General features: G+C 71.2%; 55 protein-coding genes and 2 pseudogenes (2 of these 57 only partly in view). 27 read left to right on the top strand and 30 right to left on the bottom strand.

All coding sequences use genetic code 11. The features are described from left to right. Positions 1-1,038, bottom strand: the 5' end (the start) of a protein-coding gene (mfd, locus tag ACTFTM_RS05570; RefSeq protein ID WP_449564780.1) for a transcription-repair coupling factor. It extends 2,592 nt beyond the left edge of the window; only the first 1,038 of its 3,630 coding nucleotides appear in the window; its start codon is at positions 1,036-1,038; its stop codon lies off the left edge, out of view. 288 nt (positions 1,039-1,326) lie between these two features. Here mfd and ACTFTM_RS05565 point away from each other — a divergent pair, with 288 nt between their 5' ends. The 3 genes from ACTFTM_RS05565 (at position 1,327) to ppc (ending at position 6,221) form a co-directional block, all read left to right on the top strand. Then, positions 1,327-2,235, top strand: a complete 909-nt coding sequence (locus ACTFTM_RS05565; protein WP_449564779.1) for a cyclase family protein — start codon at positions 1,327-1,329, stop codon at positions 2,233-2,235. A gap of 57 nt (positions 2,236-2,292) precedes the next feature. Then, complete coding sequence (locus ACTFTM_RS05560) at positions 2,293-3,306, top strand: hypothetical protein (RefSeq protein ID WP_449564778.1); 1,014 nt, start codon at positions 2,293-2,295, stop codon at positions 3,304-3,306. Positions 3,307-3,434: 128 nt separating this feature from the next. Beyond that, positions 3,435-6,221: a phosphoenolpyruvate carboxylase gene (ppc, locus tag ACTFTM_RS05555; RefSeq protein WP_449564777.1), complete on the top strand. Its 2,787-nt coding sequence runs from the start codon at positions 3,435-3,437 to the stop codon at positions 6,219-6,221. A 130-nt stretch (positions 6,222-6,351) separates the two neighbouring features. Here ppc and ACTFTM_RS05550 read toward each other — a convergent pair whose 3' ends face one another. Next, a complete protein-coding gene (locus tag ACTFTM_RS05550; protein ID WP_449564776.1) occupies positions 6,352-7,170 on the bottom strand; it encodes a hypothetical protein in 819 nt (272 codons plus the stop codon). A 54-nt stretch (positions 7,171-7,224) separates the two neighbouring features. Here ACTFTM_RS05550 and ACTFTM_RS05545 point away from each other — a divergent pair, with 54 nt between their 5' ends. Continuing rightward, entirely contained in the window at positions 7,225-8,373 is a 1,149-nt protein-coding gene (locus ACTFTM_RS05545) for a DNA recombination protein RmuC (protein WP_449564775.1), read from the top strand. 10 nt (positions 8,374-8,383) lie between these two features. Here ACTFTM_RS05545 and ACTFTM_RS05540 read toward each other — a convergent pair whose 3' ends face one another. Then, on the bottom strand, positions 8,384-8,812 hold the full coding sequence (locus ACTFTM_RS05540) for a hypothetical protein (RefSeq protein ID WP_449564774.1): 429 nt from the start codon (positions 8,810-8,812) through the stop codon (positions 8,384-8,386). Between the two features lie 55 nt (positions 8,813-8,867). Then, positions 8,868-9,842 carry a 4-hydroxy-3-methylbut-2-enyl diphosphate reductase gene (locus ACTFTM_RS05535; RefSeq protein WP_449564773.1) on the bottom strand — a complete coding sequence of 325 codons (975 nt, stop codon included), beginning with the start codon at positions 9,840-9,842 and terminating at the stop codon, positions 8,868-8,870. Positions 9,843-9,974: 132 nt separating this feature from the next. Between ACTFTM_RS05535 and xseA the strand changes: the two genes are divergently transcribed. Then, complete coding sequence (gene xseA, locus ACTFTM_RS05530; RefSeq protein WP_449564772.1) at positions 9,975-11,207, top strand: exodeoxyribonuclease VII large subunit; 1,233 nt, start codon at positions 9,975-9,977, stop codon at positions 11,205-11,207. Between the two features lie 30 nt (positions 11,208-11,237). Beyond that, positions 11,238-11,459 (top strand): exodeoxyribonuclease VII small subunit, encoded by a 222-nt coding sequence (locus ACTFTM_RS05525; RefSeq protein WP_355048864.1) that lies wholly within the window; start codon positions 11,238-11,240, stop codon positions 11,457-11,459. 41 nt (positions 11,460-11,500) lie between these two features. Here the strand turns inward: ACTFTM_RS05525 and ACTFTM_RS05520 are convergent, their stop codons facing one another. From ACTFTM_RS05520 to ACTFTM_RS05510, 3 genes are all read right to left on the bottom strand, one after another. Then, entirely contained in the window at positions 11,501-12,352 is an 852-nt protein-coding gene (locus ACTFTM_RS05520) for a hypothetical protein (protein WP_449564771.1), read from the bottom strand. 234 nt (positions 12,353-12,586) lie between these two features. After that, positions 12,587-13,399, bottom strand: a complete 813-nt coding sequence (locus ACTFTM_RS05515; RefSeq protein ID WP_449564770.1) for a hypothetical protein — start codon at positions 13,397-13,399, stop codon at positions 12,587-12,589. Positions 13,400-13,503: 104 nt separating this feature from the next. Further along, entirely contained in the window at positions 13,504-14,262 is a 759-nt protein-coding gene (locus tag ACTFTM_RS05510) for a DUF4245 family protein (RefSeq protein WP_449564769.1), read from the bottom strand. Positions 14,263-14,420: 158 nt separating this feature from the next. On the opposite strand from ACTFTM_RS05510, the gene glpX reads away from it, so the two are divergent. After that, positions 14,421-15,452, top strand: a complete 1,032-nt coding sequence (gene glpX, locus ACTFTM_RS05505) for a class II fructose-bisphosphatase (protein ID WP_449564768.1) — start codon at positions 14,421-14,423, stop codon at positions 15,450-15,452. After that, the gene (locus ACTFTM_RS05500) at positions 15,449-16,444 is read left to right on the top strand and encodes a DMT family transporter (protein WP_449564767.1); all 996 of its coding nucleotides are present in this window, start codon (positions 15,449-15,451) and stop codon (positions 16,442-16,444) included. The genes glpX and ACTFTM_RS05500 overlap by 4 nt, the downstream gene beginning before the upstream one ends. A gap of 418 nt (positions 16,445-16,862) precedes the next feature. Here ACTFTM_RS05500 and ACTFTM_RS05495 read toward each other — a convergent pair whose 3' ends face one another. From ACTFTM_RS05495 to ACTFTM_RS05465, 7 genes are all read right to left on the bottom strand, one after another. Then, the gene (locus ACTFTM_RS05495; RefSeq protein WP_449564766.1) at positions 16,863-18,473 is read right to left on the bottom strand and encodes a hypothetical protein; all 1,611 of its coding nucleotides are present in this window, start codon (positions 18,471-18,473) and stop codon (positions 16,863-16,865) included. A gap of 65 nt (positions 18,474-18,538) precedes the next feature. Next, positions 18,539-19,507 carry an NAD(P)/FAD-dependent oxidoreductase gene (locus ACTFTM_RS05490; RefSeq protein WP_449564765.1) on the bottom strand — a complete coding sequence of 323 codons (969 nt, stop codon included), beginning with the start codon at positions 19,505-19,507 and terminating at the stop codon, positions 18,539-18,541. A gap of 105 nt (positions 19,508-19,612) precedes the next feature. Next, the gene (locus ACTFTM_RS05485; RefSeq protein WP_449564764.1) at positions 19,613-20,266 is read right to left on the bottom strand and encodes a rhomboid family intramembrane serine protease; all 654 of its coding nucleotides are present in this window, start codon (positions 20,264-20,266) and stop codon (positions 19,613-19,615) included. A 107-nt stretch (positions 20,267-20,373) separates the two neighbouring features. Continuing rightward, on the bottom strand, positions 20,374-21,051 hold the full coding sequence (locus tag ACTFTM_RS05480; RefSeq protein WP_449564763.1) for an aggregation-promoting factor C-terminal-like domain-containing protein: 678 nt from the start codon (positions 21,049-21,051) through the stop codon (positions 20,374-20,376). 278 nt (positions 21,052-21,329) lie between these two features. Then, positions 21,330-22,745 (bottom strand): PhoH family protein, encoded by a 1,416-nt coding sequence (locus ACTFTM_RS05475; protein ID WP_449564762.1) that lies wholly within the window; start codon positions 22,743-22,745, stop codon positions 21,330-21,332. Between the two features lie 378 nt (positions 22,746-23,123). Further along, positions 23,124-23,477: a hypothetical protein gene (locus tag ACTFTM_RS05470; RefSeq protein WP_449564761.1), complete on the bottom strand. Its 354-nt coding sequence runs from the start codon at positions 23,475-23,477 to the stop codon at positions 23,124-23,126. 31 nt (positions 23,478-23,508) lie between these two features. Beyond that, positions 23,509-23,865, bottom strand: a complete 357-nt coding sequence (locus ACTFTM_RS05465; protein WP_449564760.1) for a hypothetical protein — start codon at positions 23,863-23,865, stop codon at positions 23,509-23,511. 264 nt (positions 23,866-24,129) lie between these two features. On the opposite strand from ACTFTM_RS05465, the gene ACTFTM_RS05460 reads away from it, so the two are divergent. From ACTFTM_RS05460 to otsB, 3 genes are all read left to right on the top strand, one after another. Beyond that, positions 24,130-24,573 carry an XRE family transcriptional regulator gene (locus ACTFTM_RS05460; RefSeq protein ID WP_355239439.1) on the top strand — a complete coding sequence of 148 codons (444 nt, stop codon included), beginning with the start codon at positions 24,130-24,132 and terminating at the stop codon, positions 24,571-24,573. Between the two features lie 162 nt (positions 24,574-24,735). Beyond that, entirely contained in the window at positions 24,736-25,089 is a 354-nt protein-coding gene (locus ACTFTM_RS05455; RefSeq protein WP_421474537.1) for a hypothetical protein, read from the top strand. Positions 25,090-25,156: 67 nt separating this feature from the next. Next, on the top strand, positions 25,157-25,981 hold the full coding sequence (gene otsB, locus ACTFTM_RS05450; RefSeq protein ID WP_449564759.1) for a trehalose-phosphatase: 825 nt from the start codon (positions 25,157-25,159) through the stop codon (positions 25,979-25,981). A 5-nt stretch (positions 25,982-25,986) separates the two neighbouring features. On the opposite strand, the gene ACTFTM_RS05445 is transcribed toward otsB, so the two are convergent. From ACTFTM_RS05445 to ACTFTM_RS05430, 4 genes are all read right to left on the bottom strand, one after another. After that, positions 25,987-26,757 (bottom strand): isoprenyl transferase, encoded by a 771-nt coding sequence (locus tag ACTFTM_RS05445; protein ID WP_363678495.1) that lies wholly within the window; start codon positions 26,755-26,757, stop codon positions 25,987-25,989. Positions 26,758-26,788: 31 nt separating this feature from the next. Beyond that, on the bottom strand, positions 26,789-27,931 hold the full coding sequence (locus ACTFTM_RS05440) for an NAD(P)/FAD-dependent oxidoreductase (protein ID WP_449564758.1): 1,143 nt from the start codon (positions 27,929-27,931) through the stop codon (positions 26,789-26,791). Positions 27,932-28,202: 271 nt separating this feature from the next. Continuing rightward, positions 28,203-29,069: a hypothetical protein gene (locus ACTFTM_RS05435; RefSeq protein ID WP_449564757.1), complete on the bottom strand. Its 867-nt coding sequence runs from the start codon at positions 29,067-29,069 to the stop codon at positions 28,203-28,205. 37 nt (positions 29,070-29,106) lie between these two features. Beyond that, positions 29,107-30,951, bottom strand: a complete 1,845-nt coding sequence (locus tag ACTFTM_RS05430) for a phosphoenolpyruvate carboxykinase (GTP) (RefSeq protein ID WP_449564756.1) — start codon at positions 30,949-30,951, stop codon at positions 29,107-29,109. A gap of 136 nt (positions 30,952-31,087) precedes the next feature. On the opposite strand from ACTFTM_RS05430, the pseudogene ACTFTM_RS05425 reads away from it, so the two are divergent. The 4 genes and pseudogenes from ACTFTM_RS05425 to ACTFTM_RS05410 form a co-directional block, all read left to right on the top strand. After that, a pseudogene (locus tag ACTFTM_RS05425) lies at positions 31,088-31,187 on the top strand (GtrA family protein); the annotation flags it as partial. Between the two features lie 205 nt (positions 31,188-31,392). After that, positions 31,393-31,929, top strand: a complete 537-nt coding sequence (locus tag ACTFTM_RS05420; protein WP_449566550.1) for a GtrA family protein — start codon at positions 31,393-31,395, stop codon at positions 31,927-31,929. 63 nt (positions 31,930-31,992) lie between these two features. Further along, entirely contained in the window at positions 31,993-32,703 is a 711-nt protein-coding gene (locus ACTFTM_RS05415) for a GtrA family protein (protein ID WP_449564755.1), read from the top strand. Continuing rightward, positions 32,700-33,497 carry a MaoC/PaaZ C-terminal domain-containing protein gene (locus tag ACTFTM_RS05410; RefSeq protein WP_449564754.1) on the top strand — a complete coding sequence of 266 codons (798 nt, stop codon included), beginning with the start codon at positions 32,700-32,702 and terminating at the stop codon, positions 33,495-33,497. Before ACTFTM_RS05415 ends, ACTFTM_RS05410 begins: the two co-directional genes overlap by 4 nt. 43 nt (positions 33,498-33,540) lie before the next feature. Here the strand turns inward: ACTFTM_RS05410 and ACTFTM_RS05405 are convergent, their stop codons facing one another. Together ACTFTM_RS05405 and ACTFTM_RS05400 are read right to left on the bottom strand one after the other, a co-directional pair. Beyond that, entirely contained in the window at positions 33,541-34,113 is a 573-nt protein-coding gene (locus tag ACTFTM_RS05405) for a PH domain-containing protein (RefSeq protein WP_449564753.1), read from the bottom strand. A 176-nt stretch (positions 34,114-34,289) separates the two neighbouring features. After that, positions 34,290-35,165 (bottom strand): biotin--[acetyl-CoA-carboxylase] ligase, encoded by an 876-nt coding sequence (locus ACTFTM_RS05400; protein ID WP_449564752.1) that lies wholly within the window; start codon positions 35,163-35,165, stop codon positions 34,290-34,292. An 85-nt stretch (positions 35,166-35,250) separates the two neighbouring features. Here ACTFTM_RS05400 and ACTFTM_RS05395 point away from each other — a divergent pair, with 85 nt between their 5' ends. Then, the gene (locus ACTFTM_RS05395; protein WP_449564751.1) at positions 35,251-36,834 is read left to right on the top strand and encodes an acyl-CoA carboxylase subunit beta; all 1,584 of its coding nucleotides are present in this window, start codon (positions 35,251-35,253) and stop codon (positions 36,832-36,834) included. Between the two features lie 139 nt (positions 36,835-36,973). Here ACTFTM_RS05395 and ACTFTM_RS05390 read toward each other — a convergent pair whose 3' ends face one another. The 4 genes from ACTFTM_RS05390 to ACTFTM_RS05375 form a co-directional block, all read right to left on the bottom strand. Beyond that, complete coding sequence (locus ACTFTM_RS05390) at positions 36,974-37,834, bottom strand: hypothetical protein (protein ID WP_449564750.1); 861 nt, start codon at positions 37,832-37,834, stop codon at positions 36,974-36,976. After that, a complete protein-coding gene (locus ACTFTM_RS05385; protein ID WP_449564749.1) occupies positions 37,827-38,327 on the bottom strand; it encodes a SigE family RNA polymerase sigma factor in 501 nt (166 codons plus the stop codon). The genes ACTFTM_RS05390 and ACTFTM_RS05385 overlap by 8 nt, the downstream gene beginning before the upstream one ends. Before the next feature lie 62 nt (positions 38,328-38,389). Further along, on the bottom strand, positions 38,390-39,373 hold the full coding sequence (locus ACTFTM_RS05380) for a ketopantoate reductase family protein (protein ID WP_449564748.1): 984 nt from the start codon (positions 39,371-39,373) through the stop codon (positions 38,390-38,392). Positions 39,374-39,495: 122 nt separating this feature from the next. Continuing rightward, the gene (locus tag ACTFTM_RS05375) at positions 39,496-40,239 is read right to left on the bottom strand and encodes a M50 family metallopeptidase (RefSeq protein WP_449564747.1); all 744 of its coding nucleotides are present in this window, start codon (positions 40,237-40,239) and stop codon (positions 39,496-39,498) included. A 90-nt stretch (positions 40,240-40,329) separates the two neighbouring features. Between ACTFTM_RS05375 and ACTFTM_RS05370 the strand changes: the two genes are divergently transcribed. Continuing rightward, entirely contained in the window at positions 40,330-40,875 is a 546-nt protein-coding gene (locus ACTFTM_RS05370) for a Uma2 family endonuclease (protein ID WP_449564746.1), read from the top strand. A gap of 127 nt (positions 40,876-41,002) precedes the next feature. After that, positions 41,003-41,755: a GH25 family lysozyme gene (locus ACTFTM_RS05365; protein ID WP_449564745.1), complete on the top strand. Its 753-nt coding sequence runs from the start codon at positions 41,003-41,005 to the stop codon at positions 41,753-41,755. Between the two features lie 82 nt (positions 41,756-41,837). Here ACTFTM_RS05365 and ACTFTM_RS05360 read toward each other — a convergent pair whose 3' ends face one another. Together ACTFTM_RS05360 and ACTFTM_RS05355 are read right to left on the bottom strand one after the other, a co-directional pair. Next, complete coding sequence (locus tag ACTFTM_RS05360; RefSeq protein ID WP_449564744.1) at positions 41,838-42,065, bottom strand: hypothetical protein; 228 nt, start codon at positions 42,063-42,065, stop codon at positions 41,838-41,840. Positions 42,066-42,130: 65 nt separating this feature from the next. Continuing rightward, positions 42,131-44,104, bottom strand: coding sequence for a protein kinase domain-containing protein (locus ACTFTM_RS05355; protein ID WP_449564743.1), 1,974 nt, complete (start codon positions 44,102-44,104; stop codon positions 42,131-42,133). A gap of 90 nt (positions 44,105-44,194) precedes the next feature. Between ACTFTM_RS05355 and ACTFTM_RS05350 the strand changes: the two genes are divergently transcribed. The 5 genes from ACTFTM_RS05350 (at position 44,195) to ACTFTM_RS05330 (ending at position 49,287) form a co-directional block, all read left to right on the top strand. Further along, positions 44,195-44,389, top strand: a complete 195-nt coding sequence (locus ACTFTM_RS05350) for an acyl-CoA carboxylase epsilon subunit (RefSeq protein WP_449564742.1) — start codon at positions 44,195-44,197, stop codon at positions 44,387-44,389. Positions 44,390-44,478: 89 nt separating this feature from the next. Then, a complete protein-coding gene (locus ACTFTM_RS05345) occupies positions 44,479-44,937 on the top strand; it encodes a hypothetical protein (RefSeq protein WP_449564741.1) in 459 nt (152 codons plus the stop codon). 1,531 nt (positions 44,938-46,468) lie between these two features. Beyond that, the gene (locus tag ACTFTM_RS05340) at positions 46,469-47,458 is read left to right on the top strand and encodes a S8 family serine peptidase (protein ID WP_449564740.1); all 990 of its coding nucleotides are present in this window, start codon (positions 46,469-46,471) and stop codon (positions 47,456-47,458) included. A gap of 339 nt (positions 47,459-47,797) precedes the next feature. After that, positions 47,798-48,637, top strand: coding sequence for a Maf family protein (locus ACTFTM_RS05335; protein ID WP_449566549.1), 840 nt, complete (start codon positions 47,798-47,800; stop codon positions 48,635-48,637). Then, a complete protein-coding gene (locus tag ACTFTM_RS05330) occupies positions 48,634-49,287 on the top strand; it encodes an O-methyltransferase (RefSeq protein WP_449564739.1) in 654 nt (217 codons plus the stop codon). The genes ACTFTM_RS05335 and ACTFTM_RS05330 overlap by 4 nt, the downstream gene beginning before the upstream one ends. Positions 49,288-49,369: 82 nt before the next feature. Here the strand turns inward: ACTFTM_RS05330 and ACTFTM_RS05325 are convergent, their stop codons facing one another. The 3 genes from ACTFTM_RS05325 to ACTFTM_RS05315 all read right to left on the bottom strand — a co-directional run bounded on the left by ACTFTM_RS05325 (position 49,370) and on the right by ACTFTM_RS05315 (position 51,868). After that, entirely contained in the window at positions 49,370-50,125 is a 756-nt protein-coding gene (locus tag ACTFTM_RS05325) for an ABC transporter permease (RefSeq protein WP_355239372.1), read from the bottom strand. Positions 50,126-50,143: 18 nt separating this feature from the next. Next, positions 50,144-51,103: an ATP-binding cassette domain-containing protein gene (locus ACTFTM_RS05320; protein ID WP_449564738.1), complete on the bottom strand. Its 960-nt coding sequence runs from the start codon at positions 51,101-51,103 to the stop codon at positions 50,144-50,146. A gap of 153 nt (positions 51,104-51,256) precedes the next feature. Next, a complete protein-coding gene (locus ACTFTM_RS05315) occupies positions 51,257-51,868 on the bottom strand; it encodes a PadR family transcriptional regulator (protein ID WP_449566548.1) in 612 nt (203 codons plus the stop codon). A 139-nt stretch (positions 51,869-52,007) separates the two neighbouring features. Between ACTFTM_RS05315 and ACTFTM_RS05310 the strand changes: the two genes are divergently transcribed. After that, positions 52,008-53,759, top strand: a complete 1,752-nt coding sequence (locus ACTFTM_RS05310; protein ID WP_449564737.1) for an acetyl/propionyl/methylcrotonyl-CoA carboxylase subunit alpha — start codon at positions 52,008-52,010, stop codon at positions 53,757-53,759. Between the two features lie 95 nt (positions 53,760-53,854). Next, positions 53,855-55,294: a GuaB1 family IMP dehydrogenase-related protein gene (locus ACTFTM_RS05305; protein WP_449564736.1), complete on the top strand. Its 1,440-nt coding sequence runs from the start codon at positions 53,855-53,857 to the stop codon at positions 55,292-55,294. A 118-nt stretch (positions 55,295-55,412) separates the two neighbouring features. Here ACTFTM_RS05305 and ACTFTM_RS05300 read toward each other — a convergent pair. Beyond that, positions 55,413-55,703, bottom strand: a pseudogene (locus ACTFTM_RS05300) (TetR-like C-terminal domain-containing protein); the annotation flags it as partial. A gap of 11 nt (positions 55,704-55,714) precedes the next feature. Between ACTFTM_RS05300 and ACTFTM_RS05295 the strand changes: the two are divergent. Together ACTFTM_RS05295 and ACTFTM_RS05290 are read left to right on the top strand one after the other, a co-directional pair. Then, positions 55,715-56,125 (top strand): DoxX family protein, encoded by a 411-nt coding sequence (locus ACTFTM_RS05295; protein WP_449566547.1) that lies wholly within the window; start codon positions 55,715-55,717, stop codon positions 56,123-56,125. A gap of 24 nt (positions 56,126-56,149) precedes the next feature. After that, positions 56,150-56,193: the 5' portion of a MarR family winged helix-turn-helix transcriptional regulator gene (locus ACTFTM_RS05290; protein ID WP_449564735.1), read on the top strand. 439 nt of this gene lie beyond the right edge of the window; only the first 44 of its 483 coding nucleotides appear in the window; it begins with the start codon at positions 56,150-56,152; its stop codon lies beyond the right edge, outside the window.

The raw sequence follows: 56,193 nt of genomic DNA, 5'->3' as shown, positions 1-56,193 counted from the left end.
GACGTCCACCGGGGCCTGGCCGCCGACCGCGGCGGCGGCCCAGGATGCCTGCAGGAACTCCTCGGAGGTACGCACCAGATCGTGCGCCCTCGTACGGATGCGCTCCGGGTCGCACAGCAGGACGTGGGTGCCGGCCGGCATCGCGTCGAGCAGCAGCTCCAGCGAGTCGGGGCCGACCAGCACCGGGGCCAGCGACTCCATCCCCTCCACCGGGATGCCCTCGGCCAGCTTGTCCAGGATCTCGGCCAGCTCGGGGTGCTGCTCGGCGAGCGCGGCGGCCCGCTCGCGCACCGCCGGGGTCAGCAGCAGCTCACGGCAGGGCGGCGCCCACAGCAGCGGCACCTGCTCGATGGTGCGCTGGTCGGCGACCGCGAAGGTGCGGATCTCCTCCACCTCGTCGCCCCAGAACTCGACCCGGGACGGGTGCTCGTCGGTGGGTGGGAAGACGTCCAGGATGCCGCCGCGAACCGCGAACTCGCCGCGCTTGGTGACCAGGTCGACGCGGGCGTACGCCATGTCGATGAGGCGGCGGGCGACCTCCTCCAGGTCCGCCTCCTCGCCGGCGGCGAGCTGCACCGGTTCCAGGTCGCCGAGGCCCTTGAGTTGCGGTTGCAGCAGCGACCGGACCGGGGCGACCACCACCCGCAGGGGACCGGTCCGGCCGTGCGCGTCGGCCGACTCGGGGTGCGCGAGGCGGCGCAGCACGGCCAGCCGCCGGCCCACCGTGTCCGATCGGGGGGAGAGCCGTTCGTGCGGCAGCGTCTCCCAGGAGGGGAAGACCACCACCTGCTCCGGTGGCAGCAGCGCGCCGAGCGCGGCGGCCAGGTCGTCGGCCTCGCGGGTGGTGGCGGTGACGGCCAGCACGGGTCGCCCCGCTCCGTCGGTGTCCGCGGCGACGGCCGCCACGGCGAAGGGGCGCAGCGCGGCGGGAGCGGTGATGTCGAGCCCGTCGACCTGGGCGGCACCGGAGCGCGCCAGGTCACGCGCCCGGGCCAGCCCGGGGTCGGCCAGGGCGGCGGAGAACAGACCGGTGAGCAAGGGAGTCCTTCCAGGGGAGTCGACGCACACGACGGGAGCCCCGCGTCCAGCGGGACGGGGGGTGCACGCCCCAAGCCTATCCCCGTCCACCGACACTCACCCCCTTCCGGCCAGGTCCCCGCCGTGCCGCGCCGCGCGCCCCGCCGCACCCCACCAAGATCCGCGCAACTTCACCGAAACTGCTGCCTCAGACGCGCCGGAGACAGCAACAACGGTGAAGTTGCGCGGATCTTGTGCAGCGCGTCCGCGGATCTTGACCGGGGCGGGGCGCCGTGGTCGAGTGCGGGGATGGGCGAGCAGTGGCGGGTGCAGTTCGACGCGGACGTGAGCTTCGCCAACGGCGGCGGCCTCCGTACCGAGGGGTTCCGGCTGGACATCCCGGGGCCGGAGATCACCGATGACGATCTGGCCGCGCTCTTCGTCCGACACCTCGGGCTGCTCATGGTCGCCGAGGTCCGGATCAGCGCGAAGACGATCATCGAAGAGCGGCACAAGGGCGGTCGCGGCGTCGCCCCGGCGGACTCTGGTCGCCGGCTGGTCGAGCTGAGCCACGTGATCCGTGACGGCATGAGCACCCTGCCCGGGTGGCCGGGCCCGCGGATCACCGACTGGCTGACGTACGCGGCGTCCCGGGAGCGGTACGCGCCGGGCACCGAGTTCCACGTGGCCCGGATCGACATGATCGCCAACACCGGCACGTACGTGGACACCCCCGCACACCGCTGGGCCGGCCGCGAGGATCTGACCGGGGTCCCGCTGGACCGCCTCGCCGACCTGCCCGCGGTGGTGGTCCGGGTACCGGCCGGCACCCGAGCCGTGGATCGGCTGCTGCTGGCCCCGTACGAGGTGGCCGGACGGGCGGTGCTGCTGCACACCGGGTGGGACGCGCACTTCGGCACCGAGCGGTACGGCGCGCCGGAGGCCCCGTACCTGAACGAGGACGGTGCCCGGGCGCTGGCCGACGCGGGCGCCGCCCTGGTCGGCATCGACTCGATCAACATCGACGACATGAGCCCGGCGGCTGGGGGCGTGCGACCCGCGCACAGCGTCCTGCTCGCCGCCGGCATCCCGGTCGTGGAGCACCTGACCGGCCTGGATGCGCTGCCGCCGTCCGGGTTCCGGTTCACCGCGGCCCCGCCGATGGTGGCCGGGATGGGCACCTTTCCGGTCCGCGCCTTCGCCGTGGTCGAGAGCTGAGACCGCGACGGTCACGAAGCGCCACAAACAGGGTGAGAACCACCCTAGGCTGACCTGGTGGACGAGTCGCAGGAGGTCCGGATACGCGACCAGATCCCCCGTACCGCCGGACTGCTGCTCGGCACTCTCGCGCTGGCCGTCGGGTTCATCGCCGCGTACGTCGGCGCCCTGCACGAACCCCACCCCCGTGACGTGCCGGTCGGCGTGGCGAGCGGCGACCAGGCCGCACGAACGGTCCTGACCGCCGTCCGCGACCGGACAAAAACCATCAAAGCCGTCGAGTACGCCGATCCGGGCGCCGCCGACGACGGCCTGACCAGCCGCGAGGTGTACGGGGTGCTCGCCTCCACCCCCGACGGCGGGCTCGCTTTGACCACCGCCAGCGCCGGCGCGCCGGCCGCCACCGAGGTGGTCGTCCAGGTGCTCACGGCCGCCGCCGAGCAGTCCCACCTGCCGCTGCGGGTGGCCGACGAGGTGCCGGTCGCCGACACCGACCCGCGCGGCCTGGTCCCGTTCTACCTCGCGATCGGGTGCGTCCTCGGCGGGTACCTGGCCTCGACCGCGCTCGGCATCTCCGTCGGCACCACTCCGCGCACCCTGCACCGCGCGGGCGTACGGATCGCGGCGCTGGCCGTCTACAGCGTCGTGCTCGGCATCGCCGGCGCGGTGATCGTCGGCCCGGTGCTGGACGTCTGGCACCACGACCTGCCGGCCGTCGCCGGCACCGGCATGCTGGCCGCCTTCGCCGCCGCGATGGTCGCCGCCGCCGTGCAGGGCTGGCTGGGTGTGCTCGGCACCGGGCTGGTCATCCTCCTGCTGGTGGTGCTCGGCAACCCGGGCTCCGGTGGCATCTACGCCCCGGAGTTCCTGCCCACCTGGCTGCGCGGCATGCACCGGTGGAACGTGCCCGGGCTGGCCACCGATCTGGTCAAGTCGGCGGTGTACTTCGACCGCCGATCGATTGGCTGGCCACTGACCGGGCTCGCGCTGTGGGCGGTGGTCGCTCTGGCGGCCCTGCTCGCCGCCACCGTGGTGCGGGGAGGCCGGGCAACCACCCGCGCAAGGCCCTGAGGTGATCTCCGGGGTGTTCCGTCTCACGACGCGGCACGCCCGGAGCCCCTCCTGCCGGAGGGCCCCACGCGGATACCATCCAGGGAGTCGGACAGCGCTGTCCTTCGTACTCACGTAAGGAGCGCATCGTGACCGACCAGCACGACCACGACGGCCCGGACGCCGCGCTGCGCGCCGACATCCGCCGGCTCGGCACCCTCCTCGGCCAGACCCTGGCCCGCCAGGAGGGCCGCCCGCTGCTCGACCTCGTCGAGGAGATCCGCGCCCAGGTACGCACCGACGTCCCGGCCGCCGCCCAGCGGCTCGGCGGGCTCGACGTGACCACCGGCACCAAGCTGGCCCGCGCCTTCTCCACCTACTTCCACCTGGCCAACATCACCGAGCAGGTGCACCGCGCACGGGACCTGCGCCGCCGCCGCGCCGTACAGGGCGGCTGGCTCGACCAGGCGGCCAAGATGATCGCCGAGCGGGGGGTGCCGGCCGAGGAGATCGCCGCCGTCGCCCGCCGACTGGCGGTCCGGCCGGTCTTCACCGCCCACCCGACCGAGGCGGCCCGCCGCTCGATCCTGTCGAAGCTGCGGGCCATCGCCGACGAGCTGGACACCGAGACCGCCAACGCGATCCTCTACGGCGCGAGCGACGAGGGCCCGGCGAACCGCCGGCTGGCCGAGCTGCTGGACCTCATGTGGCAGACCGACGAGCTGCGGCTGGACCGGCCGGACCCGACCGACGAGGCCCGCAACGCCATCTACTACCTGCGGGACCTGTACGCCGAGGCCGCGCCGCAGGTGCTCGACGACCTGGCCGACACGCTGCGCACCCTCGGCGTGGAGACGTCGCCGACGGCCCGCCCGCTGAGCTTCGGCACGTGGATCGGCGGCGACCGCGACGGCAACCCGTTCGTCACCCCGGCGGTCACCCGCGAGGTGCTGACCATCCAGCACGAGCACGGCATCGCCGCCACCGAGAAGGCGATGGACCACCTGATCAACGAGGTCTCGGTCTCGCGCCGGCTGCGCGGAGTGTCGCTGGACCTCTCCGCCAGCCTCGCCGCCGACCTCGACGCGCTGCCCGAGGTGGCGCCCCGGTTCCGACGGGTCAACGCCGAGGAGCCCTACCGGCTCAAGGCGCGTTGCGTGAAGGCCAAGCTCGCCAACACCCGGCAGCGGCTGCGCCAGGGCACCGCCCACGTGCCGGGTCGGGACTACCGGGGCTCGGCCGAGCTGATCGCCGACCTGGACCTGCTGCGTGCGTCGCTGGCCCGCAACTCGGGGCAGCTCACGGCCGTCGGCCGGCTGGCCTCCACCATCCGGACGGTGTCCGCGTTCGGCCTGCACCTGGCGACGATGGACGTGCGGGAGCACGCCGAGGCGCACCACGCGGTGCTCGCCCAGCTCTACGAGGCCGTCGGCGAGGTGTCCGACTACCCGTCGTTGAGCCGGCTGGAACGCACCAAGCTGCTCGCCGACGAGCTGACCGGCCGCCGGCCGCTCTCCACCGCCGACACGCCCCTCTCCGAGCTGTCCCGCAAGACGTTCGACGTGTTCAGCACGATCCGGGAGGCGCAGGACCGGTTCGGCAACGAGGTCATCGAGTCGTACATCATCTCGATGACCCTGGGCGTCGACGACGTGCTCGCCGCCGTGGTGCTCGCCCGCGAGGCCGGGCTCGTCGACGTACACAGCGGTCGGGCCCGCATCGGGTTCGTGCCGCTGTTGGAGACCCCGGGCGAGCTGAACGCCGGCGGCGAGATCCTCGACGAGCTGCTGTCGCTGCCCGCGTACCGGGCGCTGGTCGCGGCCCGTGGCGACGTGCAGGAGGTCATGCTCGGCTACTCCGACTCCAACAAGGAAGCCGGGATCACCACCAGCCAGTGGTCGATCCACCGGGCCCAGCGCGCGCTGCGTGACGTGGCCGCCCGGCACGGCGTACATCTGCGACTCTTCCACGGTCGCGGCGGTACGGTCGGTCGCGGCGGCGGCCCGACGCACGAGGCGATCCTGGCCCAGCCGTACGGCACGCTGGACGGCGCGATCAAGGTCACCGAACAGGGCGAGGTCATCTCCGACAAGTACACCCTGCCCTCGCTGGCCCGGGAGAACCTGGAACTGACCCTCGCCGCGGTGCTCCAGGCGACGCTGCTGCACACCGCGCCCCGGCAGCCCGCCGAGATGCTGGAACGCTGGGACGCGACCATGGACGTGGTGTCCGAGTCGGCGTTCCGGTCGTACCGGTCGCTCGTCGAGGACCCGGACCTGCCGGCCTACTTCTGGGCGTCCACCCCCACCGAGCTGCTCGGCGCGCTGAACATCGGCTCCCGGCCGGCGAAGCGCCCCAACACCGGCGCCGGGCTGTCCGGGCTGCGGGCCATCCCGTGGGTGTTCGGCTGGACGCAGACCCGGCAGATCGTGCCGGGCTGGTTCGGCGTCGGCTCCGGCCTGGCCGCCGCCCGCGAGGCCGGGTTGGCGGACGTGCTGGCCGAGATGCACCGCAACTGGCACTTCTTCCGCACGTTCCTGTCGAACGTCGAGATGATGCTGACCAAGACCGACCTCAGCATCGCCCGCCGGTACGTCGAGACCCTCGTGCCGAAGAAGCTGCACCCGATCTTCGAGAAGATCGAGCAGGAGTACGAGCTGACCAAGCGTGAGGTGCTGGCGGTGACCGCCTCACCGGCCCTGCTGGAGAACTCGCCGGTGCTCCAGCGCACGCTGGCCGTCCGCGACACCTACCTGGAGCCGCTGCACCACCTCCAGGTGGCACTGCTGCGGCAGTACCGGGAGTCCGGCGCGGCGGGCCGGGCGGTCGCCACCGCACCGGGCGGTCGACGCGCTCCCAGCGACGGCACCGCCCTGGAACGGGCGCTGCTCACCACCGTGAACGGCATCGCCGCCGGCATGCGCAACACCGGCTGACCAGGTACGAAACCCAGCCCGGGGCCGGGCCGGTCAGGCCCGGTCGATCATGGAGTTGTGGTGCCCCGCGAAAGCCGCCAACAGCGGCGAAGCGGGCACCACAACTCCTTGATCGTCGGATTCAGCGGGGTCAGAAGTCGCCGCCGCCGAAGTCGCCGCCGCCGAAGTCGCCGAAGCCTCCGCCACCGAAGTCGCCGCCGGCGTAGTCCCCACCGCCGAAGTCGCCGCCCTGGTCGCCGTAGTCGCCGCCCTGGTCGCCGTAGTCGCCGCCCTGGTCGTCGGCGTAGTCGGCCCCGTCACCGAAGCCCTCCTGATAGCCCTGGTCGTAGCCGTACCCCGGGTCGGCGAAGGCCGGCGAGAACAGCGCGTCCGCGATCAGCATGCCGCCGAGCACGCCGGCGCCCGCGCCCAGCGCGGTCTTCCACCAGGGCGTCGAGTACCAACCGGCCGGCACCGGCCGGCCCTGGTAGCGCCCACCGGGGTAGTAGTAGGGCGTGTCCCGACCGGGCTGCGGGCCGGCCCGGAAGGTCTGGCCCTGCACGTCGACCTCGCGCTCCTTGGTGAGCTGCCCGACACCCCGCGCGGCGGCGAGCGCCGGCAGCTCCGGACCGGGATCGATGCCCAGCGCCGTCCGCGCCGCCCGGATGTACGCCAGCCCTTCCAGCGCGGTCTCCCGGGCGAGCGCGAACTGGTGCGGCGTGCGCGCCTGCTCCAACTGGGAACCGGCCGCGTTGTAACGCTCCCCGGCGTCGGCCAGCGCCTGTCGGACGGCGGGCTCGTCGCCGTGCAGGGTCATCAACTGGCCACCCAGGCGCTCGTACCACCGCTGCGCGTCCGCGCGGGCGTCGCCGAGCGCGGCACGTCGCTGGGCGTTGACCCGGGAGTAGGCGAGCAGGCCGGCACCCACCACGCCGGCGAGGATGACCGCAAGGCACAGCAGAGCTTCCATGTCAACGAACGTACCCCCGGGTGTCACGTCGTACCCGTCTGGCAAGCTCCGGTGATGGACGTCTCGACGTTGCTGGTGGTGGTCGTGTGCCTCGGTGCCGGCGGGGCGGTCGGTTGGTTCGCGGCCCGGTCCCGGTCGGCGGCCGACATCGCCCGACTGGACGCCACCCTGACCGCCACCCGCGAGGGCGAGGGCCGGCTGGAGCAGTCCATGCGGGCGTTGAGCTACGAGGCGACGGCGCAGTCGCAGGAGGCGGTGGCCCGGGCCGTGGCGCCGCTGCACGACAGTCTGCGCCGCTACGAGCAGCGGGTGGCCGAGCTGGAACACGACCGCGTCGACGCGTACGCCGAGCTGCGCGAGCAGGTCCGCTCGATGAACGTGGTCTCCGGGGAGCTGCGCACCGAGACGAAGCAGCTGGTGGCCGCGCTGCGCGCGCCGCAGGTACGGGGTCGCTGGGGCGAACACCAGCTACGCCGGATCGTCGAGGCGGCCGGGATGCTGGAGCACTGCGACTTCTCCGAGCAGGTGACCGCCGCCACCGACGACCAGGTCGTCCGCCCGGATCTGGTGGTACGCCTGCACGGCGGCCGGTCGGTGGTGGTGGACGCGAAGGCGCCCTTCGACGCGTACCTGACGGCCATGGAGGCCCGCGACGAGCGTGGTCGGGACACCTACCTCGACGCGCACGCCCGGCACCTGCGGGGGCACGTCGACGCCCTGGCCGCCAAGTCCTACTGGTCGGCGTTCGACAGCTCGCCCGAGTTCGTGGTCCTGTTCGTGCCGGCCGACCCGTTCCTCGACGTCGCCCTCCAGCGCGACCCGACGCTGCTGGAGCACGCGTTCGCCCGCAACGTCGTGCTGGCCACGCCGGCCACCCTGGTCGCGCTGCTGCGCACGGTGGCCTACTCGTGGCGGCAGGAGGCGCTGGCCCGCAACGCGCTGGCGGTGCACACCCTCGCCCGGGAGCTGTACGGCCGGCTCTCCACCCTCGGCGACCACGTGGGCAAGCTCGGGTCGTCGCTGACCGGCGCGGTGACCGCGTACAACCGGGCGGTCGGCTCGTTGGAGGCGCGGGTGCTGGTCAGCGCCCGCAAGCTCGCCGAGCTGGGCGTCTCGGATGACGAGCTGGCGGCCCCCGCCCAGGTCGAGCTGACCCCCCGGCAGCCGCAGGCCCCGGAGCTGTTGGACGACGCCGGCCGCTGACGGCCGCCGGCTAACGGCGGTTGGCGCTCTCGACGACGAACGGGGTGCCCTGCTGGCAGGTGGTCATCGTGCCCTTCTCCACCCGGCCGGTGACGGTCACCCGGGCACCGGGCGTCAGCACGTCGCGGGGACCGCCCACGAGCAGATACCCGTCGAGGAGCACACAGTTCGGCTCCACCCCGGCGGTGATCGTGCCGGTGAGTTCGGCGCTGCCGACCGGCGGCGGAACGGTGGGCCCGCCCGGCGACTTGATCGGCGGGGCGGGTGTGCTGGGGGACTCGGGAGTGCCGGGCGACTCGGACGTGCTCGGCGACGCGGGGGCGGGCTGCCCGGTCGTCGCCGACGGTCCGCCGGGGGTGGCGGGACCGTCGGTTCCACCGCAGGCGCTCAGCGCCGCGCAGACGACCAGGGCGGGGACGACGAGCCGAAGTGTCCTCATGCCGCCTTGGACGTACGGGACGAGCGCGGCGTTCCACCGCGCCGGCGCTGAATGATCAGCCGCGAGCCGCGGCGGCCTTCATGTCCCGCTTCAGCTCCTGCGGGAGCGAGAAGGTGAGCCGCTCGTTGGCGGTGGTGATCTCCTCGACGTCGGCGAAGCCGCGCTCGGCCAGATGCGCCAGCACATCGCGTACCAGGTCCTCCGGGACGCTCGCGCCGGAGGACACACCGACCGTACGGGCGTCGGCCAGCCAGGCGTCCTCGATCTCGTGGGCGAAGTCGATGAGGTGACCGGCGCGGGCGCCGGCGTCCAGGGCGACCTCGACCAGGCGGACCGAGTTGGAGGAGTTCGTCGAGCCCACGACGATCACCACGTCGCACTCCGGGGCGATCTCCTTGACCACGTGCTGGCGGTTGGAGGTGGCGTAGCAGATGTCGTCGCTGGGCGGGGACTGGAGCAGCGGCAGCCGCTGCTTGAGGCGGGCGACCGTCTCCAGGGTCTCGTCCACCGAGAGCGTGGTCTGGGAGAGCCAGACCACCTTCTCCGGGTCGCGCACGGTGATCTTGTCGACACCGTCCGGGCCGTCCACGAGCTGGATGTGCGCCGGCGCCTCACCGGCGGTGCCGACGACCTCCTCGTGCCCCTCGTGGCCGATCAGCAGGATGTCGTAGTCCTCGGCGGCGAACCGCTTCGCCTCCTGGTGCACCTTGGTGACCAGTGGGCAGGTCGCGTCGATGGCCTTCAGCGAACGCTCGCGCGCCTGCTCGTAGACCTCGGGCGCCACGCCGTGCGCGGAGAAGATGACGGTCGAGCCCTCCGGCACCTCCTCGTTCTCCTCCACGAAGATCGCGCCCTGGGCCTCCAGGGTCTGCACGACGTGCTTGTTGTGCACGATCTGTTTGCGGACGTAGATCGGGGCGCCGTACAGCTTCAGCGCCTCCTCGACGGTCTGCACGGCGCGATCCACGCCCGCGCAGTAGCCCCGAGGCTTGGCCAAAAGCACGCGCTTGCCGGTCCGGAGATCAGTCACTCCCCCATCCTACGTGCCGACCGTGCCCCCGCACCCGGGCCCGAACCCCGGTGATCAAGAGCTTCGCGTCAGGAACGCGCCCGGATCTGACGCCAACTTCTTGATCACCTGGGGTGTCCGTAGGGTTGGGGGGTGAGTGGGGATGCTGCGCGGAGCAGCGCCGAGGAGCCCTGGCCGGTTCGGGTCGTCTCGCAGAAGGTCGGGGCGTGGATCGCCAAGCTGGGCTGGGTGTGGGTGGACGGGCAGGTGGCACAGATCAGCCGCCGTCCCGGGGCCACCACCGTCTTCCTGACCCTGCGTGACCCCTCCGCCGACCTGAGCCTGACCGTCACCACCAACCGGGACGTGCTCGACGCCGGCGCGCCGGAGCTGCGCGAGGGCGCCCGGGTGGTGCTGCACGCCAAGCCGGAGTTCTACGCCGCCCGGGGCACGTTGAGCCTGCGCGCCGACGAGATCCGGCAGGTGGGTCTCGGTGAGCTGCTGGCCCGGTTGGAGAAGCTCAAGAAGCTGCTCGCCGCCGAAGGGCTGTTCGACCGGGCCCGCAAGCGCCGGTTGCCGTTCCTTCCCGGCCGGATCGGGCTCATCACCGGCCGCGCGTCCGCCGCCGAGCGGGACGTGCTGACCAACGCGCGGCGGCGCTGGCCGGCCGTGGAGTTCCGGACGGTGAACGTGGCCGTGCAGGGCCCGTCCGCCGTGCCGCAGATCGTGGACGCGCTCAAGGTCCTGGACGCGGACCCGACCATCGACGTGATCATCATCGCCCGGGGTGGTGGCGGCATCGAGGACCTGTTGCCCTTCTCCGACGAGGCGCTGTGCCGGGCCGTGTTCGGCTGCCGTACGCCGGTGGTCAGCGCGATCGGCCACGAGACGGACGCGCCGCTGATCGACTACGTCGCCGACCTGCGAGCCTCCACCCCGACCGACGCGGCCAAGCGGGTGGTCCCCGACCTCACCGAAGAGGTACGCCTCATCGGCCAGGCCCGGCACCGGCTCCAGCGGGCGGTGCGCAACCTGGTCGACCGGGAGTCCCACCGCCTCGACAGCCTGCGGTCCCGGCCGGTGCTGGCCCGGCCCCAGGTGATGGTGGAGCACCGCGCCACCGAGTTGGCCGCGCTGCGCCAGCGCGCCGGCCGCTGCCTGGACCACCGGCTGGCGGCCGCCGACGACGACCTGCGGCACACCCTCGCCCGACTACGCGCCCTCTCCCCCGCCGCCACCCTGGACCGGGGGTACGCGATCGTGCAACGCGCCGACGGGCACGTCGTCCGGGCGGCGACCGAGGTCGGCAAGGGCGACCCGATACGGGTACGCCTCGCCGAGGGCGAGCTGGCCGCGACGGTCGACGGGGACGTGGCGGCGCGGTGACACCGACCGGGGTGTGCTGAGATGGACGCGATGACTGACGACACGAAGGCCGGGCCGGACGAGCGGCTCAGCTACGAGCAGGCCCGCGCCGAACTGGCCTCGGTGGTCGAGCGGCTGGAGGCCGGCGGCACGTCCCTGGAGGAGTCGCTGGCGCTGTGGGAGCGCGGCGAGGCGCTGGCGGTGATCTGCCAGCGCTGGCTGGACGGTGCCCGGGCGCGGATCGACGCCGCCCGCCAGGAACCGTCCGCCTGACCGTCGGGTGGGATGGCCGAAGCCACCCCACCCGACAACGGTCAGTTGAACAGGCTGTACAGCTCGGCGGGCGCCTCGACGACCTGGTCCGCCGGCGGCTTCTGGGCCGGCGTGGCGGTGCCGTAGTCGGAGTACGTCATCTTGATCTCCTGGGCCGTGGTCTGCCCGGACGCCGGGAGTTGCAGGACCAGCTCGCTCAGCCGGCCCTGCGGGTCGACCTTCGCGGTGAACGGCACCGTCTTGGCCTGGGTGCCCAGCGCGGCGATCGTGGCGGCGTTCAGCGAGCCCGCCTCGGCGGCCTTGGTGATGTCGATGGTGCCGGCGTACGTGCCGGTGCCGGTGCTGCGGACCTCGGTGATGCCCTGGGTCAGCACGGCGCTGCCGGCCGGGTCGACCTTGTCGAAGTCGAAGCCCAGGTTCTTGTTGCCCTTGATGCGGGCCTGGTCGAGGTGCTGGTACTTACCGAGGTTGAGCTGCTTGATGGCGGGCAGGCTGTTGGCGGTCGGCCCGGACAGTTCCAGCTTCACCCAGCTGTCCGGCTTGGCGTGGATCACGTCGAGCTTCATGGCCAGGTCGGAGGAGGGACCGCCGATGGCGAACTTCAGCGCGGCACTCTGACTCGGCTGGTGCACGAGCCCTTCGGCCGTGGACCCGGCACCGGAGAGGGTGAACCGGAAGTTGCCGTCGCTGATCGCCTTGGTGGAGTCGAGCAGGGCCTGCTTGGCGTCGCCGGACACCGGCGCGCCGCCGGACTGGCTCGGCGCACCGGACGCGCTCACCGTCGGGGACGCGGTCGACCCGGCGGTACCGGTCGTGCCAGCGGCGCAGGCGGCCAGAGCGGGCGTGAACAGGGCGGCGGCTACCAGGCCGGCACCCAGTCGTCGAACAGTCATACGTGTCTCCCAAGGGGGTCACCCGACGACCTGGTCGGCGCCGGAAACCGGGCGACGCGGCAGCCCTTCGGCCACGTCGCACGATCCGGGCCGAGCGGCACGCCCGGATCGCTGTCCTCTTGTTCCCTGTCGAGGCGTCGGACAATCACCCTTGTTGTCCGGTTGTTCGCGAACAACCGGTGCCGAACGGAACGGGCCGGGGTGACCCGTGGTCACCCCGGCCCGTCGTGCGGCTTACTTGAACATCTCGTACGTCTCGGCCGAGGCCTCGACGACCTTGTCCGCCGGCGGCTTCTGCGCGCCGGTGCCGGCGCCGTAGCCCGCGTACCCGATCTTGATGTCGTGCGCGGCGGTCTCGCCGGCGGCCGGCACCGAGATGACCAGCTCGGTGAGGCGGCCCTGCGGGTCCAGCTTGGCGGTGAAGGGCAGCGCCTTGGCCTGGGCGCCCAGCGCCTTGACCACGTCCTCGTCGAGGGCGACCGACTCGGCGGAGGCGCTGATGTCGATCTTGCCGGCGTACGCGCCCTCGCCGGTCTTCTGCACCTCGGTCACGCCCTTGACCAGGGTCTCGCTGTCGACCGGGTCGAGCGACTCCGGGTCGAGCTGGAGGTCCTTGATCTCCTTGGCCTTGGTCTTGTCGAGGTGCTGGTACTTACCCTTGTTCTTCGCCAGCTCGGGAACCATGGCGGCCATGGCGCCGCCGATCTCCATCCGCACCCAGCTCTCCGAGTCGATGTAGATGAGGTCCATCTCCATCGACACGTCCTGGGAGTCGTCGCCCATCTTCATGGTCATCTGCGCGCTGTTGCTGGGCTTGTGCACCAGGCCACCGCCGGTCAGGTCGGCGCCCGCGATGGTGAAGGTGAAATCGCCCTTGGCGATCTCCTTCGTGGAGGCGAGCAGCGCCTCCTTCGGGTCGGCCGGTACGGCCGGAGCCGACGCGCTGGGGGCGGCGGCCGGCTCGGCGGCGTCGGACTTGCACGCGGCCAGGCCGGGGACGAGCAGGGTGGCGGCGAGGAAGCCGAAGCTCCACCGTCGAATATTCACTGAGTTCTCACTTCACCGAGGTGGACATGGTCCGGCCGCAGCGTGCGGGCCGGACCGAGCCGAGGGAGCGTACCGGATAGGTCCGCTTATCGACTGTGGACTCCTCAGCGCAGCGAGCCGGTCAGCTCCCGCAGCTCGTTGTCGCGCGCGTCACCGATCACGAGCACCGTACGGGTCGGCTCCAGCAGGACCAGCGCCTGCTGGTTCCCCCGGGCCGTGTACTGCTGCCAGGTACGGCCGCCCAGCTCGGTCGGGCCCTGTGGTTGACCCTGGTCGGTCAGCTCGGCCGGGAGCAGCCGTTCAGCCGGAACGCTGCTCTGCACGAGCTGCACACCCCTGCCCTCCGGGGTGAGATAGCCGATCCGCAGAGTCGCGCCGCCCTCGACGCTCTGGTAGCGGGCGCTGACCGTACGCCAGCCCGAGCCGAGCCCCTGCGGCTCGCTCACCGGGAACGTGTTCGCGGACCGCGCCTGCTCGATGGCCGGGGCCGGATCGACGGTGGTGGCCTGGTCCCCACCCAGGAAACCCCGGTAGAACGCCAGCAGCAGCGCGATCGGGATGAGCAGCACCAGCAGTGAGATCGCCATGTCCTTGGGCGACCGCTCGGACTTGCCTGCCGTCGCTGCCGCCCGGGGAGGCGACGGCCGCGCCGCCGGCCTCTCCTCGACGGGGGCCGGCTCGGCCCCCGGGGTCGCCGCACCGGCGACAAGGGCCGGCTCGCCGGCAGTCGATGCCGTCGGATCGTCCGGGCGCGTCGCGGCGGGCCCGGCGCCGGGGGCGGCGTCCGGCAGGTCGGCCGGCGGCTGGCCGTCGGGCGGCGTGCGATCGGCGGGTACGCGGTCAGCAGGCTGTGCGGGTTCCACCCTGCCATCTTCGCAGCAGCCCGACCGGCGGTATCCGGCCCATCACCGCCCCGCGCCGGCGCCCGGTCGGCCATCGTGTGAGGATCAGCGACAAAGCCGGCAGCGGTGCCGCTCCGCCGCCGGCCGTCCCCGCACCGTCGCGAGGAGGAGCAGCCGTCATGACGAACACCAGGACGCGGATCCCACAGGATCTCGACCGTAACCTGGCCCTCGACCTGGTCCGGGTCACCGAGGCCGCGGCGATGGCCGCCGGCCGCTGGGTCGGCCGGGGTGACAAGGAGGGCGGCGACGGCGCCGCCGTCGACGCCATGCGCAAACTGATCAACTCGATCCAGATGCGTGGCGTCGTGGTGATCGGCGAGGGCGAGAAGGACAACGCCCCGATGCTCTTCAACGGCGAACACGTCGGCGACGGCACCGGCCCGGAGGTGGACGTCGCGGTAGACCCGGTCGACGGCACCACCCTGATGAGCAAGGGCATGCCGAACGCCCTCGCGGTGCTCGCCGTCTCGGAGCGGGGCGCGATGTTCGACCCCAGCGCGGTCTTCTACATGGAGAAGCTCGCGGTTGGCCCCGCGTACGCCGAGGTGATCGACATCAACGCGGGGGTGACCGAGAACCTGCGCCGGATCGCCAAGATCAAGGGCACCGACGTCTCCGAGGTGACGGTCTGCGTACTGGACCGCAGCCGCCACGACGACCTGGTGAGCCAGATCCGCCGGACCGGCGCGGGCATCAGGTTCATCTCCGACGGCGACATCGCCGGTTCCATCCTGGCGGCCCGCGGCGAGTCCGACGTCGACGTGCTCATGGGCATCGGCGGCACCCCGGAGGGCATCATCTCGGCCTGCGCGCTCAAGTGCATGGGCGGGGCGATGCAGGCCAAGCTCTGGCCACGCGACGCCGCGGAACGGGAGAAGGCTCTCGCCGCCGGACACGACCTGGACCGGGTGCTCGGCACCGACGACCTGGTAACCGGGGACAACTGCTTCTTCGTGGCGACCGGGGTCACCTCGGGTGACCTGCTGCGCGGGGTGCGCTACCGGTCCGGCGGGGCGTACACCCAGTCGATCGTCATGCGCTCGAAGAGCGGCACGATCCGGGTCATCGACTCCTACCACCGGTTGGAGAAGCTGGCGCTCTACTCCGCGGTCGACTTCGACGGTCGCCCGCTCGCCGAGCAGGAGTGATCGCCACCGGCACCGCGACACCGCAGGCTCTCTCCGCGACCCGCCGGTTCATCGGCGTCGCACTGGCATCGGTCTCCGGGGTCGCGGTGGCGGCGCAGTCTCGGATCAACGGCGAGCTGGGCGTACGCCTGGCCGACGGTTTCGCCGCCGCGGTGGTCTCGTTCGGGCTGGGCCTGGTGGTGCTGCTGGTGCTGGTGCCGGCCACCCCCGGCGGGCGGCGGGGGCTGCTCGCCGTACGGCGTGCCCTCCGGGCCGGAGCGCTGCGCCCGTGGCAGTGCCTCGGCGGGATGTGCGGCGCGTTCCTGGTGGCCACGCAGGGGCTCACCATCGGCTCGCTGGGGGTGGCGGTCTTCACCGTGGCGGTGGTCGCCGGCCAGTCCGGCAGCAGCCTCGCGGTCGATCGTGCCGGTATCGGTCCGACCGGTCGGCAGCCGGTCACCCGACAGCGCCTGGCCGGCGCGGTGCTCACGGTGCTCGCGGTCGTCCTGGCGGTCGGTGACCGTCTCGGCGATCCGGGTGCCCTAGGGCTCGCCCTGCTGCCCCTGCTGGCCGGGGTGGGCATCGCCTGGCAGCAGGCGGTCAACGGCCAGGTCCGGGGGGCGGCCGACAGCGCGCTGACGGCCACGCTCGTGAACTTCGCCGTCGGCACGACCACCCTGCTGATCGCGTTCGCGATCGACATCGCCGTACGCGGCTGGCCGACCGGTCACGCGCCGAGTGAGCCCTGGCTCTACCTGGGCGGTCCGATCGGCATCGTGTTCATCGCGATCGCCGCAGCGATCGTGCGCTTCACCGGTGTGCTCCTGCTCGGCCTGGCCACCATCGCCGGCCAGATCGTGGGGGCGGTCCTGCTGGATCTGGTGCTGCCGACGGCGGCCTCGCACCCCAGCGTGAACAGCCTGCTGGGGGCCGCACTGACGCTGGTAGCCGTGCTGATAGCCGCCCTGGCGCCTCCCGCCGCCCGGCCGCCCGCGCGCAGCACCCAATCATGATCGTTGGTTGCTCAGCGGTACGAAACGCCGCGCGGAGAACCGCTGAGCAGCCAACCATCCGCCAGCCCGCCTGATCCACTCGGGTTCGCGGAAACCGCGCTGTCCTACCGCCTCCGACGCCCCGGTTCCAAGAAACCCGAGTCGATCAACGTGGGCGACCAGGGCTCTCGCTGTCGTATCGACTCAGACCTGACTGGGTCTGCCCTTGACGGTAGGCAACAACGCGTGGTATTCGACAACCAACGCTAGACGTTGCGTCCCCGACGAGATGCCCGGCCCGGATGCGCTGTTCATTCGCTTCGTCGGATGGACCCGGCGCACGCCGTTCACCTGAATGATCTATCCCAAGCGCCCGGATGCTCGCGCGCGGCACGCTTCACCCGCCAGCGCTGTCAATGCGTCCGGCGCAGCCCAGGTGTCAGTGCAGCGGCACTCGCGGCGGCAGAGGTTGGTACGGCGGGTAGGGCGGAGTGTCCCGCCGGTTCTCTTCGCGGGTGGGGTCGGCCAGCCGGGCGAGCCGGACGGCCAGCAGCAGACCCGGCACGGTGGCCAGCAGGGCCAGCACGACGGCCATCCAGGTCGGCTCGGGAGCGCCGTTCAGCCAGCCGGCCAGCGGCAGTCCGGCCAGGAGCACCGTGAGCAGGAGGTCGCCCACGGCCAACCCGACCCAACGGCCCGGCGCGCTGCCGAGCCACGCAACGAGGAGCAGGCCCCCCACCGCCAGCGCGCCCAGCGGAACCACGACGAACAGCGCGGTGAACAAGGTGCTCGTCTCGTCGGCCCAGGACCAGGCGGCCTCCAGCAGGAGTCCACCGAGGACGATCGCGAGAGCCCCGGCGACCCCCCACCAGCGACTGCCGCCGCCACGTCGGATCGCCAGGTGACCCGCGACCACGGCGACCGCGCACCCGAGGAACAACACGAGCGCGATGGCGAGCCACACATCGACCTCACGTTGCACCCGTCCGCCGTCGTACAGCCTGGGCAGTTCGGGCGCGGGGTCCGCGGACCGGACACCGAGAAAGCCGTCGCGCCGCCATGCGCCGTCCGACAGACGGCGTGCGAATCCGTCCCGACCGTTGGCGACCAGCACCTCGTGACCACCCCCGGCGTGCGGGTAGACGACCAGTTCGCGGGATGAGAAGTGTCGACCGAAGTCGCCGGGGTCCGGGTACCGGCGGGCCAACTCGTCGCGCCGGGCGTCCGACACCTCCCAGGCCACCTGCCAGGTCACACCCGCGTCGTCGCTCTGCTCCACCCGCAGGTGCCCGGTGACGACCCGGTAGCAGCGTCGGGGGTCGTCCGGCGCACACGCCCGCTGGCGTGGGGACTCCAGGGCGTCCAGCCGGGTCTCCTCGTCGTCGGTGGACTCCCGCCAGGTGGTCGCGCCGTCCTCGCTGAGCCGCCAACGGCCCTCGGACGGCTTGTCCGGCATGTACGGATCCTGGAAGCCCGAGCCGACCGAGATCGCCGGGCGGCCGTCGAGCGTCGTGGTGCCGAGCGCGTACGGGTAGTCAGCCGCGCTGGTGGCGGCCACCGCCAACACCGCCGGCGGCAGCACGACCAGCAGCCGCACCAACCGGGCCGTCCGGTGCCGCACCGGCCGCCTCCGGGCCCGCGTCCAGCTCCACCACGCCAGGCCGAGCGCCGGCAGCGTGAACAGGTCGGTCCGGTCGGCCCGGACCAGTGAGGGCACCGCCAGCGCGGTCCATGCCGAGGAGGCCAGCTCAGCGGCGTACCCACTGGATTTGACGACCGCGAACCCGACGCCCACCGTGACCAGGCCGACCGGCGCGGCCCTGTGGGCCGGCAGCCGCGGCACCAGCAGCGTGAGCAGCACCGCGACCAGCGGCGGAGCGAGCACCAGGCCCGCGACGTCGCTCAGCTTGCCGGTCACCAGGCCCGGATACGCCGCCTTGAACAGATGGTCGTTGACGACCAGCACGACAAGCGCGAGCAAAGTGGTCGGGTGGCAGAGCCACGCCAGCGTCGTCGGTGCGCCATCACGTACTTCCCCGGTCCCCGTCATCCCCTCAGGGTCCGGTCGACCCGTCTCGATCCGGACACGGACCGGTCAGTGTCCGATACCGACGGTCAGCCCGCGTCCGACGAGTGCCCGGGGAACAGGTGCGCGCTCGGGTCGATGGCGACCGCCGCGTTGTTGACCGCCGTGGCGGCCTCACCGAAGCCGGTGGCGATCAGGCGCACCTTGCCCGGGTACTCGGTGATGTCGCCGGCCGCGAAGACCCTCGGCAGGTTCGTCGCCATCGCGCTGTCCACCACGATGTGCCGGCGGTCGAGGCGGAGCCCCCATTCGGCGAGAGGGCCCAGGTCGGCGGTGAAGCCGAGGGCGGCGACCACCGTGTCCACCGGCAGGGTCTCGGTCGCGCCGCCGCGCACGGTCACCTCGGCGCCGGTCACCGTGGCGTCCCCGATCAGGCGGGTGACCTCGGCGTTGACGACCACCCGCACCGGCAGGGACAAGACGCGGGCGACCGTCGAGGCGTGCGCCCGGAACTTCTCCCGTCGGTGCACGAGGGTCACCGAGCGGGCCAGCGGTTGCAGGGCCAGCGCCCAGTCGAAGGCGGAGTCTCCCCCGCCGACGATCAGCACGTTCCGGTCGGTCAACTCGGCCGGGTCGGTCACGAAGTAGACGATGCCGGCGCCGGGGGCGCCGTCGGCGCAGGGCAGCGGCCGTGGGCTGAAGCTGCCGAGCCCGCCGGTGACCACGACCGCGCCGCAGCCGAGTTGCTCGCCACCGGCCAGGCCGAGCACCGGACGGTCACCGGTGTACGACAGCTTCTCGGCCCGCGTGCCGAGCAGGTACCGCGGAGCGAAGGGCGCCGCCTGGGCGACCAGGTTGGCGACCAGGTCACGACCCTTGACGGCGGGAAAACCGGCCACGTCGAGGATCAGCTTCTCCGGGTACATGGCGGTGACCTGGCCGCCCGGCTCCGGAAGCGCGTCGATCACCGCCACGGACAGGCCCCGGAACCCGGCGTAGTACGCGGCGAAGAGACCGGCGGGACCGGCCCCGATCACGGCGACATCGACCTCGCGCATGGCGTACCGTCGCTTTCCGCTCGCGGATCAACGCGTGCTGATCTCGACGGTAGGCGGGGCGCAGCGGTCCGGCAAGCATGTCCCGAAGGCGCGCCGACGAGCGGGTCAGGGCAGGCTGAGGGTGGACCCCGAGTAGTCCGGACCGTCCACCATGGGTCGGCGACGGCGGAACAGGATCGCCGCCACCACGCCGCCGAGCAGCCCGAACAGGTGCCCCTGCCAGGAGATCCGCTCGTCGGTGGGAAGGATGCCGACGAGCTGCCAGCCGTAGAGCAGGCCGACGAGCAGGAAGACGGCGAAGTTCCACCAACTGCGCTCGACGATGCCGCGGGTGAGCAGGATGCCCAGGTAGCCGAAGATGACCCCGCTCGCGCCGACCACCACCGAGTTGGGCGAGCCGGTGAACCAGACCCCGAGGCCGGAGACCAGGATGATGATCAGGGTCGACCACAGGAACCGGCGCGCGCCGGCGGCCAGCACGAAGGTGCCCAGCAGGATCAGCGGGATGCTGTTGCTGTAGAGGTGGTCGAAGCCGTGGTGCAGGAACGGCGAGAAGAAGACCCCGTCGAGGCCGTCGATGCGGTGCGGGATGATGCCGGCGGTCGCGTCCAGGCCGAACGCGAGCCCCTGGTCGATCGCCTCGATGAGGAAAAGGAACGGAACCACCGCGCACATGGCGACGAAGGCCCGGCCGAGCGAGGCGTAGAACGCCTCGGTGCCGAACCGGAACGGGTCGCCGCTTGGCGGGTGCAGGCTCACCCCCCAACTGCTATCAGCAAAAGGGGCCGACCGCCACTCACGTCCCGACTGGGATACGCGCGACGGCGGGGCGGGTGGTCGTCCACCCGCCCCGCCGTCGTACGTCGTCAGTAGTGGCCGTTGTTCTGGAAGTAGGTCCAGGCGCCACAGGGCGTCTTGTACTTGCCCTTGATGTAGCCCAGGCCCCAGATGATCTGGGTGGCCGGGTTCGTCCGCCAGTCGTCCGCGACCGAGCCCATCTTGCTGCCGGGCAACGACTGCGGAATGCCGTACGCACCGGAGGAGCCGTTGCTGGCCTTGTGGTTCCAGCCGCTCTCCTTGGTCCAGAGCTTCTCCAGACAGGGGAACTCGGCGATGCCGAAGCCCTTCTCGAGCATCAGCGCGCAGCCGATCTTGCGGTTGCCGCTGTACTCGGCGCAGGACGCCGGGATCGGCCCGTCGTACGGCTTGGCCGCCTTCTCCTCGGCCTCCCGCTCGCGCTTGCGCGACGCCGCGGCGGCCTCGGCCTTGCGGGCCCGCTCGGCGGCCTCCTTGGCCGCCTGGGCCGCCCGCAGCTTCGCCTGGTACTCGGCGGCCCGCTGCCGGGCGAACGCGACCTGGTGGTCGGCCTGGCGCTCGCGCTGGTAGGCGAAGTCGACCCGGTCGACCTCGACGCCCACCTGGGCGGTCAGGCCCTGCTGCTGGGTTTCCCGATCTTCGCCCAGGTAGAAGCCACCGGCGACGCCCACGGAGAGCAACGCCACAGCGGCCGTACGGGCACCCAACCGGCTCCACAGCCGACTCACGAAGTGTTCCCTTCGTCGGGGGCAAGGACACGGCGCGGCACCGGGCCACGTCGGCCCTCGGCCGTGCCGTGAGCGCCCCGACCGGTGAGCCGGTCGCGCCGACGCACCGACCGTCACTGATGCCGCCCTGACCTCGGGCGAACGATCACCGACGATGCCTGTGGTGCGTGGGCGCTCGTGGGACACCATCGCGCACAGTGAGGCACATGGGAAACCGACCGACCGGTTTGTGACCTGCACCACACCTAGAATAGGGACGAAAGGTTACAAAACCCCCATCACTGCGGGATGTCCTCCAGGAGATCCGTCACCATCGCGGCGATCGGCGACCGCTCCGAACGGCTGAGCGTGACGTGGGCGAAGAGAGGATGGCCCTTCAACGCCTCGATCACCGCGGTCACACCGTCGTGGCGGCCGACCCGCAGATTGTCCCGCTGGGCCACGTCGTGGGTGAGCACCACCCGCGACCCCTGCCCGATCCGGGACAGCACGGTGAGCAGCACCCCGCGCTCCAACGACTGCGCCTCGTCCACGATCACGAAGGCGTCGTGCAGGCTGCGACCCCGGATGTGGGTCAGCGGCAGCACCTCCAGGATGCCCCGCGAGGTGACCTCCTCCAGCACGTTCTCGTGCACGACCGCGCCGAGCGTGTCGAAGACCGCCTGCGCCCAGGGCGACATCTTCTCCGACTCCGACCCGGGCAGATAGCCCAGCTCCTGACCGCCGACGGCGTACAGCGGGCGGAAGACGATCACCTTCTTGTGCCGGCGACGCTCCATCACCGCCTCCAGCCCGGCGCAGAGAGCCAGCGCCGACTTGCCGGTGCCGGCCCGGCCACCCAGCGAGACGATCCCGATCGTCTCGTCGAGCAGCAGGTCGAGGGCGACGCGCTGCTCGGCCGAGCGACCGTGCAGGCCGAACGCCTCCCGGTCGCCCCGGACCAACCGGACGGACTTGTCCGGCAGGACCCGTCCGAGCGCGGAGCCGCGCGTCGAGTGCAGCACCAGGCCGGTGTGGCAGGACAGGCCCGCGGCCTCGTCGAGGTCGAGCGTCTCGCCGGCGTACAACGCGGAGATCTGCTCCTCACCCAGCTCCAGTTCGGACATGCCCGTCCAGGTGGGGTCGCCGGCCTGGCCGTGGCGGTACTCGTCGGCGCGCAGACCCACCGAGGCGGCCTTCACCCGCAGCGGCATGTCCTTGCTGACCAGCGTGACGTCCCGCCCCTCGGCGGCGAGGTTGAGCGCCACCGACAGGATCCGGGCATCGTTGCTCTCGGTGCGGAACCCGGGCGGCAGCACGCCGTCGTCGGTGTGGTTCAGCTCCACCCGCAGCGTCCCGCCGGCATCGTTGGCGGGCACCGGTCGGTCGAGGCGGCCGTGCAGGATGCGCAGTTCGTCGAGCATCCGCAGCGACTGCCGGGCGAACCAGCCCAGCTCCGGATGGTGCCGCTTGCCCTCCAACTCGGTGATGACCACCAGTGGCAGCACCACCTCGTGCTCGGCGAAGCGGTGGAACGCCGCCGGGTCGGACAGCAGCACCGAGGTGTCCAGAACGAAGGCCTGCCCCGCTGGTCGGGGCTCCTTGTTCGCGGCCGGCGCGGCGTCCGCCGCACGGCGGCTCCGGGTGGCACGGCGGGTCGTGGCAGTCGCGGCCGGGGTCTGGTCGGCACCGGCGGTGGTACGGCGAGTCGTCACAGGCCTGCTCCGACGGATGGGCACCCGGCCACCCGTTTTCCGCCTCGTCCGGTACCCGGAGGGGTCGGATGCGGAACCCCGTGCGCGAGGTCGCAGATCCGGGTGGACCGGCTGGCTCGGGAGAACCCCGCGCCATGCCTAGACGCTAGCGGCGGCGGACCGTCCCGGCTAGGGGCGATCGTGGATCTCCGGAGACGGCCGTGTGAACAGCCCCGAACGGATGAGCCGGCCGGGATGCATGCCCCCTGCGCGCATCCCGGCCGGCGGGGCCACCGTCACCGGTCTGACGTGACCCCGACGGTGCGTGTCCGCCGCGGACGACGCACCGCGCTTCCGCGCGCCGGTCGGCGGGACGCTCTCGGCGACCCGCCGGCCGGCTCAGCCGGTTCGTCGAACGAGCGTGCCGGTCGGGTGCCGCCCGGTGATCGGGGCGGCCGGCGCGGTGAACGACGAGCCGGTGTAGGTGGTGCCGGGGCGGGCCGCCGCGTCGGGGCGGACGACCGTGCCGGCGGAGCGGACGGCTGCAGGCGAGGAGACCGACAGCGCGGAGGCGATCGCCGCCTGGGCGTCGCGCCGACGGCGGTTCCAGGCGCCCCGATCGCCGTCGAAGTAGCCCTGGCGGTAGCCGAAGCGGTAGCCGATCCGGTAGCTGAGCTGCCCGTGCAGGCGGCCGGCGGCGTAGCTGGTGGCGCCGAGCACGAGGACGAGGAAGACCACGAGGAACGGGCTCATCGGGCGGCCCCCGTCCGGCCCGGACGCCGGTTCATCGCTCCTCCGGCTCGACGGTGGTGGGATCGGCGGTGGGGTCCGCGACCAGCAGCCGGTCCAGGTCGTCGGTGCTGACCTCCTCGACCAGCTCGACGGTGATCCGGCAGCCGTCGAGCACGATCTCGGCGACCGAGGACCGGCGGATCTCCCCGCCGGCGTCGTAGACCCGGACGCTCAACTCGGGGCAGCCGAGATGGGTACGCCAGGCGTTCCACTCGGTGCGGTCGCCGACGCTCAGCGACAGGTATCGGCAGCCTCGGGCGAGGTAGAGGCGCCACGGGGCACTCAGCCCCGCTGCCACTCCCTCGGCGATCAGCCCGAAGGCCTGGGCTCGGGTGGCGAGCTCGGTCACCACACCCCCTCGGCACCGGGAGCGTGACGCATGTGAGCACCAGTCGTCTCATGCACGTGACACACCGTAGATTGTCCCATGAGCGTGACAGTATCAGCTTTTCGTCCCCTTACATTCGCCACGACGGGCATCTATTCTGCCCGGGTGACACCCCTCCAAAGCGGTGCTGGATCGTTTACCCCGAATCCGAGCGTTCCGTCACGTCTGCGTGACAGCAGCGTGCCTGGGCAAACACCTGCGGACGGCTGGTCGTACCGTCACGGGGTGACCGAGACGGCCAACGCGCGAAAAATCGCCTTCGCCACCTTCGTTCGGCGCGCCCTCGACGAGGCGCGGGCCACCCGCGCCTGGAGCGGCACCGAGGTGTCACGGCGTACCGGCGTCTCCCGGCAGACCATCAACCGGTGGGTCCGTGGCGACTGGGCCAGCGACCCCGAGGCCGAACGCGTCGTCGCCTTCTGCGAGGGCCTGGGCCTGAACCCCGCCGCCGCCTTCGCCGCGCTCGGCTGGGACCGCACCGCGAGCGGCCCGCGCGCCGGCCAGCCGGCCCCGCCGATGGACCCGGACGTGGAGGCCCTGCTGCGCCGCCTGGTCGACCCCAACGTGTCGGACGCGGAGAAGTTCCACATCCGCGAAACCATTAGATACCTCGCATACCGCCCAACGTTGCCGGTCGATGTCCGAAAAAGAGGCAATCAAGCCGGGTAGTTCCTCAAATGGCGAAAGAACGCCTGGTCAGGTTCATTCGTTTCGCTCCGGGGCAGGAACGGGCACGCTAGCGTCCCTATTCGTACTGCTTGGGCTCGTCATCGGCGGGGGGACGGGACAAGGCCGAACCTAGCCCTGCGGGACAGAAGGAGGGGTCTGTCCATGACCCTGAAGTGGTGGGGAGTCGTGGTCGCCACGGTGTCGATGACACTGTGGGCGACCGGCAACGTGGTGACCCTCGCGGTCAACGGCGGGCAGCTGCCGCTGCTCGTCAACCTTCTCGCGCTCACCAGCGCCGGCACGGCGGTCGTCCTGGCCGTCGTCGCGGAACTGCACGAGCGGCTCAACGACCGGATCAGCGCGCTCACCGAGTTCCTGGTGGCACGCCTCAACGAGATCGAGACCCACACCGGCGATCGCAACACCGGCTTCGTGGAGGGCTACCTGCTCAGCCACGGACAGGAGGCGGCGGTGGTGCCGTTCGGACGCCGTGGACGAGGGGCCGCCGAACGCTGACCGACCGCCGCCGGGTGGGTCCGCTCGGCCAGGAATGAGCCCCCAACGCCGGGGTACGCTGACGCGCGTGCCGCCGTTGAATCTGGGCAACCACCAGCCGAGGACCCCGTTGAACGCCGACCAGGCATGGCAGATAACCGCCGGCCGGGCCGGCGGGACCGTGCTCTTCTTCGACTTCGACGGCACACTCGCGCCCGTCGACGACGATCCGACGGCGGTCCGTCCCGCGCCCAACGCGCTCGCCGCGATCGAGGCGCTGGCCCCGGTGGTGCAGCGGATCGCGATCGTCTCCGCGCGGCCCGTCGAGTTCCTCCGCGACCGCCTCGGCGAGCTCAGCGGCGTGGACCTCTACGGCCTCTACGGCCTGGAGCACAGCCACTCCGGTGGCGACACCGTCACCGAGCCCACCGCGCTGCCCTGGGTGCCCACCATGGCCGAGCTGGCCGACCTGGCCCGGGAGGAACTGCCACCCGGCGCCCTCGTCGAGTACAAGCGGCTCTCCGTCGCGCTGCACTGGCGTACGGCCCCCCAGCTCGGTCCGACGGTGCAGCAGTGGGGTCAGGCGCAGGCCGACCGCCTCGGGCTGCGGGTGCAGGCCGGTCGGATGGTGCTGGAGCTCAAGCCACCGGTCGACCGGGACAAGGGGATGGTGATCGGCGAGGTGGTCCGGGGCGCCACCGGCGCCTGGTACTTCGGCGACGACGTCTCCGACATCAAGGCGTTCGCGGCGCTACGCGCCCGCGCCGAGTCGGACCCGGAGTTCTTCGGTGTCTGCGTGGCCGTCGCCAACCCGGAGACCGGCCAGGAGGTGGCCGACGCCGCCGACCTGACCATCGAGTCACCGGCCGCGCTGGGCGACTTCCTGACCCGGGCCCTGAGCCAGCTTCCCTGAGACCGTCAGGCGCCGTATCGGCGCTGGCGGGTGGCGTACGAGCGCAGTGCCCGCAGGAAGTCGATGTGCCGGAAGTCCGGCCAGTTCAGCTCGCAGAAGTAGAACTCCGAGTGCGCGGACTGCCACAGCATGAACCCGGACAGTCGCTGCTCCCCACTCGTGCGGATGACCAGGTCGGGGTCGGGCTGACCACGGGTGTAGAGGTGCTCGGCGATGTGCTCGACGTCCAGCACCTCGGCCAGCTCCTCGATGGTGCCGCCGGATGCCGCGTGCTCCAGCAGCAGTGAGCGCACGGCGTCGGTGATCTCCCGCCGACCGCCGTACCCGACCGCGATGTTGACCTCCGCGCCGCCGCTGCGGTCCCGGGTACGCTCCTCGGCGCCCTTGAGCGCGGCGGCGGTCTGGGCCGGCAACAGGTCCAGCGCGCCGACGATGCGCAGCCGCCAGGGATTGCCCTCCTCCGCCAGCTCCACCACCAGGTCCTCGATGATCTGCAGCAGTGGGTCCAGCTCGCTGGCGGGGCGGCGCAGGTTGTCGGTGGCGAGCAGATAGAGCGTGACGTGCCCGATACCGGCCTGGTCACACCACCCGAGAACGTGCTTGATCTTCGCCGCGCCGACGCGGTGGCCGTCGTTCGGGTCGACGTAGCCCATCTCCCGGGCCCACCGGCGATTGCCGTCGCACATGACCCCGACGTGTCGGGGCACCGGCTTGCCCGCGAGCTTCGCCGTGAGCCGGCGCTCGTAGACGGAGTAGATAAGGTTCCGCAGCGTCATCACCTAGCAGCGTAGCGACCCGCCCGCCGGATCACCCCTTCGGAGGGCGATCCCCGCCGGACAGTTCGATGCCGATCATGCCCAGCGTACGGGCCGTGAGCCGCCCGTCGCCGAGCCCCAACTCGACCACGTCGTCGAACACACGGTCGTCCCGGCGGGCCGCCCGGACCGCCGCGTCGACCACCCGCCGCCGCCGCGCCAACCAGGCGGCCACCGAACTGTGGCGCAGATGGGTGCCGAGGCGACGACGCAGACCCACCGTGTAGTGGCGGGCCGCCGCCTCCGGCTCACGCGCCGCAGCGGCCCCCGCCAACGCCCCGGAGAGCAGGGCGTAGAAGATCCCCTCCCCGGTGAACGGATTGATCAACGACAGCGCGTCGCCGGCCAGCAGGGTGCGGTCCCGACCCGGCGTCGGCCGGTGCGTGGACAGCGGCAGGTGGTGGGCACGCAGCGCGGTCACCGTCGACAGGTCGGTGCCGGGCAGCAGCGCGACCAACCGGTCCAGCAGGTACGCCCGGCTCAACGGCTCGCCACGCAGCACCTCCCCGTACCCGACGTTCGCCCGCCCGTCGCCGATCGGGAACGACCAGGCGTACGCCGGCCAGCGCGCCTTGGAGGTGACGATGAGCTGCTCGGGTGGGCCGGGCAGCGCGGGCGCGTACCCACGGATGGCCAGCGCGAGGTGCCGGTCCGGGTTGACGGGATGGCCGAGGGCCCGGCGCACCACCGACCCGGCGCCGTCCGCGCCCACAACCACCCGGCCGGACAGCTCCCCGTCGAGCACCACCCGGTCCCCACGCGGCTGTACGCGGCGGACGCTGTGCCGACGCAACTGCGCCCCGGCGGCCACCGCCGCGGCCACGAGTCGCGCGTCGAAGACCTCCCGGGGCACGGTGTACGCCGGCCGGGGCAGCGCCCGAGCCACTGCCTGGCCGCCCGGCGCGACCATCCGCAGCGCGGGCAGCGGGGCGTACCCGGCCACCGCCCCGGTCACCCCCAGTTCGGTGAGGACGTCCACCGAGTGGGCGGCGATGCCGTCTCCACACGCCTTGTCCCGGGGGAAGTCGGCACGGTCCAGCAGCAGCACGCTGGCACCCGCCCGGCAGGCCGTCAGGGCGGCAGCCGCTCCGGCCGGCCCGGCACCCACCACCACCACGTCGAACTCGTCGCTCACCGCGCGCCTCCCTCCGACCGGGGCGGCACGGTTGGTATCCGTCCCGCCCGGCGATCACCTGGGCCGTCGGCGCCGGCCATGGTGACCGACGTCACCCGCCATCCTGCCCCCTGGCCGCCCGCCCGGCCCGCTCCCGGCGGCGCGCCCGGTCCGACGTCGTCGAAGTCCGGCCCACACCGTCGATCATGGTGTTGTGGTGGTTAACAAAAGCCGCAGAGCACCGCACATCAGGCACCACAAGTCCATGATCGGCGCGGTGGGTGGGGGCGGTTCAGGCGGGGACGGCGGCGTCCGCGTCGGGGGTGCGGGCCGCACGGCGTAGGCCGTAGAGGGCCAGGCCCGCGGCCGCTAGCAGCGGGGCGCCGTCGCGGACCAGGCCGTCCAGGCCCAGCAGCCACCAGCACAGCGGCAGGTCCACCACGAGTACGCCGAGCGTGACGACGACCAGCAGGCCACGAGCCCAGTCCTTGCCGCGCATCAGGAACGCGGTGCAGAACAGCACGGCGTAGCTGGCCGCGATGCCGGCGCCGAACCAGAACAGCACGGCCGGTACGGCGGAGAGACGGTCGTCCAGGATCGCGCCCCCGGCCACCAGTGCCGGCACCAGCATCAGCGGGCTGTAGGTGAACGCCGCCACGCGGCTGGTCAACAACCACGCGCTCGCCTGCGGCCGGCGCGGCGGCGTCTCCCGCCACGAGATGCCGGCCCTGTCGATGACCAGCCGGGGCCGGTGCCGGACGAGATGCCCGGCGAGCGCCGACGAGCGGTAGAGCAGCCAGACCACCGCCACGCAGAGCGCGGTGAGCACGGCGAAGCCGAGCAGGCCCGGCAGCGGCGGCACTCCCTGCCGGGGCACGATCAGCCGGCCGACGGCGAAGATCGTGGTGACCGCAAGGATCAGCCCGAACGGGCGGGCCACCGTCCGGCCCCGGCGCACGTGCCCGATCAGCAGCAGGAAGCCGAACGAGCGCAGCATGGCCCAGCCGGTGCGTACGGCCAGGCCGAAGCCCTGCTCCGGGGCGTACCACCAATTGAGCAGCTCGACCACGACGGTGGCCGCCGCGGTCGTCGCGAGCAGGAGGGTGAGCGCCCGGACGGCGGACGGCCGCCGGACCTCGGTCTCGGCGGCCGTCCTCATGGGATCCGTTGTTGCCCGCGGCGGGCGAGGTTCACACCTACCGCTGGGGCTGCGCCGCGTCCAGTCGGGCGCGCAGCGCGTCCAACTCGGCCCAGAGCACGCCCGGCAGCTTGTCACCGAACTTCTCGAACCACTCGGTAATCATCGGCAGCTCGTTGCGCCACTCGTCCGGGTCGACCTTCAGCGCGATCCGGACGTCCTCCGGGGTCATGTCCAGTCCCTCGACGTCGAGCGCGTCCTGCGCCGGGACCATGCCCACCGGGGTCTCGACCGCGTCGGCCGTGCCCTCGATGCGCTCGACGATCCACTTGAGCACCCGGGAGTTCTCGCCGAAGCCCGGCCACAGGAACGAGCCGTCCGGGTCCTTGCGGAACCAGTTGACGTAGTAGATCTTCGGCAGCTTGGCCTCGTCGCCGTCGGCGCCCTTGCCCATCTCGATCCAGTGCCGGAAGTAGTCGCCCGCGTGGTAGCCGATGAACGGCAGCATCGCCATCGGGTCGCGGCGGACCACGCCGACCGCGCCGGACGCGGCGGCGGTCGTCTCGGACGAGAGCGTCGCGCCCATGTAGACGCCGTGCACCCAGTCGCGGGCCTCGGTCACCAGCGGGATGGTGTCCTTGCGGCGACCGCCGAAGAGGATCGCGTCGATCGGGACCCCGTTCGGGTCGAAGTACTCGTCGGCGAGGATCGGGCACTGCGTGATCGGGGTGCAGAACCGGCTGTTCGCGTGCGAGGAGAGGCTGTCGCTCTCCGGCGTCCAGTCGTTGCCCTTCCAGTCGATGAGGTGCGCCGGAGGCTCGCCCATGCCCTCCCACCAGATGTCACCGTCGTCGGTGAGGCCCACGTTGGTGAAGATCGAGTTGCCCCGGTCCAGCGTGCGCATGGCGTTGGCGTTGGTCTTCCAGTCGGTGCCGGGCGCGACGCCGAAGAGGCCGTACTCCGGGTTGACCGCGTAGAGCCGGCCGTCGGGACCGAACCGCATCCAGGCGATGTCGTCGCCGATGGTCTCGACCTTCCAGCCCGGGATGGTCGGCTCCACCATCGCCAGGTTGGTCTTTCCGCAGGCCGACGGGAAGGCGCCGGCGATGTGGTGCACCTTGCCCTCGGGCGAGGTGATCTTGAGGATGAGCATGTGCTCGGCGAGCCAACCCTCGTCCCGGCCCATCACGCTGGCGATACGCAGCGAGTAGCACTTCTTGCCGAGCAGGGAGTTGCCGCCGTACCCGGAGCCGTACGACCAGATCTCGCGGGTCTCCGGGAAGTGCGAGATGTACTTGGTCTCGTTGCAGGGCCACGCCACGTCCTGCTGACCCGGGGCGAGCGGTGCGCCGATCGAGTGCAGCGCGTGCACGAAGTCCGCGTCGTCGCCCATCGCCTCAAGGATCGAGGCGCCCATTCGGGTCATGATGCGCATCGAGGCCACCACGTACGGGCTGTCGGTGATCTCGACGCCGAACATGGGGCTCTCGGCCTCGACCGGGCCCATCACGAACGGAATGACGTACATCGTCCGACCGCGCATCGCTCCGCGGTACAGCTCGGTCATCGTCCGCTTCATCTCGGCCGGCGCCATCCAGTTGTTGGTGGGGCCGGCGTCCGCCTCGTCGACAGAGCAGATGAAGGTGCGCTCCTCGACCCGTGCGACGTCGGACGGGTCGGTGCGCGCGTAGAACGAGTTCGGCTTCTTCTCCGGGTTCAACCGGATGAGGGTGCCGGCCTCGACCAGCTCATCGGTGAGGCGACGCCACTCCTCGTCGGACCCGTCCACCCAGACGACCCGGTCGGGGGTGGTCAGTTCCGCGACCTCACGGACCCAGGCAAGCAGTTTCGGATGGGACGTCGGGGCCTGATCGATACCCCGCACTACAGCCGGAGCAACCATGACACATCTCCTTGTGGTCGACGCTGACCGATCTATGGGATGCACGAGTCTCAGCGACGTGATGCGCCGCCTTCGTGGAAACCTGGGATTGGCCTCAGCGTAAACCGGGCAGCCTTCCGAGTCAGTGGGACTGGTTGTGAAGAACTGCACAAGCTACGGCCACGCTGCGGCATCACGATCTGATACCCGCTTTCCTGCGCAGTTTCACGCAAATCTTGTTGTGCACCCCGGTCGACGCGCGTTCCGGTCGGGCCGTCAACCCACCCTGCCGACCGGTTGGCGGATTCCCGTTCCGAGGCGCATCAGTCCTCCCGCCTGGTTACGCTGCGTTCAACAGCGGCACACCGGGTGAAAGGGTCGCCATCGGCGACGATGTCCCCCTCGCCGTTGCTCCCCCGCCGATACCTCGACAGCCGGTAGGCTCGCCCCGTGGCCGCCACGATGACCGGGGAGCAACCGGGCCCCCGGCAGACCCGACCGGGTCTGGTCCGCGCACTTCTCGACCGTTTCGGTCACCTCGTGCGCGAGATGAGCAAGTTCGCCACCGTCGGCGGGATCGCCTTCCTCATCGACTTCGCGCTCTTCAACTACCTGACGACCGCGCGCGGCATGGAACAGGTGACGGCCAAGACCATCTCGACCGTGATCGCCGCGACCTTCGCCTTCCTGGGCAACCGCTTCTGGACCTGGCGACACCGCCAACGCAGCAACCCCGCGCGGGAGTACGCGCTGTTCTTCTTCTTCAACGCTGTCGGTCTCGGGATCGCGGTGTGCTGCCTCGCGATCAGCCGGTACGGGCTCGGCAGCGTCTGGCCGGCGGTGTTCCAGACGCAGCTCGCCGACAACATCGCCAGCTTCGTCGTGGGTACCGGCCTCGGGACGCTGTTCCGATTCTGGTCCTACCGGCGGTTCGTCTTCGTCGAAGCGGGAACTCCGGTCGTTCCGCAGGTGGAGCCCGACCGGGATCACGGGGCGTGACCTGCCGCCCACCTCGTCCGGCCGGTGATCGCCGGCTTTACCCACTGCCCTAAGGTGTTTCGCATGCGTCTTGTCCGTCTGCTGCCTGAGCGCTGGCAGAAGTTCATCCACGAGGCGCTCAAATTCGGCATCGTCGGCGGCATCAACACCGTCATCAATTACGCGGTGTTCAATGTCCTTGCACTTACCGTTTTCGTCAACGGTCAGTTGAAGGCGACCGTGATCGCGACGGTCGTCGCCACGATCACGTCGTACCTGATGAATCGCCACTGGACGTACCGGGATCGCCCGAAATCGGCGCTTCGTCGGGAGTACGTCCTGTTCTTCCTGTTCAACGGCGCCGGCCTGCTCATCGAGCTGGGCGCCGTGGCCGCCGCCAAGTACGGACTCGGCGTACACGGCCTACTCGCGCTGAACGTGGCGAAGACCGCCGGTGTCCTGCTGGCCACGCTGTTCCGCTTCTGGTCCTACCGGACGTTCGTCTTCCAACCCGTCACGCCGTCCGAGGACGCCACGAAGACCGAGCCCACCTGGCACGACATCCCGCGCGATGAGTGGGACACCATGGCCGAGATGGACCCGGTCGCCGAGCTGGCCGAATCGGTCTCCGAGCTGGAGGAGGCGCAGTCCACCGACCGGCCCGGCCCGACACCCGGCCCGACCGGCGCCGCTCCCGTGCAGGGGCGGCCGTTGGCCGCCGGCCTCCCCGCCGACCTGGACGCGGAACTCGCCGCGGAGCTGCACGCCGGCACTCGTCGCGCCCCCCGCCGGTGACGCCTCCCGCTCTCCGCTCCGGCACCGGAGCGCCCGCCGAGCTGTTCTTCGAGGACCTCGTTCCGGGGCTCACCGTCGACCTCGGGACGGTGACCGTGGACGGCGACGAGATGCGGGCCTTCGCCCGGCGCTTCGACCCGCAGTGGTACCACGTCGACCAGGAGCTGGCCGAGGCCAGCCGGCACGGTGGCGTCATCGCCAGCGGCTTCTACACGGTCAGCCTGTTCATGCGGGCGTACGTCGATCACCTGCTGTCCCGCGCGGCGGCGGACGCCTCCCCCGGTCTGGAGGAGTTGCGGTGGCTCGCCCCAGTCCGTGCCGGGGATCGCCTCGCCGTCCGGGTCGACGTGATGGGCGCCCGCCCCTCGGACGCTCGCCCGGGGCTCGGCACCGTCATCCTCACCGGCGCCATGCTCCGCCTCGGCCCGGACGGCCAGCCCGAGCAGGAGGTGCTGCGGACACGTTTCCGCGGCTGGTTCGCGCTACGGCCGGTCGAGGGGCAGCCTTCGTCGACCGGGCCGGCCTCGGCAGGGCCCGGCGTTGCCGAACAGCCCTCCGCAGGCCCGGCCGGGGCCGGCCCGACGCAGGCCAGCCCGGCGGAGAACGGCCCGACACAGACCGTGTCGACACAGAACGGCCCGACACAGAACGGGCCGGCGCAGAACGCGCCGACGCAGAACGGCCCGACACAGACCGTGTCGACACAGAACGGCCCGGCACAGACCGCGCCGACGCAGGCTCGGCCGTCCGAGGCCGGGCCCTCGGCGGCGTCCGGGGCCGAACAACACGCCTGATCACCCCGGCCCTGCTCGCGGGCCGGGGCGATCAGCGCCGAGATCAGCTCGTGGTGTCGCGCAGCGGCTTGCCCTCGCGCATGTCGGCGAGGATGTCGCGCATCTCGCCGTCGCCCAGCGAGTGCTTGTCGTGCTGCGCCTCAACCAGCTCGTAGAGCGTGGTCTGCACCCGGCTGACCCCCGGCACGTCCTTGAGCACCGACTGGCCGCGCTCTCCGGCGGACTCGATGGTGAGGGTGCCGCAGCCGAGCAGCCGCTCGAAGAAGTGCTGGTTCATCGAGTGGTCGTTGATCCGGGTGAGCGGGAGGTCCCGCCGGTCCCGGGAGAAGACGCCCTGCTGCAACAGCACGCGCTCGTTGGTGAACAGGTAGTGGGTGGTACGCCAGACCAGGAACGGCCAGAGACCGAGCCAGAGGACCGCGATCAGGCCGATCGCGCCGATCACGGCCAACGCGATCGAACCGCCGGAACTCTCGGGCAGCAGGAGCACGCCGACCACCACCGCGGCGATGGCGAGGACCAGCACCAGGATCGGCCGGACCAGGGCCTTCCAGTGCGGGTGCAGGTGCAGCACGACGTGCTCGTCCTTCGTGAGCACGTCTTCGGGGAACGCCACGACAACCTCCAACGCCTGTACTTTGACGCGCCGACGGTAATCCCCGGGAGCCACTGAACAACATCCGCCACGCGGCCCGACCCCACCTTCCGCGATCTTGCACTTTCGGTTGCCGTTACGCGGCCTTGAGCCCGGTACGCCACGACAGAAAGTGCAAGATCGCCGCTGGAAGGCGCTCAGCGGAGGTGGAGGACGTCTCCTGCCGCGATGGCTCGGGTTTCGGTGGGGGTTGTCAGTTGGAGTTGGCCGTCGTTGTCGATGCCTGTTGCGGTGCCGGTCCGGGTTTCACCGTTGGGCAGCAGGACCCGTACCTCGCGGCCGATCGTCGCGCAGGAGGCCAGGTAGGCGTCGCGCAGGCCGCTCGCCTGGGCGTCCCCGCCGGCCGTGCGCCAGCGGTCGTACCAGTCGGCGAGTGACCGCAGCAGTGCCCGCAGCAGCGGGTCCCGGTCGGTGGCCGCCGCGCCGGCCAGTTGCAGCGAGGTGGCCGGCAACCCGGTCGGGTTCACCGGCAGCTCGTCGGCGCGCAGGGTCACGTTGAGGCCGATACCGAGGACGATGGCGGGCGGTTGGCCCGCAGAGCGCCCCGGCACCGCCTCGGCCAGCACACCGGCACACTTCGCGTCGCCGATGAGCAGATCGTTGGGCCACTTCAGGGTGGCGTCCAGCTCGGCCAGCCGGGCCACCGCCTCGACCAGCGCCACGCCGGCGAGAAGCGGCAGCCAGCCGTACCCCGGGGGTGGAACGGCGGCCCAGCCGCGGTCCGGCGCGGCGTCGCCGGGCCGCAGCAGGACGCTGGTGGCGATGCCCGCACGCGGCGGCGACTGCCAGATCCGGCCGCGACGACCGCGCCCGGCCGTCTGCCGTTCCGCGACCACGACCAGGCCCTCCGGCTCGCCCGCGACGGCGGCGTCGGACACGTCCGCGTTCGTGGAGCCGGTCTCCGCGTACAGCTCCAGGCGGGTCCACGGTCCGTTGGGCGCGACCAGCGCGCGCCGCAGCCGGGCCGCCGACAGCGGCGGTCGGTCCAGATCGGTGTACGGGGAGCCCGGCATCCCGTCAGCCTACGGCGGCGACCGGTACGGGCGTTGAGGCGTACTGCACAGCCGCTCCGACCTGAACCATCGTTATATTCCCTGGGTGACTACCGAGACCGGGACCAACATCCACAGCACTGCCGGCAAGCTGGCGGACCTGGAGCGCCGGGTCGACGAGGCGGTGCACGCCGGGTCGGCGCGCGCGGTCGAGAAGCAGCACGCCCGGGGCAAGAAGACCGCCCGCGAGCGGATCGAGATGCTGCTCGACGAGGGCTCCTTCGTCGAGCTGGACGAGCTGGCCCGGCACCGTTCCACGGCCTTCGGGCTGGAGCGCAACCGCCCGTACGGCGACGGAGTGGTGACCGGCTACGGCACGGTCGACGGCCGGCAGGTGTGCGTCTTCGCGCAGGACTTCACCGTCTTCGGCGGCTCGCTCGGCGAGGTCTTCGGCGAGAAGATCGTCAAGGTGATGGACCTCGCCATGAAGATCGGTTGCCCGGTGATCGGCATCAACGACTCCGGCGGCGCCCGCATCCAGGAGGGCGTGGTGTCGCTCGGCCTGTACGGGGAGATCTTCTTCCGTAACGTGCGGGCATCCGGGGTCATCCCGCAGATCTCACTGGTGATGGGACCCTGCGCCGGCGGCGCGGTCTACTCCCCGGCGGTCACCGACTTCACCGTCATGGTCGACCAGACCTCCCACATGTTCATCACCGGCCCCGACGTGATCAAGACGGTGACCGGCGAGGACGTCGGCATGGAGGAGCTGGGCGGGGCCCGTACGCACAACACGCGCAGCGGCAACGCGCACTATCTCGCCAGTGACGAGGAGGACGCGGTCGACTACGTCAAGGCGCTGCTGTCGTACCTGCCGTCGAACAACCTGGACGAGCCGGTCGTCTTCGAGACCCCGGCCGAGCTGGAGATCACCGACGAGGACCGCGAGCTGGACGGTCTCATCCCGGACTCGGCCAACCAGCCGTACGACATCCACACCGTCATCGAGCACGTCCTCGACGACGGGGAGTTCCTGGAGGTCCAGCCGCTCTACGCGCAGAACATCGTGGTCGGCTACGGCCGGGTGGAGGGTCGGCCGGTCGGTGTGGTCGCCAACCAGCCGATGCACTTCGCCGGCACGCTGGACATCGCCGCCTCCGAGAAGGCCGCCCGGTTCGTGCGCACCTGCGACGCGTTCAACATCCCGGTGCTGACCTTCGTCGACGTGCCCGGGTTCCTGCCCGGAACCGGGCAGGAGTGGGACGGCATCATCCGTCGGGGCGCCAAGCTCATCTACGCGTACGCCGAGGCGACCGTTCCCAAGGTCACCGTCATCACCCGCAAGGCGTACGGCGGGGCGTACGACGTGATGGGCTCGAAGCACCTCGGCGCGGACCTGAACTTCGCGTGGCCGACCGCGCAGATCGCCGTGATGGGCGCGCAGGGCGCGGTGAACATCCTCTACCGCTCCGAGCTGGCCGGTTCCGACGATCCGGCGGCGGTTCGGGCCGAGAAGATCGCCGAGTACGAGGACACGCTCGCCAACCCGTACGTGGCGGCCGAGCGCGGGTACGTCGACTCGGTGATCGCGCCGCACGAGACGCGTACCCAGATCGTCCGGGCGCTGCGCGTCCTGCGCACCAAGCGGGAGACCCTGCCGCCCAAGAAGCACGGCAACATCCCGCTCTGACCGCCGGCTCGCGTGCTTGGTCCGCGCGCCTCGCTTGGTCGCGGTGGATAGGCGCAACTTCGGGGAAACTGCTGCTTCCGCACGGCGGGAGGCAGCAACATCCCCGAAGTTGCGCGGATCTTCGCCGCGCGGCCGGCACTCAGCAGGCCGGGTTGGCGGCGGCGCACATCCGACGGGCGGCGACCTCCGCCAGGCGGGGCAGGTCCAGCTCGCCGCCGTCCTGCCCCGCTTTGAGCACCGTGATCAGGTCACCGACGCGGACCACGGCGGTGGTGTCCGGCCCGGGCGCCGAACCGATGGGTTCGCCCGTCTTCTGGTCGACGGGCTGGGTACCGGTGTGCCGCAGCAGCACAGCCCCGTCGCCTGCGAAACCGCGCTGGACCACCGCCCAACGGTGCGTCGCCATCCCGGTGCCCGTCGCGCCGCCCACCTCGTACTCTCCAACGCTGGTCCACTCGGCACACGGGGCGAGCACGTCGTCCAGCGTGGCGAGAAGCTGGATGGCCGCGTCCGGCGTCAGCCGGAACAGGTCCTGCGTGACCAGGCGATCCGATTTAGTGAGGATCGGCGTAGCGCGTCTGGGCACGAACGTCTGCGAGCGGGACAGGATCGAATACGCCGTGCCGGCCGAGCGCCCCTGGCTCGTCCGGCAGGCCTCGAGCATGCGATCCAGCCGGACCGGCTCGCCCAGCCCTGATTGGCTGAGCTGCACTTCGACCTGCTGCGACAGGTCGGCCGGCTGCAACAGGGCGTCGGTGGTGATCTCGTGCCGGGTCGGCGAAGCGGTGGGCACGGCGATCGGCAGAGCCGGCGGTGGAGACGTCCTCGGAGCGGCGACCGCCACGGCGGAGACCCCGGCGAGGGCCAGCACGACGGTGGCCACCACGATCCTGCGCTGGCTCCGGCGGCGGGCGCGGGCGCGGATCTCCGCTGGCTCCGGCCAGCGCACGTCCCGCAGCTCCCGCTGGATCTCTTCGACGAATGTCGGGTCGTCACGCATCGGTGGCCTCCTCCAGATCAGAGACGCCTAGCAGGCCGGCGAGCGCGGTACGCCCCCGGGAGAGTCGAGCCTTGACCGTCCCGACCGGGGCAGCGGTCTCCCGCGCCACCTCGGCGACCGGCATGCCCACCAGGTAGTACAGCGCGATGGCGACGCGCTGCTCCTCGGGCAGCCGACGCAGGGCGGCGACCACCGCGACGGTGTCGGTCCCCGGCCCGGGCACGGTCTCGGTCGCCCCGTGCCGCAGGTACGCGCGAGCACGGCTGCGCAGGCTGCGCCACCGGCTGACGGCGATACGGCTGGCGACCACCCGTACCCACGCCTCCGGATCGTCGTACCCGCTGATCGTCGACCACCGCTGCCAGGCCCGGATGTACGCCTCCTGCACCGCGTCCTGGGCCTCGACCCGATCGCCGGTGAGGGCGTAGACGAAACCGAGCAGCCGTTGTCGGCTCCCCCGGTAGAACTCGTCGAACCCGTCGACGTCCGGCACCCGCTACCTCCCCGTGTCGGTCGCAGGGAACACGCGCCGGGCGGGGCCGTCGGTTGCCCGGCTCAGGCGATCATCTTTTCCAGCTCGGCGAGCGGGAACGTGCCGGCCGCGATCCGCTGCCGAGTGGCCTGCCGTACGGCCCGCTGCACGGCCACGTTGGCCGGCGTCGGTACGCCGTGCAGTCGGCCGAGCAGCGCGACCTCCCCGTTGAGGTGGTCGACCTCGGTCGAGCCGGTGCCCCGGGCGAGGCTCTGCCAGGTGGAGCCGCCGGACCGGTCCGCGCCGCCGACCGGACGCTGCTGGACCAGGTCCCCTCGCTCGGTCCGCTCCTCCTCCGGCGATGTGTGGCCGATGCCGGCGGCGGCGAGCGCGGCGACACCCTCGGCGCGTACCCGCTCGACGAGGGCGTCCGGGATGTCCTCCCCGAGCAGCGCCTGAAGGCCGTTGCCGAGGTTGCTGAGCAGCTTGCCGTACTTCCAGCGCAGCACGTCCTCGCGGACCGGCGCGACGAAACCGGCGGCGGTCAGGTCGGCGGCGATCGCCCGGTCGGTGTCGTCAGCACCGCCCGGGTAACGGCCGATGTGGAGCATCCCGGGGTGCGGGTGTCCGTTGGCCACCACCACGCCCGGGTCCAGGTGGGTGGCCGGCAGCCAGACGCAGACCGGGTGCACGTCGGCGAAGAGCCGCAGGGCGGCCCGCTCGTTCGCCACCCCGTTCTGCGCGGTGACCAGCGGCAGCCGGTCACCGGCCGTACCGCCACCGGCGACCGGGGCGTCCACCCACGCCGCCAGCGCGGCCTCGGTGTCCTGCGACTTGACGGTCAGCACCAGCACCGTGTCGGCCGGCAGCGCCCGATCGCCCGGACCGTCGACGGCGGCGAGCCGGGCGGTGACGTCGCCATCGGGCTGCCGCAACGTCAGACCGCGCTCCCGGATCGCGTCCAGGTGCGCCCCTCGGGCCACCAGGGTCACGTCCCGGTCGGCCCGCGCCAGCCGCACACCGATGGTCCCGCCGACCGCGCCCGCCCCGATGATCACATACCGCATGCCCCCATTCTGCCCGCCGTCCCGACGCACCCCGTCGATCATGAAGTCATGTGCCCGAATGCATAGGGATTGCGGCTTTGGTAGCCGACCACAACTCCATGATCGACGGGGAGGGGCCGGGGTTAGAGGGTTAGGCCGGCGTCGGTGAGGATGGGGCCGGCCAGCAGTAGGGCGCCGGCTACCAGGGCGACCAGGTTGACCAGGGCGAAGAAGACCACCCAGAAGAATGCCGGGAACGGGGTCAGCCCGGCGAGCTGGTCGGCGTCGGAGGCGGGCATCCGGCCGCGCGAACGCAGGCGTTGCAGCTCCACCACCGGCCGCACCCCGCCGAGCAGCAGGAACCACACCCCGGTGTACGCGAACGCGGCCTGCACCTGCGGTGTCGCGTACCACGAGACGGCGAATACCACCGCCCCGGTGACCAGGAGCGACACCACACCGAACGCGTTACGGATCATGATCAGCATGGCGAGCAGCAGCACCACCGCGACCCAGAGCAGCAGGGTGATCCGGTTGCCGCCGAGCAACCAGGCACCGGCCAATCCGACCAGCGGCGGGGCGACGTAGCCGGCGAGCAGGGTCAGGATCATGCCCGGCCCGGTGGGTCGACCGGCGGAGAGCGTCAGGCCCGACGTGTCCGAGTGCAGCCGGATTCCGCGCAGCTTACGGCCGGTGAGCAGGGCGACGAGCGCGTGCCCGCCCTCGTGGGCGATGGTGATGGCGTTGCGGGCGATCCGCCACGGCAGCCGGGTGGACACCACCACCAGCGCGACGATCGCGGTGATCAGCACCAGCAGCGGAGGCGGGTCCGGCTGCGCGTCGAACAGCGTGTCCCACATGTCGCCCAGCCCGTCGATCGACATCATGGGGCGCGAGCCTACCGGCGGCGTTCCGTGTCTCTCCCGAGGCACCGGCTGATGACGCGTCAGGCCGATTGGACGAGGAGAGGATCGCGAGTGAGAGCTGTGTCTGTGGAGCACCACATCGGCCCGTGGACCGAGGCCGACTACTTCGCCCTGGGTGAGACTCCGGACCGGATCGAGCTGCTCGACGGGAGCCTGCTTTTGAGCCCGGTCCCAAGCAAGCGGCACCAACTGGTGTCGCGTCGGTTAGCCAACCACGTCACCCGGGCCGCCGACGTCCTGGCGGTCTTCACGGCGGTCAACGTGCGGCTTGCGGGGGACCGGATCGTCATCCCGGACGTCGTCGTCGCGGATACCGACGATGAGGGCACCGTCGTGGAGGCAGCCGAGATGACACTTGTCTGCGAGGTGTTGTCGCCGGGCAACGCTGCTGCTGACCGCCTACTCAAGATGCAGCTCTACGCGATCGCGCGCATCCCCTGGTACCTGCTGGTCGAGCAGGACGGCGACGGTCATTCGCTGCGCCTGTACCGGCTCGACGGCGAGCACTACGTCGAGGACCAGGTCGCCAAGGCCGGCGAGACGTTGAGCGTGGTCGAGCCGTTCCGCTGGCAGCTCGACCCGGCCGCGCTGCACTGATCCGCCCTCAACCCGGTCATCGGGAGCACCGACAACCTTCGATGAAAGTTTTCTCTACAGCTATTGCGATCAAGGGCACTTAGCTCCAAAGATGGGCGTCAATAGACCGGCGTCCCTGGAGGCACTCATGGCCCGTACCCGATCATCGCTGCGCCGCGCGCTCGCGGCCGGCCTCACCGTCCTCGCCACCGCGGCGGCGGCCCTGGTCGCGACCACCGGCCCGGCGGCGGCGGCCACCACCGCCGGCATCGACGTGTCCCACTACCAGGGCAGCATCAACTGGACCAGCGTCCGGAACTCCGGCATCGAGTTCGCCTTCATCAAGGCGACCGAGGGCACCAGCGTCAAGGACTCGGCGTTCAACGCGAACTACGTCAACGCCTACAACGCCGGGGTGATCCGCGGGGCGTACCACTTCGCCCGGCCGAACATCTCCGCCGGCTCCACCCAGGCCAACTACCTGGCCTCCAACGGCGGCGCCTGGTCGGCGGACAGCCGGACGCTGCCGGCCGCGCTGGACATCGAGGCGAACCCGTACAGCGGCGGCTACTGCTACGGCCTCAGCACCACCGGAATGCGCAACTGGGTGCAGGACTTCCTGAACACCTACCGCTCGCGCACCGGCCGGTACGCGGTCATCTACACCACCACGAGCTGGTGGAACCAGTGCACCGGCAGCTGGACCGGCCCGTGGGCCAACCACCCGCTCTGGCTGGCCCGCTGGGCGAGCGCGCCGGGCACGCTGCCGGCGGGGGCGCCGGTGTGGAGCTTCTGGCAGTACACCAGCAGCGGCGCCGTCTCCGGGATCAGCGGCAACGTGGACCGCAACTACTGGAACGGCGACCGGAGCCGCCTGATCGCCCTCGCGAACAACACCTGATCGGGACCGTTGGCGGCAGCGGGATCGACTATCACCTCACGGTGCACAATCGGTCCGGCTGCCGCCACACCACCGTTACGGGTCAGGCCCGCCGTCGGCTCAGGGCCGGCACCTGGCTCTCCTCGGAGGCCAGTGCGCCCCGCCGGGTCAGCCGCCACGCGCCGACCCCGCCGACGGCAACGGTCACGACGCTGAGCAGTGCGATGAACACCGGCATTCCCATGGCGATGAGCAGCAGGACCGCGTCGCCGAAGGCGACGAGCATCCACAGTGCCAGCCGGGGCCGGGCATCCCTCCGTCGGTAACCCATGTCGTACCTCCTTCCGTCGTCGAAGGTCATTTACCCACGACAACGGAAAGTCATGCGAATGAGTTTCAGTCCTGCCGGTCGGGCACGAAGCCCTTGGCGATCCGGTCGAAGTTCGGCAGGTTGGCCTGCCAGTCCTTGTCCGCGATCTCCCACCGCAGGGCGTACCCCCGGTTGCTGGCCGTCACGAACCCGCGGTTGCGGACGTGGATCCGCTGCCCGTCGCGGGTCTCCAGCCACTCCCAGTCGCCGCAGGTCTTCCAGAAGTCGCACGGCTTGATGCTGAGGTACTGGTAGTTCTTGACGATCTTCTTGCGGTCCGGCTCGATGCGCTGCCAGTCCTTGACAGCGTCAGCCTTCGGCGTCGACGTCCACTGCACCAGGAGTTCGCCCGGCCCGTTGGACTGGTCGAAGACGACCGTGCTGCCGTCGGGCTGGCTGCGGACCCACCCGTCGGGGATCGGCAGTGTGAAGCCGGCCGGGTCCTTGTGCAGCTTCCAGCCCGCCGGCAGCGCGTTCGGGTCCACGGACGGCGTGGCCGAGGGAGTCGGGCTGGCGGCGGCGCTCGTCGGCGGGGGTGCCGCCGGGGCGGTCGTCGGCGCTGCGGAGGTCGCGGCGGCGGTCGTCGGGTCGGCCTGCGGGGTCTCGTTGTCGTCGCCCTTGGTCAGCATCGGCACGATCACGACGAGGCCGACCAGCAGCAGGGCCACCAGTGCCCCGAGCAGCACGTTCCGGCGGGTGTTGTTCGGCTTCGTACCGTCGAACACCGGCACCGCCGCGCGCCCCGCCGGGCCCACCGGCGGCATCACCGACGTGGGCGTCGCGGGTTTGCGCTGCTCCGGCGTCACCGGCGGCGGCCCGTCGACGGCCGTCGGCTCGTCGTCGCCGTCCGTCGTACCGTCGCCGGGTTTGTCATCGGCGGCCGGCACCGTCGCGGTCGGCTCAGCCTCGGACGGGCGGTCGATCTTCGCCGTCGGCTCGGCCGGCACCGCCGCCGTCGGGTCGGCGTCGGCCGGCACGATCTCCGTCGGCGAGGCGTCGGCGGGGGAGGTCGCGGCTGCCGCGGCGACCGGCGGCGGAGTACGCGGTGCAGGCGGCGACACCGGACGGGCGGCGCTCTCCTCGGCCGGCCGTGGCGCCGGCACGAGCGGCGGGCGCGGCTCCCGCGGACCGTTCGGCCCCGGCCGGCGTACGCCGTCGAGCAGCGAGATGGCCCGCGTCCGCTTGCCACCCGCGCGACGCAGCAACCGCTCCGCCACCTCGGCGGTGATGCGCTCCTTCGGGTCCTTCTGGAGCAGCCCGTTGAGCACCGGCTTGAGCGGGCCGGCGTTCTTCGGCGGCGGCATCGGCTCGGTGGCCAACGCGGCCAGTGTGGCGATGGCGGACGGCCGCGCGTACGGCGACTTGCCCTCCACCGCCGCGTACAACGTCGCGCCCAGGGACCACAGGTCGGCCTCCGGCCCGGCGGTGCCCTCCCGGGCCCGCTCCGGCGAGATGTACGCGGGTGAGCCGAGCACCATGCCGGTACGGGTGACATTCGGGTCACCGGGGATCGTGGCGAGACCGAAATCGGTCAACACCACCCGGCCGTCCTCGCCCAGCAGCACGTTGCCCGGTTTGACGTCGCGGTGCATGACGCCGGCCTTGTGCGCCGCGTTCAACGCACCGAGCACACCCAGGCCGATCTCGACAGCCCGCGCCGGCGACACCGGCCCGTCCTCGGCGAGGGTGTCCTGCAACGACCTCGACGCCACGTACTCCATGACGATCCACGGGTCGCCGTCGGTGCGCAGGACGTCGAAGATGCGTACCACGTTGACGTGGTTGAGTCGGGCGATGGCCCGCGCCTCGCGCAGCGACCGTTCCCGCATCTCGCGGCGTTCCTCGTCGGTGAGGCCGGGCGGCGGCACCAACTCCTTGATGGCGACGTCCCGGTGCAACACCTCGTCGCGCGCCTTCCACACCCGACCCATGCCGCCCTGGCCGAGCGGCGACAGAAGCCGGTATCGGTCAGCGACAAGTTGGGGGAGCGCGTTCGACATCGCTGAGACGGTACCCGGACCCGCCGACGGTCACACCGCCGGCACGCCACTGTGCTCTTGACGTGACTTCGGGCCGCGTACGCTGGCGGCATGTCTGCCGAAGAGCCGCTGTTCCGGGTCGTGCGCGGCGTGCCCACCGCCGAGGAACTGGCTGCCCTGGTCGGGGCGGTCATCGTCCGGTCCCGCCCGGCCGCCGCACCCGCGCCGGCGACCGCGTCCGCCTGGGCGCGCAGCGGGCGGCCCGCCGGCCCCGACACCTGGCGCGCATCCGGTCTGCCTCGCTGAACCAGGTCGCCCCGGTGGGGGCTGCCAGGATGGCGTGCAGCCGTTAATCTCACTGAGGGAAACGGTGCGGTGACGGACAGGGAGGACCGATGATCCCCGAAGAGGACCAGCCGGCGCCCTGGCTGCACGGTTACGGCGGCATCGAGGCCGACATCCGTCAACTCCGTGAGTTCGCCGACCGGCTCGCCGCCGAGGTCGAGAGCAACTACGCGCCCCACCTGTCGTACATCGCCGAGGACATGTCCGCGAAGGTGCCCAACCCCTGCGACGCGTTCGTCGAGCTGGTCACCTTCCTGCACGCCCACCACGAGACGCAGCAGGCCACGACCGACATGGTGTACGCCGTCCGCGGCGCCACCGGCCACCTCGCGGCAGTCGCCGACCGGGTCGCCACCCAGTACGCCGACAGCGACGCCTTCTCCGCCGCCCGGGCCGTCGACGTCCGACGCGCCCTCGCCGACCCGGGAACCGTCCTACCCGGCAGCCGGACGCCGACACTGAGCGACCCCACCGCCCCCGACAGCGAAAGGCCGGTGGTCCTACCGTGATCGAGCGTGGTGGCGGCCGCACCTCCGGCCAGACCGACTGGCACCTGATGGACCTCAACAGCATGTGGGCGTGCCTCCAGGACCACGACACCACTGCCCATTGGAAGCAGGTCGCCGGCTGGCGCAAGGTCTGCGACCTCGCCCAGATCCACCTCGGCCGACTCCAGGAGTACCGGCGGGGACTCGCCGAAGCCTGGCCCCCCGAGACCAGCGCCGCCTCCGGCACGTACCTCGCCCAACTCGACGACCTCATCGCCAAGGTGCGACACACCCACGACGCCGCCGCCGCCAACTACACCGCGCTGTCCGCCGCCACCCAGGCCATCGGCACCACCCGCGCCGAGCTTCGCAAGCTCCACGAGGAGTACGCGACCAAACTCCAACAGAAGCGGGCGTACGAGGCCACCGCCGCCGACCCCAAGGCGGTCATGGGCAATCGGGCCGTGGACGCGCCCGTGACGGACAGCGACCTGGAACGGCTGAACGTGCAGGCACGGGCGATGATGTTCAGCCTCAGTGGCGAACTACAACAAGCCCAAGCCACCCTCCAAAAACCCCCACCCCCGCCGCCACGCACGGGCCATCAGCCAAACGATCCAGACGCATACGGCACCAGTGCACAAGGCCCAGTCATCCCTCCGGTCGTCGCCATACCGATGCCAACGAACACTCCGACCACGAGGGTTGACAGGGCGCCTTCGGCCGAACGTGCGCCTGTTCGAAATCTCGGAGGGGTGGGGCCAGTGCTGGGCGGAACGGGTTCAGCACTAATGCCGGGCACAGCCAGCCCCACGCCGCGCGGATCAGCGCCATCCACGACATCGCCAAGCCTGCCAACCGTCATCTCTGCCACACCCCTAGGCGGCCTAACGCCAACGCCGCCTGCGAATAACAAGCCCCACATCGGAGCCAAAGAACTTTCGCAACGTGCCGCACCGCCGGCTGCCAGCCGCCCCATGCCACCGGGGGGTCTGATTGGGGGTACACCAAGCGTGGGCCTCAACCAACCTGGTCCAATTCAAAACTCGCCTCGACGCGTTAACCCTGTCGGTGGTGTCATTGGCGGCGGCGGAGCAGGCACAGCGCCAAGCGGGGGCGCGGGTTCCCGACCTGGGTCAGGACGCGGTCTGCCGCCGACGGCAGGCATCTCACCGGTAGGCGGCGCGCCAGGATCAACGAGCGCTAACGGTATTCAGCCCACCGCTCTTAGGCCGACCGACCGAAGGCGGGCAGACAACATACTTCCTTGGGATCCCGATCACCCTTGGGAAACCAACAAGGGTGTCGCGCCGATAGTCCTGCCTCCGGAAGATGAGGGACCTATCGATCCAGGGCCGGCCATCGGCTTTAAACGGTAATGTCGACTATCAAAAAGATAGTTACAATAGCATTAGCCGTGCCATTATCTTTTCTGCAACCGACATCAGCAACGCCTCCACACCCCGCACCGACCCCCTCCCCTCCCGCTGGTGTCGAAAGAATCCGAGCAGACCAGTGGCATCTTCAATACTTGAATGCAACCCAGGCGCAAGTGATCAGCAAAGGCGACGGCGTCATTGTCGCGATACCCGACACCGGCGTTTACCCCCACCCCGATCTCGCCAATAATTTGCTAACCGGAACCGACACTGTTCCCGGCGGCTCGGGGGATGGCCGAACAGACCTCAACAGTCACGGCACCAGCATGGCCGGACTGGTCGGAGCGCACGGAAGGACTGCAGAGACAGGTGCCCTCGGAATCGCACCTCACGCTAAAATACTCCCCATAAGGTCTTCCACTTCGGACAATCTGGGAGCAGCCGACGATCTTGCTTCAGCTATCGAGTTTGCAATATCGAAGCGCGTCCAGGTCATTAGTATCTCCAGCGGAGGAGCATCGACACCGCGGCTCGTTCGGGCGATAGAGGCCGCCATGGCAGCAGGCATTGTTCTCGTAGCAGCAGCAGGAAACGCGCCAAACAGCCACGTCGCATACCCCGCCAGCGAAGAGGGAGTGATTGCTGTTGGCGGCATCGATCGTGCTGGGCAGCACGCCGCCGTCTCAGTGACCGGTCCGGAAGTTGATGTGGTCGCGCCTGCGGTCGATATCTACAGCACCAGTTACGGGGGGAAGTACTCGAAAGGCACGGGGACTTCGAGTGCCACTGCGATTGTGGCCGGGGCGGCGGCGTTGATCAGATCGAAGTACCCCTACCTGCCGGCGCAGGAGGTGGCCCACCGGCTTACGGCCACGGCCGTCGACAAGGGTCCACCTGGTCGGGACGACGAGTACGGGTACGGCGTGATCGATCTTGTGGCGGCACTGACGGCAGACGTACCCCCGCTGGGATTCGAATCGGTGAGCGCGCCAGCCGGCGGCGGTCCGACCACGACGGCCGATGCCCGGTCGGACGGAGATGACAGCTCGTCCGTTCGCGGCCTTGTCACCCTTGGGGTGATCGTTGCCATCGGCGTCGGGTGGGCCTTCGCGGCACGGCGTCGGCGGCGTGGTGATGATCCGCCGCCCAAAATCAGCCGATAGTCGGGCCGAGCGCTTTGATCGACTCGGGTTTCTTGACATCGGGGGGTCCTGGGGCTTGGGATGCCGCGGTTTGCGGGAAGCCGAGTGGATCACGGCAGCGGGTGACCTCGATCGACTCCGTATCGGCGATGTGGGGGTATTCCTGTGGATTGATAGCGCGACATCGGGGATGTGGAGTGGATCAAGGGCACGGCACCGGGCACGACGCGGCGGGGCGGCACGGGGCGGCACGGGGCGGGGCAGCGCGGCGCGGCGCGGCGCTTGGCCGGGGATGAGTGTCGGGCGTGGCGGGCCGGTAACGTCGGGCTGGTGTCTGACACTCTGCCGCTCCGTCTCGTGCTGGCCTCCGCCAGTCCTGCTCGTCGAAAGTCGCTTCGGGCCGCCGGCATCGAGCCGGACGTGCTGGTCAGCGGGGTGGACGAATCCCTGGTGGTGACCGATCGAGCCGAGGATCTGTGCCTGGAACTGGCTCGGCTCAAGGCTCAGGCGGTGTTCGCCCGACTGAACCTCGCCACCACCCCGAACGCCACCACCCCGAACGCCACCACCCCGAACGCCACCGCCCCGCAGGAACCCACACACACCACCCCGCAGGAACCCACACACACCACCCCGCAGGACCCAACACACACCACCACCCCGCACGGCCCCGCGAACGGCACCACCCCGCACAACCCCACCAACGCCGCCACGCCGAACGGCACCGCTGCCGGGACCGGTCAGCGGACCCTGGTCATCGGCTGCGACTCGGTCCTCGCGTTCGACGGGGAGATTCTTGGCAAGCCGGCCGACCCGGCGGACGCCACCCGTCGATGGTTGCGGATGCGGGGGCGCAGCGGGGTCCTGCACAGCGGGCACTGCCTGATCGACGGTGTCACCGGACGGCGGGCCGAGGCGGTCGCCTCGACGGTCGTGCACTTCGCGGACATCAGTGACGACGAGATCGCCGCGTACGTGGCCACGGGTGAGCCGTTGGCGGTGGCGGGCGCGTTCACCATCGACGGGTTGGGCGGGCCGTTCGTGGAGCGGATCGAGGGTGACCCGGGGACCGTCGTCGGGTTGTCGATGCCGTTGCTGCGTCGACTCCTCGCGGAACTGGGTCTGCAGATCACGGACCTGTGGACAAAGGTCGCGCCGGGCGGCCAATCGGTCGAGCCGCTCGGTAACGTCCGCTCATGACCACCAAGTCGATCCCGCTCACCGACGAGTTGCACGCCTATCTGGTCGCGCACGGCGCGCCACCTGACGAGATCATCCGGGATCTGGCCGAGGAGACCCGGTCGGTGCTGCCGGAGCACGCCAGCATGCAGGTGGCGCCGGAGCAGGCCGCTTTCCTGACGTTCCTGACCCGGCTGCTCGACGTACGGCAGGCCGTCGAGGTCGGCACGTTCACCGGCCTGTCGGCGCTGGCCATCGCCCGCGGGTTGCCCGAGGGCGGGCGGCTGACCTGCTTCGACATCTCCGAGGAGTACACCGGGATCGCCCGACGTTACTGGGCCCGCGCCGGGGTGCAGGACCGCATCGACCTGCGTATCGGCCCGGCCGGCGACACGCTGCGGGAGCTGCCGCAGGAGCGCCACCTCGACTTCGCGTTCATCGACGCCGACAAGACCGGGTACCCGGTCTACTGGGCCGAGCTGGTGCCGCGGATGCGCCCGGGCGGGGTGATCGCCGTCGACAACGTGCTGCGCGGTGGGCGGGTGATCGCCCCGCAGGACGTCAACGACCGGGCGATCGCGGCGTTCAACGACGAGGTGCTGGCCGACGTACGGGTCGACCCCGTGATGCTGCCCATCGCTGACGGCCTCACCCTCGCCCGGGTGCGCTGACCCAGCTGACCTACCAGCGAGCGAAGGCGATCGGGGTGCCCCGACAAGAAGGGGCACCCCGATCAACAGCGGAAGACGCGCGTCAGCGAACGCTGCGGGCGAACTGGCGGGCGGCCCAGAAGACGCCCAGCGCGGCGAGGACCGCGGTGATGGTCAGGCCCTGCCAGACCTTGTCACTGCCCAGGTCACCGGCGAACAGCGCCCGGGTGCCGTCCACCGCCCAGGAGAACGGGTTCCAGTCGGCGATGCCCTGCAACCAGCCCGGCGCGAAGGTCAGCGGCAGCAGGATGCCGGAGAGCAGCAGCACCGGCTGCGCCACGGTGTTCATCAGTGGGGCCAGCGCGTCCTCGCTCTTGACCTTGAGCGCGACGCCGTACGAGACGGCCGAGGTCATGAGCGCGATGAGGGCGAGCATGAGGTACGCCAGCAGCAGGTCACCGATGTACACCCGCAGGTCGAACAGGAGCGCCAGCAGGGTGATGATGACCGCCTGCACGATGAGCGACACGACGTCGCGCAGTGAGCGGCCGAGCAGCAGGGCGAGCCGGCTGATCGGGGTGACCCGGGAGCGTTCGATGACGCCGGCGCGGAGTTCGGCGATCAGGCCGAAGCCCTGGAACAGGCCGCCGAAGATGGCCAGCAGCACCAGCAGGCCCGGTACGAAGATCTTGTAGGCGGCGGCCTGGGTGGGCGCGTTCAGGGCCGGCTTGAGCAGTGGGGCGAAGAGCAGCAGGTACATCACCGGCTGGAACACGCCGACGAAGACCCAGACCGGGTTGCGCAGCAGAAGCTGGATCTGCCGCTGGAAGATCAGCCACGTGTCGCGGGCGAATTTCATGAGTCGTCTCTCCGGGGGTCAGGACTCGCGCAGCGAGCGGCCGGTCTTGGTCAGGAAGACGTCGTCCAGGCTGGGCCGGTGCAGCTCGATCGAGCGCAGTTCCAGGCCGGCGTGGTCGAGTCGGCGCAGCACCTGGGGAATGGCGGTGGCGCCCTCGTCGACGTAGAGGCGCAGGCCGCCCTCGTCGGCGGTCTCCAGCTTGTTGACGTACGGCTCGCCGTCGAGCGCCTTGGTGGCCTGCGGGGTGGCGGCCAGGTCGAGGCCGACGAGCACCACGTCGCCGGAGATCTCCCGCTTGAGCTCGGCCGGCGTGCCCTCGGCGACGACCTCGCCGTTGTCCATGATCGCGATGCGGTCGCAGAGGGCGTCGGCCTCGTCGAGGTAGTGCGTGGTGATGAAGACGGTCATCCCCTCGTTGCGCAGCCGCCGGATCTCGTCCCACATGTGGGCGCGGCTCTGCGGGTCGAGGCCGGTCGTCGGCTCGTCCAGAAAGACGATCTTCGGCTCGTGGATGATGCCGAGCGCGATCTCGACCCGCCGACGCTGGCCGCCGGAGTAGGTCTTGCACTTGCGGTCGGCGTACTCGGTGAGCTGGAAGGCATCCAGCGCGCGGACCGCGCGCTGCTGCGCGTCGGCCTTGCCGATGCCGTACATCCGGGCGTGCAGGACCAGCTCCTCGCGGGCGGTCGACTCGTCCCAGGTGCTGCCGCCCTGCGGCACGTACCCGATCCGGCGGCGGACCTCGGCGGGGTCCTTGCGCAGGTCGGCGCCGGCGATGGTGGCCTCGCCACCGTCGGGCTCGATCAGCGTGGCGAGCATCCGCAGCGTGGTGGTCTTTCCTGCGCCGTTGGGACCGAGGAAGCCGAAGATCTCCCCCTCGGCGACCTCGAGGTTGACGCCGCGCACGGCGTCCACCGTCTTCGTCTCTCGACCCGCGCGGGAGCGGAACGACTTCCGCAGCCCCCTGGTCTCGATCATTTCTGCTCCTGGTCGGTCGGGCCGGCCGGGCCGGCCGTCGAGTGTCGGTCGGGCCGGTGGGGCCGGCCGTCGAGTGGGACGACGCCGGACGGCGCACTCCCCCGCTGTGCCGACAGCAGGCTAACGCGATATAGCGCTTGTAGTCAACGTTGATTATTTCGCGTCGCGGTCGACCCGCTCCTCGCCCTCCCGCCGGCCCGACCAACCCTCGGCGTTCGCCAGCTCAGCAGGCAGGTACGACACTCCGGACTCGATCCGCTCCGCGATGCGCTCACACCAGTTCAGCTCCGCCTCGGCCCGCGCCGACCACAGCTCGAACATCCAACTGACGTGCACCGGCTTGGTGTTGCGGACCCAGTCCGACTGGAGCGACGCGCGCATCGACTCCATGCCCGCCCGCAGCAGGTTGGCCCGGTTGCGCAGCGCCGCCGCCGCCTCGGACCGGGGCATCGCGGGCAGGAAGGAGAAGGCCGCGGTGAAGGGGTCGACCGGCTCGGTGAAGTTCCACCAGAAGTTGCGCAGCAGGGTCTCGAACTCGTCCTCCCCCTTCGGCGTGACCTCGTAGGTGGTACGCGCCGGACGGGCACCGACCTGCTCGGTGGCGACGGCCCGCAGCAAACCCTCCTCGGTGAGCTTGCGCAGCGCGTGGTAAATCGAGCCGGGCTGCACGTTCGCCCACTTGTCGGCGCTCCAGCTCAGCAGCTCACGGCGCACGTCGTAACCGTGCACGGGCTGCATCCACCGCACCAGGCCGAGGATCATCATCCGAGTCGCAGACACCAGACAAGCGTAATAGCCAAGTTTGACTAAACCAGTGCCCCATCCCACACTGAGCGATCGTTAGGGGCCGCCGGGGGCGGCCGATACACTCCCCGTCAGTAACCTGCCGGGAGGAGCCACGAAGGTGCGCAAGGTACTCATCGCCAACCGCGGCGAGATCGCCGTCCGGGTCATCCGCGCCTGTCGTGACGCCGGCCTGGGCAGCGTCGCCGTCTACGCGGACTCCGACCGAGACGCCCTGCACGCCACCCTCGCGGACGAGGCGTACGCGCTCGGTGGGGACAGCGCGACCGACACGTACCTGCGCATCGACAAGCTGCTCGACGTCGCCGCCCGAGCCGACGCCGACGCCGTGCACCCGGGTTACGGCTTCCTGTCGGAGAACGCCGACTTCGCCCAGGCCGTCATCGACGCCGGGCTGACCTGGATCGGTCCGACCCCGCAGGCGATCCGCGACCTGGGTGACAAGGTGACCGCCCGGCACATCGCCCAGCGCGCCGGCGCGCCGCTCGTTCCCGGCACCCCCGACCCGGTGGGCAGCCCGGACGAGGTAATGGCGTTCGCCGTCGACCACGGCCTGCCGGTCGCCATCAAGGCGGCCTTCGGCGGCGGCGGTCGGGGCCTCAAGGTCGCCCGCACCATGGAGGAGATCCCCCAGCTCTTCGAGTCGGCCACCCGCGAGGCCGTCGCGGCGTTCGGTCGGGGCGAGTGCTTCGTCGAGCGCTACCTGGACCAGCCCCGCCACGTCGAGGCGCAGGTCCTCGCCGACCGGCACGGCAACGTGATCGTGGTGGGCACCCGGGACTGCTCGTTGCAGCGCCGGCACCAGAAGCTCGTGGAGGAGGCGCCCGCGCCGTTCCTCACCGACGCCCAGCGCGCGCAGATCCACGACAGCGCCAAGGCGATCTGCCGCGAGGCCGGCTACCACGGCGCCGGCACGGTGGAATACCTGGTCGGCAAGGACGGCACGATCTCCTTCCTGGAGGTCAACACCCGACTTCAGGTCGAGCACCCGGTCACCGAGGAGACCGCCGGCATCGACCTGGTCCGCGAGCAGTTCCGGATCGCCGACGGCGACAAGCTGCGGATCACCGAGGACCCGACGCCGCGCGGGCACGCGATCGAGTTCCGGATCAACGGCGAGGACCCGGGCCGCAACTTCCTCCCCGCTCCGGGCACCGTCACCGCGCTGCGCCTGCCCAGCGGCCCGGGCGTGCGGGTCGACACCGGCATCTCGGCCGGCGACGTGATCGGCGGCAACTTCGACTCGCTGCTCGCCAAGGTGATCATCACCGGTGAGACGCGTACCGAGGCCCTGGAGCGCGCCCGCCGCGCCCTCGACGAGATGGTCGTCGACGGGATGGCCACCGCACTGCCGTTCCACCGGCTCGTCGTGCGGGACGAGGCGTTCACCGCCGAACCGTTCACCGTGCACACCCGGTGGATCGAGACCGAGTTCGACAACACCGTGCCGCCGTTCGCCGCCGCCGCCGGCGTCACCGACGCGCCGGCCGAACGCGACACCGTCGTGGTCGAGGTCGGCGGCAAGCGCATCGAGGTCAGCCTCCCCGCCGGCTTCGGTGGGAGTACGACCACAGCCTCACCCGCCTCCCGTAAGCCGACCCGACGCGGGGGCGGCGCCAAGGCCGGCGGACCGGTCGGCGGCGACGCCCTCACCTCCCCGATGCAGGGCACCATCGTCAAGATCGCGGTCGCCGACGGTGACACGGTGGCCGAGGGCGACCTCGTGGTGGTGCTCGAGGCGATGAAGATGGAGCAGCCGCTGCACGCCCACAAGGCGGGTACGGTCAGCGGGCTCACCGCCGAGGTCGGCGCCGTGATCACGGCGGGCGCGCCCATCTGCACCATCTCCTGACCCTGGTTGGCGGTTTGTCCGCCCGGCGGCCTCGCTGAGGGTGGTTTCCCACACCGAGTTGGGCACGGATGGCCGTGGGCGGGAATGATTGCCGGGTGCGGTTTCTCTCCGGCGCGGCCCCCGCGCACGACCTGACCTACACCGACGTCTTCATGGCGCCGGCCCGCTCCGACCTCGGCTCCCGGCTCGACGTGGACCTGTCGACCGGCGACGGCACGGGCACCACCATCCCGCTGGTGGTGTCGAACATGACGGCGGTCGCCGGCCGGCGGATGGCCGAGACGGCGGCCCGGCGGGGCGCGATCACGGTGATCCCGCAGGACATCCCGATCGAGGTCGTGGCGAACGTCGTCGCCTGGGTCAAGCAGCGGCACCTCGTCTACGACACGCCCATCACCCTGGGCCCGACCGAGACCGTCGGCGACGCGATCCACCTGCTGCCGAAGCGGTCGCACGGCGCGGTGATCGTGGTCGACGAGGCCGGCCGGCCGATGGGCGTGGTCACCGAGGCGGACACCATGGGCGTGGACCGGTTCGCCCAACTGCGCCACGTGATGTCGACCGAGCTGCACACCGTCCCGGCGGACGCGGACCCGCGTACCGGCTTCGACCGGCTCTCCGCCGGCCGGCGTCGGCTCGCCCCGGTGGTGGACTCCGACGGCCGACTGGTCGGGGTGCTGACCCGGCAGGGCGCGTTGCGGGCCACCCTCTACACGCCGGCCGTGGACGAGAAGGGTCGGCTGCGCATCGCGGCGGCGGTCGGCATCAACGGGGACGTCACCGGCAAGGCCGCCGCGCTGCTCGAAGCCGGGGTCGACACGCTTGTCGTGGACACCGCGCACGGCCACCAGGCGCGGATGATCTCGGCGTTGCAGGCGGTCCGCAAGCTGGACCCGGGCGTACCCGTGGCGGCCGGCAACGTGGTCACCGCCGAGGGCGTACGCGACCTGGTCGAGGCCGGCGCGGACATCATCAAGGTCGGTGTCGGTCCGGGCGCGATGTGCACCACGCGGATGATGACCGGCGTGGGCCGGCCGCAGTTCTCCGCCGTCCTCGACTGCTCGACGGCCGCCCGCCAGCTGGGCCGACACGTCTGGGCCGACGGCGGCGTACGCCATCCCCGCGACGTGGCGCTCGCGCTCGCCGCCGGCGCGTCGAACGTGATGATCGGCTCCTGGTTCGCCGGCACCTACGAGTCCCCCGGCGACCTCTACACCGAACCGGACGGCCGGCGGTACAAGGAGAGTTTCGGCATGGCCTCGGCGCGAGCGGTCAGCGCCCGTACGGCCGACGACAGCCCGTACGACCGGGCGCGCAAGGCGGTGTTCGAGGAGGGCATCTCCTCGGCCCGGATGTACCTGGACCCGAACCGCCCCGGCGTCGAGGACCTGATCGACGAGATCATCGCCGGCGTGCGCAGCGCCTTCACCTACGCCGGCGCCCGCAACCTGACGCAGTTCCACGAGCGGGCGATCGTCGGCGTCCAGAGCGCAGCCGGCTACACCGAGGGAATGCCCCTCCCCACCAGCTGGTAGAACCAACCCCGCCCCGCCCGCGTCGATCATGGAGTAGTGGTGCCTGACACAACGGGCAGCACTGGGCGAAGCACCCACCACAACTCCATGATCGGCGCTACACCCTCGAGGGGTGGGGTTAGGGGGTTAGGCGGGCTAGGACTTCGCGGGCTGCTGTGCGGGGGTCTTCGCCTACCCGGTCCGGGAGGGCGCCGGCCAGCCAGAGGGTGGCGAAGCCGTGGGCTATCGACCAGGCGGCGAGCGAGTCCCGGTCGGTGTCGGCGGGCGCTCCACGGGCGGCCACCCCCGAGCGGAGGGCTGTTCCGGCCCGCTCGCGTGCGGCGGTCAGCTCGGGGTCGTCGGGCCGGTACAGCTCGGGTCGGAACATCACCTCGAAGTAGGCGCGGTGCGCCACGGCGAAGTCCACGTACGGGCAGCGCACTGGCCCGACTGACCGGCCTGGCCGGCGTCTCCGCACTCGACGGTTGGCATCCCGCACTGCGGGTCGGCCTGGCCCTGATGTTCGTGGTGACCGGCAGCGCGCACTTCGTCGGTCGACGCCGCGCCGACCTGATCGCGATGGTCCCGCCCCGACTGCCCCGGCCGGATCTGCTGGTCACGCTCACCGGCGCGCTGGAGCTGGCCGGTGCGGTCGGGTTGCTGATCCCCGCGACCGCCCGCCTCGCCGCGGCCGGCCTCGGCCTGCTCATGCTCGCGATGTTCCCGGCGAACGTCTCGGCCGCGCGCCGAGGGCTGCTCCTCGCCGGACGCCCGGTCACCCGGCCGGGGCGGCGCACCGCCCTGCAACTCGTGTTCGTCGCCACCGCTGCGGCTATTTCGTTTGGCCCCTGACTATCAGGGGGCTAACCTACCCTCGTGGAACTCATCACCCTCCAGGATGTGCCGCTCGGTCGACTGCT

It is taken from the genome of Micromonospora sp. RB23, assembly GCF_053585025.1.
Note: the sequence above shows the minus strand (reverse complement) of the source record. Positions and strands in the feature narration are given on the sequence as shown.

What these genes read in the sequence shown, in the direction of transcription:
- ACTFTM_RS05390 (WP_449564750.1), bottom strand. Translation starts at nt 37,834, where the DNA reads ATGCGTGACGACCCGACATTCGTCGAAGAGATCCAGCGGGAGCTGCGG.
- ACTFTM_RS05325 (WP_355239372.1), bottom strand. Translation starts at nt 50,125, where the DNA reads ATGAAATTCGCCCGCGACACGTGGCTGATCTTCCAGCGGCAGATCCAG.
- ACTFTM_RS05565 (WP_449564779.1), top strand. Translation starts at nt 1,327, where the DNA reads ATGGGCGAGCAGTGGCGGGTGCAGTTCGACGCGGACGTGAGCTTCGCC.
- ACTFTM_RS05545 (WP_449564775.1), top strand. Translation starts at nt 7,225, where the DNA reads ATGGACGTCTCGACGTTGCTGGTGGTGGTCGTGTGCCTCGGTGCCGGC.
- ACTFTM_RS05315 (WP_449566548.1), bottom strand. Translation starts at nt 51,868, where the DNA reads ATGATGATCCTCGGCCTGGTGCGGTGGATGCAGCCCGTGCACGGTTAC.
- ACTFTM_RS05430 (WP_449564756.1), bottom strand. Translation starts at nt 30,951, where the DNA reads ATGGTTGCTCCGGCTGTAGTGCGGGGTATCGATCAGGCCCCGACGTCC.
- ACTFTM_RS05455 (WP_421474537.1), top strand. Translation starts at nt 24,736, where the DNA reads ATGACCCTGAAGTGGTGGGGAGTCGTGGTCGCCACGGTGTCGATGACA.
- ACTFTM_RS05345 (WP_449564741.1), top strand. Translation starts at nt 44,479, where the DNA reads ATGATCCCCGAAGAGGACCAGCCGGCGCCCTGGCTGCACGGTTACGGC.
- ACTFTM_RS05415 (WP_449564755.1), top strand. Translation starts at nt 31,993, where the DNA reads ATGCGTCTTGTCCGTCTGCTGCCTGAGCGCTGGCAGAAGTTCATCCAC.
- ACTFTM_RS05435 (WP_449564757.1), bottom strand. Translation starts at nt 29,069, where the DNA reads ATGAGGACGGCCGCCGAGACCGAGGTCCGGCGGCCGTCCGCCGTCCGG.
- ACTFTM_RS05525 (WP_355048864.1), top strand. Translation starts at nt 11,238, where the DNA reads ATGACTGACGACACGAAGGCCGGGCCGGACGAGCGGCTCAGCTACGAG.
- ACTFTM_RS05470 (WP_449564761.1), bottom strand. Translation starts at nt 23,477, where the DNA reads ATGAGCCCGTTCCTCGTGGTCTTCCTCGTCCTCGTGCTCGGCGCCACC.
- ACTFTM_RS05420 (WP_449566550.1), top strand. Translation starts at nt 31,393, where the DNA reads ATGACCGGGGAGCAACCGGGCCCCCGGCAGACCCGACCGGGTCTGGTC.
- ACTFTM_RS05400 (WP_449564752.1), bottom strand. Translation starts at nt 35,165, where the DNA reads ATGCCGGGCTCCCCGTACACCGATCTGGACCGACCGCCGCTGTCGGCG.
- ACTFTM_RS05520 (WP_449564771.1), bottom strand. Translation starts at nt 12,352, where the DNA reads ATGACTGTTCGACGACTGGGTGCCGGCCTGGTAGCCGCCGCCCTGTTC.
- ACTFTM_RS05375 (WP_449564747.1), bottom strand. Translation starts at nt 40,239, where the DNA reads ATGATGTCGATCGACGGGCTGGGCGACATGTGGGACACGCTGTTCGAC.
- ACTFTM_RS05445 (WP_363678495.1), bottom strand. Translation starts at nt 26,757, where the DNA reads ATGACGCTGCGGAACCTTATCTACTCCGTCTACGAGCGCCGGCTCACG.
- ACTFTM_RS05550 (WP_449564776.1), bottom strand. Translation starts at nt 7,170, where the DNA reads ATGGAAGCTCTGCTGTGCCTTGCGGTCATCCTCGCCGGCGTGGTGGGT.
- ACTFTM_RS05380 (WP_449564748.1), bottom strand. Translation starts at nt 39,373, where the DNA reads ATGCGGTATGTGATCATCGGGGCGGGCGCGGTCGGCGGGACCATCGGT.
- glpX (WP_449564768.1), top strand. Translation starts at nt 14,421, where the DNA reads ATGACGAACACCAGGACGCGGATCCCACAGGATCTCGACCGTAACCTG.
- ACTFTM_RS05355 (WP_449564743.1), bottom strand. Translation starts at nt 44,104, where the DNA reads ATGTCGAACGCGCTCCCCCAACTTGTCGCTGACCGATACCGGCTTCTG.
- ACTFTM_RS05350 (WP_449564742.1), top strand. Translation starts at nt 44,195, where the DNA reads ATGTCTGCCGAAGAGCCGCTGTTCCGGGTCGTGCGCGGCGTGCCCACC.
- ACTFTM_RS05365 (WP_449564745.1), top strand. Translation starts at nt 41,003, where the DNA reads ATGGCCCGTACCCGATCATCGCTGCGCCGCGCGCTCGCGGCCGGCCTC.
- ACTFTM_RS05320 (WP_449564738.1), bottom strand. Translation starts at nt 51,103, where the DNA reads ATGATCGAGACCAGGGGGCTGCGGAAGTCGTTCCGCTCCCGCGCGGGT.
- ACTFTM_RS05495 (WP_449564766.1), bottom strand. Translation starts at nt 18,473, where the DNA reads ATGACGGGGACCGGGGAAGTACGTGATGGCGCACCGACGACGCTGGCG.
- ACTFTM_RS05330 (WP_449564739.1), top strand. Translation starts at nt 48,634, where the DNA reads ATGACCACCAAGTCGATCCCGCTCACCGACGAGTTGCACGCCTATCTG.
- ACTFTM_RS05360 (WP_449564744.1), bottom strand. Translation starts at nt 42,065, where the DNA reads ATGGGTTACCGACGGAGGGATGCCCGGCCCCGGCTGGCACTGTGGATG.
- ACTFTM_RS05540 (WP_449564774.1), bottom strand. Translation starts at nt 8,812, where the DNA reads ATGAGGACACTTCGGCTCGTCGTCCCCGCCCTGGTCGTCTGCGCGGCG.
- ACTFTM_RS05490 (WP_449564765.1), bottom strand. Translation starts at nt 19,507, where the DNA reads ATGCGCGAGGTCGATGTCGCCGTGATCGGGGCCGGTCCCGCCGGTCTC.